Origin of the sequence: Massilia sp. TSP1-1-2 (assembly GCF_049896185.1) — a bacterium.
GTDB lineage: Bacteria > Pseudomonadota > Gammaproteobacteria > Burkholderiales > Burkholderiaceae_D > Telluria_A.
The window spans coordinates 114574-172244 of sequence record NZ_JAFCTU010000010.1; the positions used below are offsets into that span (position 1 = coordinate 114574).

The window sequence follows — 57671 nt, forward strand, 5'->3', positions numbered from 1 at the left end:
TGGCCGGGGTGCCGACCGCGCATTTTTTCATCATCACCACCTTGATGTCGCTGCATGCACTGCTGACGCATACCGAACAGTTTCGTTTTCCCAGCCTGGGTATCTTCGTCACGCCGCAGTCGCATGTGCTGCACCACGCGAAGAACGATCCGTATGTGGACAAGAATTTTGGGGCCATGCTGTGCATCTGGGACCGGCTGTTCGGCACCCACGTGCGGCGCGATCCGGCGCACGCGCCGCAGTACGGCAGCAGCAACGGCTATGAGACGCATGACGGGGTCAGGTCGCAGTTCGTGCTGCAGCGCGACCTGTGGCGCCTGGCGCGCCAGGCCGGGTCATGGCGCGAAGGCTTGCGCGTGCTGTTCGGGCGTCCCGGGACGCTGCCTGCGGGCGCGCGCGCGCCGGTGCCGGGAACGGCCTTGCCGGCGGCGAGCATTGGGCGCGGCGTCAAGATCTATGCGGCTGTGCAGTTTGTGGTGACGCTGTGCTTGTCGCTGCTGGTCTTGATCCCGCGCGATGATTTTGCGTGGCAGTGGCAGCTGGCTGCGGCAGTGGCGACGGTAGCGGCGTTGTCGTCGATTGGCGGCTTGCTCGATGGGCGGCGCCGGGCGTGGGCGGTGGAGGCTGCCAGGTGCGCCGTCACGCTGGCCGCCGGTGCCTGGGTGCTGCTGGCGTGAGCGGCGCTGCCGCCGGTATGAACGTGCTGCAGGACCGTAGGTCGGATAAGCGAAGCGCAATCCGACCTACGGTCCTACCGCCCGATCTCGAAAGACGCCGGGAAAACCATGCGTACTGCCCGTTGCCTCCGTCTACCGCACCAGCCCCAGCTCCGCCCGCAAGCGCGCATCCACCGACGGCTTCCAGATCTGCTGATCGAGCCAGTAATGATGAAAAAACAGCCCCCAGTACAGCGCCAGAAACATCTGCGCCGCGTGCGAGGGCGCCAGTTGCCCGGGCGGCGGCGCGCCCCGCAAGAACGTGAGCCACAGATACAGCAGCGACACCACTACCATCACCCCATACGCCAGCAGCGGCTTGCGTCCAAACACATCGGCAGCGCGGCGGCGGCTGGTGGCAATCACCATCCCCAGATACTGCATCCCATGCACAATCCCGGCCACCACGCTGGCGGCCATGAACACTTGCTCGGGCGTCAGCACCCCTGGCAGCAGCGGCTCGCGCATCCCCACCGCAAAAAACGCAAACAGCGTGCTACCGACCGCCACGAACAGTGCCAGCAAGCCTGGCCTGAGCGTCTCGCCGCGCCGCCAGCGCTGCACCAGCGCCAGCATCCACCCGCACACGGCCAGCCCCAGCGCGCCGGCCAGCACGGCGGCGACAACGCGCTCGCCGTGCCCGAGCGCAGGCGCCAGACCGAGCTGGGCACGATTGAAACGGTGGACAAAAATGAACAGCGCGACCGCGCCCCACATGGTGGCGTGCAGCAGGCGGCTGTCGAGAAGGCGCGCCTGTGCGCTGGCCTTGCCCAGCCGCTGGTACACCGACACAATGCCGTGATGCTGGCGCACCGCATGGTGATACGACCATAGCGCGGCGCCACCCAGCAGCAGCAAGAACAGGTCGGGCCGGCCCAGCCACCATGATGCAATGAGCATGAATGGCGCCGGCAGCAGCCACAGCAAACTGACCAGCAGCATGCGCCGCCGTTCGCGCCGGCACTGCGCGTCGAGGTAGGTGCGCTGCCATGTCGCCACCAGGTGCGGCCCTTCAATCAGCCACAGCCACAATAACCACAGCGGCATGATGGTTGCCGGCACCGCCAGCGCAAGCGAGCCTGCGGCCACGGCCAGCATTCCGGCACCAAAGAAAAAGCACCGGTCAAAGCTGCGCCCGCCGATCCAGCCGGGAGTGCCTTGCCAAGCCGTCGCGCCAGTGTCTTGCATCGTTCACCCGTAAAAAAAGCTCCTGCACTTGATTGTAGGAGCTTTTGGCGGGAATGGCCGGATTACCAGCGCACGTCGGTTTGCTGCCAGGCCTCGAGTGCCTTGATGCGTTCGAACCAGGCCATCACATTCGGGAAGCGCTCCAGGGGCAGGCGGCCGCGCTCGATGTACATCAGCGACGGGGCGATCGCCAGGTCCGCCAAAGTGATCGACTTGCCGGTCACCCATTCGCGCCCTTCAAGCTGGGCGTCGAGCACGGCGCCGAACTGCAGCAGCTCGCGTTCGCCGCGCGCCAGTTCGCGCGGGTCGGCTTCGCCCATGCCGCGCATGGCTTTCCAGATATTTTCAAACGTCAGCACGCCGACCGCCGGCGCGAAATGCTGGCTGACCCAGAACATCCAGCGGTTGACGTCGGCACGGGCGCGCGCATCTTGCGGGTACAGTTCCTGGTCCGGCGAAAGGTCGGCCAGGTACTGCATGATGGCGCACGATTCCCATAACGAAAAATCGCCATCTTCCAGCACCGGCAGCTTGCCGTTCAGGTTGATCTCACGCAGACGCTTGCGCTCTGCCTCGTCCTTGAGGTTGACTTCGAGCAGCTCGAGCGGCATGCCCAACAGGTGGGCGGTCAGACGCACGCGGCGCGCATTCGATGACAGGGGGTTGGTGTAGAGTCGCATGTCGTATCTCCTTGGTGTTGTGAACAGGCCTTCATCATAAGGGCGGCCTGCGACAGTTTCTGTCAGGAGTCCGGGTCGATATCGAGTTCCTTGCGCCAGCGCGCCAGCAGGTCGCTGCGGTGCGCCGGATAGCGCTCGCCCGTGCTGTCCGCCTGCCTAACGCGGTCGATGCGAAAGTGCCGAAAGCTCGAGCGCAGTTCGCACCAGCCGGCCAGGATGCGCCGCCCTTCAAAAAACGCCAGCGCGAACGGCCACACCACGCGCTCCGATTCCTTGCCGGCCTCGTCGCAATACAGCATGCGCAGCTTGTGTTCGTGGCGAATCGCTTCGCGCGCGGGCTGCAGGAACGCTTCACTCGAGCGCGCCGCGCGCGGACCCGGCACCCACAGGCTGGTTTCTGCCATGGCGTCGCGCAGGTCGCGCGGGGTGGCGGTGGCAATTTTTGCGAGCGCGTTGCTGGCCGCCTGGGCCAGGCCGTCGTCGCCCTGCTGCCGGACCCAGCGCGCACCCAGCACCAGCGCTTCGAGTTCGTCGGGGCTGAACATCAGCGGCGGCAAAAACATCCCGGCGCGCAGCAGGTAGCCGACCCCGGCTTCGCCTTCGATGGGCGCGCCCAGGCCGGCCAGCGTCTGGATGTCGCGGTAGATGGTGCGTTCCGATACGCCGAGCTTGTCGGCCAGCGCGGCGGCGGTGACGGGGCGGCGGTTGGCGCGCAGCGCGTCCATCAGCAGGAACAGGCGTCCGGTGCGGCTCATGGTTCTCCAAATGAAAAATGCCGCGTAGCGCAAAGGCTACACGGCATGTATTGCAAAGCGGCTCAGGCAGTCGCGTTAGACGACGGCCCCGTCCGTTTCATCTTTTTCCTTGATCGGCTTGATCAAGTCTTCGCGCTTGACGCCCAGCCACATGGCGATTGCCGCCGCCACGAACACCGACGAGTAAATGCCGAAGCAGATACCGATGGTCAGCGCGATGGCAAAGTGATGCAGCGTGGTGCCGCCAAAGAACAGCATCGACAGGACCATCATCTGGGTACAGCCGTGGGTGATGATGGTGCGCGAAATGGTGCTGGTGATCGCGCTGTCAATGACTTCTTCAACGCTGGCCTTGCGCACCTTGCGGAAGTTTTCGCGGATTCGGTCAAAAATCACCACCGATTCGTTGACCGAGTAGCCCAGCACCGCCAGCACGCCGGCTAGCACCGCCAGCGAAAACTCCCACTGGAAGAAGGCAAAAAAGCCCAGGATGATGACGACGTCGTGCAAGTTGGCGATGATGGCCGACAGTGCATATTTCCATTCGAAGCGAACCGCCAGATAGACCATCACGAACAAGACCACCATGATCAGCGCGTATGCGCCATTGGTTGCCAGTTCGTCACCCACCTGCGGACCGACGAACTCGACTTTGCGCTGTTCGAGCACCTGCGCGTTGGCCGGGTTGAAGCAACTTGCCTTGGTCTGTTTGACGCCTTTGGCATCGGCCAGTTCCACCGACTTGGGCTCGCCGCCCTCGGCCTTGCACAGGGTCTCGAAGACGATCTGCGAACTGCTTGCGCCAGGCACGACCTTGACTGGCGGCAGGCGCAGCATGACGTCTTGCGCGGTGCCGAAAGGCGTCACTTCAGGCGCCTCGTAGCCGAGCTTGTGCAAGTCGGCGCGGATTTTTTCAAGATTGGCCGCGGCCGGATAACGCAGTTCCATCACCGTGCCGCCGGTAAATTCGACCGAATAATTCAAGTTCTTGGTAAAAAGAAAAAACACGGCTGCCACGAAGGTCAGCGCCGAAATCACGTTGAAAATCAACGCATGGCGCATGAAGGGAATATCTTTCTTGATGCGGAAAAATTCCATCTTAAATCCTGTTGTAGTGAGTACGTCTTGGGTACTGATGAATACGTATTATTTCGCGACCGAAAGGCCAGGCGTCCAGACGGTACCAATCGATACGCCGCCGAGCTTTTTCTTGCTGCCGTACCAAAGGTTGACCACACCGCGCGACAGGAATACCGCCGAAAACATCGACGTCAGGATACCCAGGCAGTGAACCACGGCAAAGCCGCGCACCGGACCGGAACCGAACACCAGCAGCGCGATACCGACGATCAGCGTGGTGACGTTGGAGTCGAAGATGGTGGCCCAGGCGCGGTCGAAACCGGTGGCGATGGCCGACTGCGGCGACGCCCCGCTGCGCAATTCCTCGCGGATGCGCTCGTTGATCAGTACATTGGCGTCAATTGCCATGCCCAGCGCCAGCGCAATTGCGGCAATACCGGGCAGGGTCAGCGTTACCTGCAACAGCGACAGCAAGGCCAGCAGGAACAACAGGTTGGACGCCAGCGCCACGACGCTGAAGAAACCAAACATGTGGTAGTACAAGATCATGAAGATGGCGATGGCGATGAAGCCATATACCGTCGAGTACAAGCCTTTTTCGATGTTCTCGGCGCCAAGCTGAGGGCCGATCACGCGCTCCTCGACAAACTCCATGGGCGCGGACAAGGCGCCCGAGCGCAGCAGCAGCGCCAGTTCGTTCGATCGTTCCGCCGTGCCCATGCCGGTGATATTGAAGCGGCTGCCCAGTTCTTCCTGGATGGTCGGAACCGACAAAACACTATATTTGCCCTTTTCCTTGAGCAAGATGGCCATACCCTTGCCGACCCGCTCGCGCGTGGCTGCGCGCATCTTTCGCCCGCCGTCGCCGTTCAGCTCAATCGACACGACCGGCTGATGGTTCTGGTCGACGGTGCCGATGGCCGAGCTGATGTAGTCGCCCGTCAGAACAATGTCCTTGTACACGACCACCGGAACGCCCTGTTCGGCGGTGAACAATTCCGAGTTCAGTGGAATGGTGGCGCTGGTCTCGGTGCCGCGCGTGACGCTGGTGTCGACCATGCGCAGTTCGAGCGTGGCGGTGCGCCCGATGATGTCCTTGGCGTGGGCGACGTCCTGCACGCCCGGCAGCTGAACCACGATGCGGTCTGCGCCCTGCTGCTGGATGATCGGCTCCGACACGCCCAGTTCGTTGATCCGCTTGGACAACGTGGCAATGTTTTGCTTGACGCCTTCTTCGGTGGCTTTCTTGAGCGCTTCCGGCTTGATCGACAAGACCAGCTTGCTGCCTTCGCCATCCACCGATTCGGCGAACAGCAGTTCGGTCGTCTCTTTGGCCAGCAGTTCGCGCGCCTTGGTGCAGCTATCTGCATCGCGGCATTTGATTTCGACGCTGTTACCCGTGCGCTCAATGCCGGTGTGCAGGCTCTTGCCGCGCAGCTGGCTGCGCACGCTCGAGACCACGCCCTTGATCTTGTTGTCGGTGGTGGCCGCAACGTCCACCTGCAGCAGGAAGTGCACGCCACCGCGCAAATCCAGGCCCAGGTTCATCGGCGCGGCATGCACCAGTTGCATCCACTTGGGCGTGTTCTTCACCAGGTTGACCGTGACGATATAGTTCGGGTCGGCCGGATCGGTGTTCAGCGCCCGCTCGAGCGCCAGTTTGGCCTTGAACTGCTCGTCCGTGGTAATAAAGCGCACGCGCACCGAGGTGGTGTTGCCGCTACCCTCGACTTGGACTGCCTGCGCCGCAACGCCAGCCGTCCTGAGCGCCTCGGACACGCGCTGTGCGGTGTCGGCGCTGATCTTGAGGGTGGTGCGGCCGGTCGTCACCTGCAACGCCGGCGATTCGCCGAAGTAGTTGGGCGCCGTGTACAGCGCGCCGAACAGCAGCGCGATGACGATCAAAACGTATTTCCAGACGGGATAGCGGTTCATAGTATTCCAGCGGTCAGATTGAGCAGGCAAGCGGCGCGATGCCGCCCGTCAGGCTTACAGCGACTTCAGGGTGCCTTTTGGCAGCAGGGTGGTCACTGCGTGCTTTTGCACGGTGATTTCGGTGTTGGCGGCAATTTCGAGCATCACGTAGGTGTCGAGCACTTTGGTGACTTTGCCCAGGATGCCGCTGGCGGTGACGACTTCATCGCCCTTGGCCAGCGCGTCCATCATCTGGCGCTGTTCCTTGGCTTTCTTTTGCTGCGGGCGGATCATCAGGAAGTACATGACCACGAACATCAAGACCAAGGGAAGGAAGGTGGACAGGTTGCCCATCAGGCCCGAATTTGCAGCAGCGGGGGCCGCTTGTGCGTAGGCGTTAGAAATAAACACGAGAACTCCAGGGTGAATTGGTTGAATGAGTAAAAAAAGCAGCGCTGTATTCTAGCATCGACGGGTGTGCCAAGACCAATTGGGGGTAGTTGGCCTGTTAATTTGTTTTTGCAAGGTGTTGATTTGCAATAAATTTGTGTTGGGCCGCCAGGCACCCCACCGTTAAACGCCGCGGGCGCGGGCAGCGTTGAACTCCAGCCTGAACGCATGAAACCGGTCAGCATCGATCGCATCGCGCATTTCGCTCATCAACTTCAGGTAATAATGCAGGTTGTGAATCGTATTCAACCGCGCCCCTAAAATTTCTTTCGAGCGGTGCAAGTGATGCAGATATGCACGCGAAAAGTTTTTGCAGCAATAGCAGTCGCAACTCTCATCGAGCGGGCCCATGTCTTCCTTGTAGCGTGCATTCTTGATCTTCACATCGCCAAAACGCGTGAACAGCCAGCCATTGCGAGCATTTCTGGTCGGCATCACGCAATCGAACATGTCGATGCCATTTGCCACGCCGGCCACCAGGTCTTCCGGCGTACCCACGCCCATCAGATAGTGCGGCTTGTTGGCCGGCAGCTTTGGTCCGACGTGCGCCAGCATGCGCATCATGTCTTCCTTCGGTTCGCCCACCGATAGCCCGCCAATCGCAATGCCGGGGAAGTTGATCTCTTCCAGGCCGGCCAGCGACTCGTCGCGCAAATGCTCGAACATGCCGCCCTGGACGATGCCAAACAGCGCGTTCGGGTTCTGGCCCTGGGTGAATTCATTCATCGAACGCTGGGCCCAGCGCAGCGACATGCGCATCGACTTGCCCGCTTCCTCGGTCGTGGCCGGCCGGCCGTCAATCTCGTAAGGCGTGCATTCGTCGAACTGCATCACGATGTCGGAATTGAGCGAGCGCTGGATCTGCATCGAAATTTCGGGCGAGAGGAACAGTTTGCTGCCGTCGATGGGTGACTGGAACTTGACGCCTTCTTCGGTAATCTTGCGCATTGCGCCCAGCGAAAACACCTGGAAGCCACCCGAATCGGTCAGGATCGGCCCGTCCCAGCCCATGAAGCCGTGCAGGCCGCCAAATTTGTCGAGCACTTGCGTGCCCGGACGCAGCCACAGGTGGAAGGTATTACCCAAAATGATCTGGGAACCGATTTCCTTCAGCTCCACCGGCGACATCGCCTTGACCGAGCCGTAGGTGCCCACCGGCATGAAGATCGGCGTTTCGATGACGCCGTGATTGAGCGTCAGGCGGCCGCGGCGCGCGTGCGACAGGCCGCTGGTGTCGGTTTTCAGGAGTTTGAAGTCGAGCATGTTTAAACGTTCTTTGTAGTGAGCAGCATGGCGTCGCCATAGCTGAAAAAGCGGTATTCGCTGGCGATCGCATGCGCGTAGGCGCGCCGGATGGGTTCATAACCGGCAAAGGCGGACACCAGCATCAGCAGGGTCGACTTGGGCAGGTGGAAGTTGGTAATCAGGCGCGTGACGGTCTTGAAGGTGTAGCCGGGCGTGATGAACAGGGCCGTGTCGGCGCTGCCCGCTTCCAGCTGGCCCGACTGCGACGCCGATTCGAGTGCGCGCAGGCTGGTGGTGCCGACGGCGACAACGTCACGCCCGGCGGCCTTGGCGGCGCGCACCGCGTCCACGGTCGCTTGCGGCACGCTGTACCACTCGGTGTGCATCTTGTGCTCGGCCAGCACTTCCACCCGCACCGGCTGGAAGGTGCCGGCGCCCACGTGCAGCGTGACGTAGGCGAAGTTGACGCCCTTGGCCTTCAGCCTGGCCAGCAGGGCTTCGTCGAAATGCAGGCCGGCGGTGGGTGCGGCCACCGCGCCCGGCTCGCGCGAATACACGGTCTGGTAGCGCGTTTCGTCGAATGCGTCGGCGTCATGCTCAATGTACGGCGGCAGCGGCAGGCGGCCGTGCGCTTCGATCAGGTCGAACACGTCGCCGTCGAACGTGAGCGTGAAAAACTCGCCGGCGCGCTCGCCCGCGGTGACGTTGAAAGCGTCGGCCAGGCGGATCTTGTTGCCCGGCTTGGGCGACTTGGAGGCGCGCACCTGGGCCAGCACGGTGCGCTTGTCGAGCACGCGCTCGACCAGCACCTCGACATTGCCGCCGGTTTCCTTGACGCCGAAAAAGCGCGCCTTGAGCACGCGCGTGTCGTTCATCACCAGCAGGTCGCCGGGGACGAGCAGGTCGACCATGTCCCCGAACTGGCGGTCGATGATGGTGTCAAGGTCCAGGTGCAGCAGGCGCGAGGCGCTGCGGTCCGGCAGCGGCAGTTGCGCGATGCGTTCCGGGGGCAGGTCGAAATCGAAGTTGGAGAGCGAATACATAGTTTGAATCAGCATAGAAGAGATTGAGTCAACGTGACGCTTGGCGGATTGCGCTTTGCTTATTCGCCCTACGGTTTTCCGGCTACGAACCGTAGGGCGGATGCAATCCGCCAAGAGTGGCCGCGACTGCGTACAATAGCGCTCACGCGTCGGGCAACCCTCTATTTTATCCTAGCGCAGCTAAATCGCAGCAATATGCCCCCATCAAAACCAAAAGCCGCGCCAAAAACCAACGAAAGCAAGCTCGCCAAGCTGGGGCTGCACACCGATATGGACCTGGTGCTGCACCTGCCAATGCGCTACGAGGACGAGACGCAAGTGGTCCCTATCCGCGAGGCGTGCCTGCGCGGCGGCCACGTGTCGCAGGTGGAAGGCGTGGTCACCAAGAACGAAATTTCTTACCGGCCGCGGCGCCAGCTGCTCGTCACCATCGCCGACGAAACGGGTGACTTGCTGCTGCGCTTCATGAATTTTTACGGCAGCCAGGTCAAGCAGCTGGCCGAAGGCACCCGCGTGCGCGCCCGGGCCGAACTGAAACACGGTTTTTTCGGCGCCGAGATGGTCCATCCCGGCTACAAGGTGGTCAATGAAGGCGCACCGCTGCCCAAGGAACTCACGCCCGTGTATCCGTCCGGCGAAGGCCTCTCGCAAGCCATCCTGCGGCGCGCCATCGCCGACGCCATGAAGCGGGTCGACTGGGCCGACACCCTGCCCGCCGCCCTGCTCTCGTCGATGAGCCTGTCGAACTTTGAACCGGCGGTGCGCCTGCTGCACTACCCGCCGCAGGAAATCGACGCCAACGCGCTGGTCGACCGTTCGCATCCGGCCTGGGTGCGCATGAAATTCGACGAACTGCTGGCCCAGCAGCTCTCGCTCAAGCGCGCGCAGCGGGCGCGCCGCGTGAAAGGCGCGCCGGTGCTCAAAACGGTCGGCGCGCTGTCCGAAGGCTTTTTGGGAGAACTGCCCTTCAAGCTGACCGGCGCCCAGCAGCGCGTGCTCAAGGAGATTCGCGCCGACCTCAAAAACGGCTACCCGATGCAGCGCCTGCTGCAGGGCGACGTCGGCAGTGGCAAGACGGTGGTGGCGGCGCTGGCGGCGGCGCAAGCCATCGACAGCGGCTACCAGGCCGCGCTGATGGCGCCGACTGAAATTTTGGCCGACCAGCACTTTCGCAAAATCGCCGCGTTGATGGAGCCGCTCGGCGTGAAAGTGGTGTGGCTGACCGGCAGTCTGAAAAAAAAGGACAAGGTCGCCGCCACCGCGCTGGTTGAATCGGGCGAGGCGCAACTGGTGATCGGCACCCATGCGCTAATCCAGGACACGGTGCAATTTGCCAAACTGGGACTGGTGATCGTCGACGAACAGCACCGCTTTGGCGTGGGCCAGCGCCTGACGTTGCGCAACAAGGGCAGCAATGGCAAGACGCCGCACCAGCTGATGATGTCGGCCACGCCCATTCCGCGCACGCTGGCGATGACGTATTACGCCGACCTTGAAGTGTCGGTGATCGACGAGCTGCCGCCTGGCCGTAGCCCCATCGTCACGCGCGCGATCGACCAGAACCGGCGCGATGAAGTCATCGAACGGGTGTACGCGGCGACGCTGGAAGGCCGGCAGGTGTATTGGGTCTGTCCGCTGATCGAGGAGTCCGAGGCGCTGCAGCTGCAAACGGCGACCGACACGCATGCGATGCTGGCCGAGGCCTTGCCCGACTTGCAGGTGGGGCTGGTGCATGGCCGCCTCAAGCCGGCCGAAAAGCAGGAAGTGATGGACGCTTTTACCACCAACGACGTGCAAGTGCTGGTGGCCACCACCGTGATCGAAGTGGGGGTGGACGTGCCCAACGCGTCGCTGATGGTGATCGAACATGCGGAGCGCTTTGGCCTCTCGCAGTTGCACCAGCTGCGCGGGCGCGTGGGCCGCGGCTCGGCGGCCAGCGTGTGCCTGCTGCTGTATCAAAGTCCGCTGGGGCAGATTGCAAAGCAGCGCTTGATGACAATGCGCGAGACCACCGATGGCTTCGAGATCGCCCGGCGCGACCTGGAAATTCGCGGGCCGGGCGAATTTTTAGGCGCGCGCCAGTCGGGGCAGGCGATGCTCAGGTTTGCCGATCTGGAGACCGACCAGTGGCTGGTGGAGCAGGCGCGCGGCGTGGCGCACAAACTGATTCATGATGCGGTTGATGATGTGGTCGAGGCGCATCTGGCGCGCTGGCTCGGGGGCAAGGAAGAATTCTTGAAGGTTTGATGGGTCTTGGGCGGCGCATGGTGGAATGCGCCCGTTGGGCTTTTCCACCCTACGTTTGCGGTATCGGTTACCACTTTTGCTTGGGCCTGAACACGCTGGCGTCGGCGTAGAAGGCGGCGTCCTGGCCCTCCCACCAACCCGGCACGCCCAGCACCGGCAGCGGTGTAAAGCAGGCGGTGCTCAAGCCTTCGGCGGCCAGCGATGCGGCCACGTGCGCGTCGATCCAGGTGCGCTGCGCATCGTGATCGAGCGCGAAAAAGGCGTCGCCTGCCGGCACCACGCGCGTGTGCGCGGTGATTGCCTTGCGCGGGGCGACCAGCTTTTCCATCAGTGCGTGCCCGAACAGCCACACCTGTACGTCGGGGCCGAACGCGGCGCAGCGTTCATGCAAGGCTTCGCTCCACAAATGCGCGCGCAAGGCCTCGACCAGCGCTGCGCCCTGCGAACCTTGGCGCACCACCAGCAGCGCGCAATTTTCATCAAAGATGGTGGCGCCGTCGCGCGCCGAGCCGCGCGACTTGCCCACGCCCGCCAGCGCGATCTGCGCCGCCTGCAAGGCATTGAGCTGCAGCTTGATGCGCGGGAAAGTGAGCCACACCAGGCCGTTGAAAAAGTCATGCAGGTTCTCGCGCGTGGGCACGCAGCCGGTGGCGCCGATGAATTCTTCGTAGGCGCGCCCTTCGGGCAAATCGGCCTGCGGCACAAAGCGCACCGGCTGGCCGCGCTGGTTCACCAGCGCCAGCGCGGCGGCGCCGGCATTCAGAGCGCCGGTGAGGCCGAGCGCGTCCAGGTCCGGGTCCAGGCCCGCAAAGGCGGGCCGCACCGAATCGTACCAGCGGCGCGTCCAGTCGATCTGCGGGAACATCGGCCTACAGCAGCTTCCAGTTGATCTGCTCGCCGCCGTTCAGCGGCACCAGCGTGGACTCGGCCAGCGGCACCGTTTGCGGCAGCGTCCAGGCTTCGCGCTTGAGCGTCACGGTCCCGGTATTGCGCGGCAGCTCGTAGAAATCCGGACCGTGGAAGCTGGCGAAGGCTTCGAGCTTGTCGAGCGCGCCGGCACGTTCGAACGCTTCGGTGTACATCTCCATCGCATGCAGGGCGGTGTAGCAGCCGGCGCAGCCGCACGCGGTTTCCTTGGCGCCGATGGCATGCGGGGCGGAGTCGGTACCGAGGAAAAAGCGTTCGTCGCCGCTGGTGGCCGCCGTCATCAAGGCCAGGCGGTGTTCTTCGCGCTTGAGTACGGGCAGGCAGTAGAAGTGGGGACGAATGCCGCCCTTGAAAATCTCGTTGCGGTTGTAGAGCAGGTGGTGGGCGGTGATGGTGGCGGCAATCGGGCCGTCCGCTTCGGCCACGTATTGCGCCGCGTCTTTGGTGGTGATGTGCTCGAAGACGATTTTCAGCGCCGGCATGTCGCGCCGCAGCGGACGCATTACCCGTTCGATGAATACCGCTTCGCGGTCGAACAGGTCGATGTCCTGGTCGGTCACTTCGCCATGGACCAGGAAGGGTATGCCCACTTCCTGCATCACTTCAAGCGTCTTGTAGCAGCGCGTGAGGTCGGTCACGCCGGCGTCCGAATTGGTGGTGGCGCCGGCCGGGTACAGCTTGACGGCGTGCACGAAGCCGCTGTCGGCCGCGCGCCGGATTTCGTCGGGGTCGGTATTGTCGGTCAGGTAGAGCGTCATCAAGGGCTCGAACGCCATGCCGGACGGCAGCGCGGCCAGGATGCGCTCGCGGTAGGCTTGCGCCATGGCGGTGGTGGTGACCGGCGGCTTGAGGTTGGGCATGACGATGGCGCGCGCGAACTGGCGCGCGCTGTGCGGCAGCACGCTGGCCAGCGCCGCGCCGTCGCGCAGGTGCAGGTGCCAGTCGTCGGGGCGGGTGATGGTGAGCGATTGCGGGGTGGCGAGGAGGGTCATGGCAGCTTTCGGCGAAGGATGCAGCATTTTACCTGCCCCCACGCGTGTTGGGGCGCCGGCAGCGGCGCCGGAAGTTGTCGCGCCTGGCTTGCTAAGCTCGCGCTTTGTCTAGAAACCGTTGGCATTGCGCATCAACTATTGTCTAAAAATGCGAACTTTTGTCTTTCTCTGATTTTCCGGGATAAAGTCGAGCTTGGTTCCGGGTTGGCAGTACTGCATGCTTGGCCGCCCGCAGGCGCAAGGGACATCGGAATCAACGGGTCATATTGAAACACCACGCCTTTGGAGATCGCATTGAAAAAATCAATGATTGCTCTGCTTGTGTTGTTGCCATCGATGTAAGCCAGCGCTTCCGAACTCACCACCTGCACCGCCAGCAAGCGGGTCTACCTGACCGGCACCGTCATCAGCGCGCCCCGCTTCGCTTCGTCAAGTTCCACCCGGGATGGGCGTACTAGGTCTACCAGGCCGCATCGATCTGCGCGGCCAACGCCGACCCGGTGGCCGAATACCACGAAGCAGGCGAGCGCGAAGCGTTCCTGCGCGAGCGCGCCGCCATGGTCAAGCTGTGCGCGGGCATGTCGCCGGCCCAGGTGCAGGAAAGGCTGGCCTTTTTGGACACCGCCGCGCGCGCCGGACACGTGGGCGCGCAGATCGACTTTTACATGGAAGGCCCGTACGGGCGCGATTTCGATGTTGCCGACAACCCGGGCGACCCCACTGTCGTGCAATGGAAAACCGATGCGCTGGCCTACCTGAAGCAAGCGGGCCGCACCTGCGACCAGTTCGCGCTGGCGCTGCTGTCGACCGTCTACGATGCGGGCCAGCTCACCGGGCGCGATCCGGAGGCGGCCATGGCCTACAGTATCGCGGCCGCGGTGCCGCGCAAAAAGCTGCTTGCAGAGGCGCAGCTGCGCGAACGCTTTGGAGACGAGCTGTCGGCGGCGCAGTTTGCCAGCGCGCAGCAGCGCGGCGCCAGCCTGGCGCGCGAGGCTTGCGCCAAGTAGGCCGCAGCCTGACAATCCTGGTGCCAGCCGTCAGCCGCTCAGTGAATGATCTTGGCCAAGAATTCGCGCGCCCGCTCGGACGCCGGCTGCGTGAAAAACGCCTGCGTCGGCGTATCTTCGACAATCCGGCCGTGATCCATGAAGATGATGCGGTCGGCCACCTTGCGCGCAAAACCCATCTCGTGGGTTACCACCATCATCGTCATGCCCTCCTGCGCCAGGCCGACCATCACGTCGAGCACTTCGGTGATCATTTCCGGGTCAAGCGCGGAGGTGGGTTCGTCGAACAGCATTGCGACCGGGTCCATCGCCAGCGCGCGCGCGATCGCCACGCGCTGCTGCTGGCCGCCCGAGAGCTGGCTGGGGAACTTGTCCTGCTGCGCCAGCAAGCCAACCCGGTCCAGGTACTTCAGGCCGCGAACAGTGGCTTCCTCGCGCGTGCGCCCCAGCACCTTGATTTGCCCGAGCGTCAGGTTGTCGCGTACCGACAGGTGCGGGAACAGCTCGAAATTCTGGAACACCATGCCGATGCGCGCGCGCAGGCGCGACAGATCGGTCTTGGGCGCACCCACCGACACGCCGTCGACGATCACTTCGCCTGCCTGGAACGGCTCCAGGCCATTGACGGTCTTGATCAGGGTCGACTTGCCCGAGCCGGACGGGCCGCAGATGACCACCACGTCGCCCTTGTCGACGCGCGTGCTGCACTCGGCCAGCACCTTGAAAGCGCCGTACGACTTGCTGACATTTTTAAGTTCGATCATGTTGTTTTCTTGCCTGTTCGGGACGGGTGCGGTCGGCTTGACAGCACCCCCGCCCACTAGGATACTGCCAAACTTGCAATGAGAATGCTATTTTGCCCAGAAGGCAAGCTTAGGCTCATCGGCTCACTGACTCATCAACTCATCGGCCTACCAACAGGATGCGCACCAAATGAACAAGAAGAATCGCCTCACCCTCTACATTCTCGGCGCACTGGTGCTCGGCCTGATCACCGGCTACGCCGCCAACCTGATGCTGGCCGATCCCAAACCGTTTGCCGATTACCTATCGCTGGTCACCACGGTGTTCCTGCGCCTGATCAAGATGATCATCGCCCCGCTCGTGTTCTCCACCCTGGTGGTGGGCATCGCCAAGATGGGCAGCGCCAGCGAGGTGGGACGCATCGGCGCCAAGGCGCTGCTGTGGTTCGTGCTCGCGTCGGTCATGTCGCTCTCGCTCGGCCTGGTGCTGGTGAACGTGCTGCAGCCGGGCGTGGGCATGGAACTCGAGCCCTTGGCCAAGACCGACATCACCACCGCCAGCTTGACGCTCAAGGAATTTGTCACCCACCTGGTGCCCGCGTCGATCGTCGATGGCATGGCCAAGAACGAGATTTTGCAGATCGTGATTTTCTCGCTGTTCTTCGGCACCGCGGCCGCTGCGGTGGGCGAACGCGCAAAACCGTTGATCGACGCGATCGACGGCGTGGCCCACGTCATGCTCAAGGTGACCGGCTACGTGATGAACCTGGCGCCGATCGCGGTGTTTGCCGCCGTGACGGCGATTATCGCCAAGAGCGGCCCGAAAGTGATCGCCAAGTACAGCGTTTTCATGGGCGAATTTTACCTCGGCATTGCGCTGTTGTGGCTGCTGCTGATTTTTGCCGGCTTCCTGTTCCTCGGTCCGCGCGTCATTGCGCTGCTGCGCGAACTGCGCGAACCAACACTGCTCGCGTTTTCGACCGCGTCGTCCGAAGCGGCCTTCCCCAAAACGCTGGAAGGCCTGGAGCGCTTTGGCGTGCGCAACCGGATTGCCGCCTTCGTGCTGCCGATCGGGTATTCGTTCAACCTCGACGGCTCGATGATGTACTGCACCTTCGCCACCATTTTCATCGCCCAGGCTTACGGCATTCACATGGAGTGGAGCACCCAGCTGACAATGATGCTGGTGCTGATGCTGACCTCCAAGGGCATGGCGGGCGTGCCGCGCGCCTCGCTGGTGGTGATTGCCGCCACGCTGGCGCAGTTTGGCCTGCCTGAACAAGGCTTGCTGCTGCTGCTCGGGATTGACCACTTCCTCGACATGGCGCGTTCGGCCACCAACGTCATCGGCAACGGCATCGCCACCGCCGTCGTGGCGAAGTGGGAAGGCGAACTGACCAATCCAACGCAGGAAGACCTGGCTACCGCCCCGCTGCCTTGAGCTGCCCCGCCCATTTATCAACACCCTAGTCAGTCCAGGAGACCGCATGCTTCGTAAAAATCCCGCGCAATCGATGTTGGCGCTGTTCGGCCTATTGTTCTTCATGGCCGCGCACGCCGAGTCGGCCGCGCCCAAGCTGGCCAATGTGACGATCCTGGCGACCGGGGGCACCATCGCCGGCACCGGCGCCTCGTCCACCACCACCGTCGGCTACACCGCCGCCACCGTCGGCGTGCAGCGCCTGATCGCGGCGGTGCCGGAACTGGCCAAGGTTGCCAACGTCAGCGGCGAGCAGGTGTTCCAGATCGCCAGCGAGAACATGAGCAATGAGCACTGGCTCACGCTGGCCAAGCGCGTCAATGTGTTGCTGGCCCAGCCGAATGTGGACGGCATCGTCATCACGCACGGCACCGATACGCTGGAAGAAACCGCTTATTTTTTAAACCTGGTCGTCAAGAGCCGTAAACCCGTGGTGCTGGTGGGCGCGATGCGGCCGTCGACCGCGATCTCGGCCGACGGCCCGATCAACTTGTATAACTCGGTGCTGCTCGCGGCCAGCCCGGAAGCGGTGGGCAAGGGCGTGCTGGTGGCGATGAATGACCAGATCCAGTCCGCGCGCGATGTCGCCAAGAGCAATACCTCGACGCTCGATGCGTTCCGCACTTCCGAGCTGGGCATGCTCGGTTATATCCAGGGCGGCAAACCGTTCTTTTATCGCCAGCAGCTGCGCAAGCATACGAGCGACACCGAGTTCGATATCGGCGCGCTGCAGGTGCTGCCGGCGGTGGAGATTGTGTATGGTTACGCGAATATGGGGCCGGTGGCGGTCGATGCGTTTGTGGCCACAGGCGCCAAGGGCATCATCCATGCGGGCGTGGGGGACGGCAGCCTGGCGTCCAAGGTCAAGCCGGCGCTGGTGGCGGCGCGCGCCAAGGGTGTGGTTGTGGTGCGCGCAAGCCGCGTGGGCCAGGGGATTTTGGCGCGCAATGGCGAGGCCAATGACGATGAGCTGGACTTTGTGGTGGCCGATACCTTGAGTGCGCAAAAGGCGCGCATCTTGCTGATGCTGGCGCTGACCAAAACCAGCAATACCAAGGAGATTCAGCGGATGTTTTATACTTACTGAGGCGGTGAGAAATGGCGGAATGCGCTGCGCTTTTCCGCCCTACGGGCGCATCCATGCAAAAGGTGCACCATTCGCTGACGACACCGCGTAGGGCGGAAAAGCGCCAGCGCATTCCGCCACATTGTTGGCTATTTTTTCAGCCGCAACGGTCGCTGCGCGATGCAAACCAAGGCGTCACGTCGGCACCGGAGACGCCAGCAACTCTTCATCCTGCCTGGCCTGCTGCCGCTCCCACATCTGCCGGTACAAACCATCCTGCGCGAGCAGGGCCTGATGCGTGCCGCGCTCGACGATCTTGCCGTGATCGAGCACCAGGATCTGCTGCGCGTCGGCCACCGTCGAGAGCCGGTGCGCAATCACCAGCGTGGTGCGGTTCTTTGCAATTTCCTTCAACTGCGCCTGGATCGCCTGCTCGGCCTTTGAATCGAGCGCCGATGTGGCCTCGTCAAAGATCAGGATCGCGGGATTTTTGAGCAGGGTGCGGGCAATTGCCACGCGCTGCTTTTCGCCGCCCGACAGCTTCAAGCCGCGCTCGCCCACCATGGTTCCATACCCGTCCGGCAAAGTCTCGATGAAGTCATGGATCGACGCCGCCCGCGCTGCCGCGACAATATCGTCCTGCGTGGCGCCCGGTTTGCCATAAGCGATGTTATACCCGATGGTGTCATTGAACAGCACCGTATCTTGCGGCACAATGCCGATCGCGCTGCGCAGCGACTCTTGCGTGACGTGGCGCAGATCCTGGCCGTCGATGCTGATGCCACCGCTGTTGACGTCATAAAAGCGGAACAACAAGCGCGACAAGGTCGACTTGCCCGAGCCGCTGTGCCCCACCACCGCCGTGGTGGTCCCGGCCGGGATCGTGAAGTCCACGCCGAACAAAATCTCGCGATTGCTCTCGTAGCTGAAGTTCACGTTTGAAAACACGACCTGCGCGCCGCGCGTCTGCAGTGCCTTGGCGCGCGGGTCGTCGGCCACTTCCTTGTTCTGGTCCAGCAGCGAGAACAGGCGCTCCATGTCGGCCAGGCTTTGCTTGATCTCGCGGTAGATCACGCCCAGAAAATTGAGCGGAATGTACAGCTGGATCATGAAGGTATTGACCAGCACCAGGTCGCCCAACGTCATGCTCCCGGCGATCACGCCGGCGGTGGCGCGCCACAGGATCAGCGTGACGGCGGTGGCGATAATCAGGGACTGCCCTGTGTTGAGGAACGACAGCGAGGTCTGCGACTTGACTGCGGCGTTTTCAAACCCCTTCAGGCCTTCGTCGTAGCGCGTTGCTTCGTAATCCTCGTTGCCGAAGTACTTGACGGTTTCATAGTTGATCAGCGAGTCGATCGCTTTGGTGTTGGCCTTGGAATCGAGGTCGTTCATGGTGCGCCGGAAGTGCGTGCGCCAGTCGGTGACGAGGACGGTAAAGGCGATGTAGGTCACCAGCGCCACCGCGGTGATGACTGAAAACCAGATGTCGTAATGGGTCACCAGGTAACCGAGCACGAGCGTGATTTCGACCAGCGTGGGCAAGATATTAAACAGCGTGAACGAGATCAGCGAGCTGACGCCGCGCGTGCCGCGTTCGATATCGCGCGTCATGCCCCCGGTCTGGCGGTTCAGGTGAAAGCGCAGCGACAGCGCATGCAGGTGGCGAAACACGCGCAGGGCAATGGTGCGCACGGCGCGCTGCGTGACGCGCGAAAACAGGAACTCGCGCAGCTCGGTAAACACGGTTGTCGACAAGCGCAGCATGCCATAGGCGACCAGCGCCCCGAGCGGCAGCACCAGCAGCGCATGCGGGCTGGCCGGGTTGATGGTGAGCTGGTCGATGAGCTTTTTGAGCACCATCGGCACGCCCACGTTGGCCACCTTGGCGGCGATCAGGCAGGCCATGGCCGCCATCACGCGCCATTTGTAGACCCACAGGTAGGGAAACAGCGTCTGGATGACGGCCCAGTCGCTGCGGACTACGGCTTTGGGGTCGGCGACAGGGGGTGGCGTGCTGGAGGAATGGTGGCGCATTGGCAGAGGTCTGATATTTATGGTTCAATCTAGGCGATTGTAGCCTTTCATGAGAATTCAAGATGACCACGCCCGAAAAAGACGCTTCCGCACCATCCACCACGGGCCTTCCTCCTGGCAAAATGCCGCAATTGCGGGTTATGCCGGCGCCGTCCGACGCCAATGTCTACGGCGATGTGTTCGGCGGCTGGATCATGGCGCAGGTCGACATTGCCGGTTCGCTGCCGGCCACGCGCCGCGCCAACGGCCGCGTTGCCACGATCGCGGTCAACTCCTTCGTATTCAAGCATCCCGTGTTCGTAGGCGACCTGCTGTCGTTTTACGCCGATATCGTCAAGGTCGGCAACACATCGGTGACCGTGTACGTTGAAGTGTATGCCGAGCGTAACCGCCTGCAGGCCGACACCGTCAAGGTGACCGAAGCGACGCTGACGTATGTGGCCACCGGCGACGACCGCAAGCCGCGCAAGCTGCCCGCGCTCGACAGCACCAGGGCCGACTGCTAAGGTGCCGGTGCAGCAGCAGCGCCGGATTTTCCTGCTGCGCGGCGCGCGCCTGGCCGGCCTGGGCGCCGCGCTGGGGGCGGCCGGCGCCAGCGTGGCGGCCCCGGCCCCGCGCGCGCAAGCTTATTCATTCAGTCTCGGTGTCGCTTCCGGTTCGCCCCTGCCCGACTCCGTTATTCTCTGGACGCGCATCCTGGCCGATCCGCTCAATGCACAGTCGATGCCGCCAGTGGCCGTTCCGGTGCGCTGGGAGGTGGCGCACGACCAGGCGTTTACCCGTATCGTCGCCGCGGGTACGGCAACCGCCTCGCCCGCACTGGCCCACAGCGTCCATGTAGACGTCAAGGGACTGGCACCGGCGCGCTGGTACTGGTACCGCTTCATGCTGGGCGACGCCGTCAGCCCGGCCGGGCGCACCCGCACCGCGCCCGCGCCGGGCACCATGCCCGGGCTGCTCAAGCTGGCCGTCGCCTCCTGCCAGCACTGGGAGTTTGGCGCGTACGCGGCGCACCGCCATATCGCAGCCGCCCATCCGGACCTGGTGGTGTTTTTGGGCGACTACATCTACGAGTGGGGACCGTACCAATTGCACCACCCGGCCAGCGCGCAGCGGGTGAACGAGTCGTACTCGCTGGCCGACTACCGCGCTCGCTACGCGCAGTACAAGAGCGACCCGGACCTGCAGGCGGCGCACCTGGCCGCGCCCTGGATCGTGACCTGGGACGACCATGAAGTGGCCAACGACTACGCGCGCGACCGCGACGAGCTGCTCACGCCCGACTTTGCAGCGCGCCGCGCCGCGGCCTACCAGGCCTTCTACGAGCACATGCCGCTGCGCCTGGCAACGCCGCGCTCGGGTGCCTTTGGCGACGTGCGTATCTACCAGCGCTATGACTGGGGCCAGCTGGCGCGCCTGCACGTGCTGGACGACCGCCAGTACCGCGCGGTGCAGGCGTGTGCGCCCAAGGGGCGCGGTGGTTCAAGCTCGGTCACGCGTGCCTGCAAGGCGTTGGCCGATCCGGCGCGCAGCATGCTCGGCGCGCAGCAGGAAGCGTGGCTGGCCGAAGGCTTTGCGTCGTCGAAAGCACGCTGGAATATCGTGGCGCAGCAAACGCCCATGGCGCAATCGAGCCAGCTGCCGCTCACTACGCCCGGTGGCGGGCGCTTCTGGAACGATGGCTGGGATGGCTATCCGGCGGCGCGCGCCCGGCTGTTCGATGCGCTGGTGGCGAGCCGCGCGGCCAATCCGGTGATCCTGTCGGGCGACGTGCATACTTTTTACGCGACTGATCTGTTGGCCGATTTCGGGCGCCCCGTCTCGGCGCGCAATCCCGTCATTGCCACCGAGTTGTGCGGCACTTCCGTTACCTCGAGCTCCAGGGGGCAGGCGCGCACGCAGCAGTTTGTCGACATGAACCCGCACATCAAATATGGCCGCAGCGACAAGCGGGGCTTCATGCTGATGGAAATTACGCCGGAATCGACTTCGACCGTTTTTGTCGGCCTGGACAATGTGCGCGACCCGAACAGCGCGGCGGCGCGCCTGGCCAGCTTTGGCGTCGCGAACGGTCGACCGGGCGCGCGGCGCACTGGATGAGGCAGCAAATCAGGTAGTAAAAACCACATTTCCCAGCACTTTTCTATCAAATATTGTAGTAAAACTACGTTTACGATATATTTGCCGCAACTAGACAACCGGTAAATACGATGCGCGACTTGGATCTTGTGGTATTTGGCGGTGTCGGCATCGACACCATCGTGCGCGTTCCCTGGCTGCCGCTGGCGACGGCAGACTCAATTCATGTGGGCCCGGTGCGCGACTACGTGGCCCATACCGGCAATGGCGTGGCGCTCGGCTCGCACGCGCTTGGGCGGGCCACGATGTTGGTCGACTTCATCGGCGACGATCCGCAGGCAGAACTGATCCACGCGCGTTACCGCGAGCGGGGCCTGCCCTTCAGCTATCTGATTCACCCAAGCGGCACGCGCCGCAGCGTGAACCTGGTTGACCCGGCGGGGCGGCGGCTCTCCTTGTATGACGCTCGCCATCCGGACGCGCTGCGCATGGAGCGCGCGTATTACCTGCCCTTCCTGGAGCGTGCCACGCATGCGCATTTTTCCATCGTGCCGTGGGCAGCGGATCTGTACGACGACGCGCAGGCGCTTGGCGTGATGGTGTCGACGGACCTGCATGACTGGGACGGCAGCAAACCTTATTACCATCCCTTCGCCTATCGCTCGGACATCGTGTTCATGAGTACCGCCGCCATGGGAGGGCGGCATGAACAGGTCATGCGCGAGATTTTCGCGCAGGGCCGCGCACAAGTCGTGGTGGCTACGGCCGGTGCGGCGGGCAGTTATTTCATGACGCGGGGCGAGCAGGTATCGCGGCACGTGCGGGTGGCGGGGATGGGACGGCCCATCGTTGACAGCAATGGCGCGGGCGATGCGTTTGCGGCGGCGTTTTTGGCCGGCTACGCGCAGGAGCGGGAGGTGTTGGAGTGCATGCAGATGGGAGCAGTCGCCGGCGAGCATGCGTGCGGGCTCGAGGGCACGGCGGAGGGGTTTTTGACGGGTGAGGAACTGCGCAATCTCCTGTGATCGAGGTCGGCGCGGGCTGAAAACAGGGGCACGCTGGCAAAGCAATCACGCCGATAACAACGCCAAGCCTCATCGTCCCGCGTTCCATGTCGTTGCAAAAGAGTAGGTCGGAAAAGCGAAGCGCATTCCGACCTACGGTCCACGAAGCCCCTTGTGCAGCAGCCTCGCTCGCGAGGCCAATGGGGCTTGCCAGTTACGCGGCGGTCTTTTCGTCGCGCAGCTCGCGCCGCAGGATCTTGCCGACGTTGGTCTTGGGCAGATCGGTGCGGAACTCGATGTACTTCGGCTTCTTGTACGCGGTCAGCTGCTCTTTGCAGTAATCCATCAGCATCTCGGACGTCAGGTTCGGATCCTTTTTCACCACGAACAGCTTCACAGCCTCGCCTGAATTTTTGTCCGGCACGCCCACGCACGCGCATTCGAGCACGCCCGGATGGGAGGAGACCACGCCTTCAATCTCGTTCGGATAGACGTTGAAGCCCGACACCAGAATCATGTCCTTCTTGCGGTCCACGATCCGGGTGTAGCCGCGTTCGTCCATGATGCCGACGTCGCCCGACTTGAAGAAGCCGTCGGCCGTCATGACCTTGGCCGTTTCATCGTCGCGCTGCCAGTAGCCGGCCATCACCTGCGGGCCACGAATCGCGATTTCGCCGGCGGTGCCCAGCGGGACCGGCTGGCCGTCGTCGTCCAGGATCTGGATTTCGGTGGACGGATACGGCAGGCCGATCATGCCGGTAAATTCCTTGATGTCGCAGCGGTTGGCGGTGGCCACCGGCGACGTCTCGGACAGACCATAGCCTTCGATGATCGGGGTGCCGGTCAGCTTGAGCCACTTGTCGGCCACGGCCTGCTGCACCGACATGCCGCCGCCGTTGCAGATCTTGTAGCTTGAAAAATCAAGCTTGTGGAAGTCGGCGTTGTTGAGCAAACCGTTGTACAGCGTATTCACGGCCGGGAAAATGTTGACCTTGTACTTGGCCAACTCCTTGACGAAACCGGGCATGTCGCGCGGATTTGGAATGAGCACGTTCAAGCCGCCCAGGCGCGTGCCCATCATGGCGCAAACGGTGAGCGAATAGATGTGGTACAGCGGCAGCGCGCAAATGAAGATGAGCTGCTGGTCCTTTGGCAGTGTATTCAAGGTCGGCTGCAGCCACGCTTCGTTTTGCAGCACGTTGGCGATCACGTTGCGGTGCAGGAGCACGGCGCCCTTGGACACGCCCGTGGTGCCGCCCGTGTACTGCAAAAAGGCGATGTCGTCATGACCGAGCTTGACGGGTTTGAGCGTCAGGCGCGAGCCTTCGGCGAGCACCTTGTTGAACGGGATCGCGGTTGGCAGCGAAAACGCCGGCACCATTTTTTTGACCTTGCGCACCACGAAGTTGACGATGGTGCCTTTTACGAAACCGAGCAAATCGCCCATGTTGGCAACGATGACGTGCTTGACCTTGGTTTTGGCCAGCACCTGTTCGACGGTGGTGGCGAAGTTCTCCAGCACGATGATCGCCTCGGCGCCCGAGTCGGAAAGCTGGTGCTGCAGTTCGCGCGGGGTGTACAGCGGATTGACATTGACGATCACGTAACCGGCGCGCAGCACGGCGGCCATGGCGACCGGATACTGCAAGACGTTGGGCATCATGATGGCCACGCGCGCACCTTGCTTGAGCCCGCGCGACTGCAGCCAGGCGCCCATCTGCCGCGACATCTGATCGAGCTCGCCATAGGTGATGGACTTGTCCATGCAGGCGAAGGCCTTGCGGTCGGCGTACTTCTTGAACGCTTCTTCGAGCAAGGCGTTGAGCGACCGGTACTGCGTGATGTCGATCTCCGTTGCCACGCCTTTTTCGTACGACTTAAGCCAAAACTTGTCCATCTGATGCCTCTCTCGTTGTTGTGTGCTTCTACCGTGCCTTCTAACGCAAAAGCCGCCCGAGCGTATCGGGCGGCTTTCGGTTTCCACTATTTACGCGGCTTTCTTTTCATCTCGCAGGACGCGGCGCAAGATCTTGCCGACGTTGGTCTTTGGCAGTTCGTCGCGAAACTCGATGTATTTCGGTTTCTTGTAGCCGGTGAACTGCTGCTTGCAGTAGTCCATCAACTGCTCGCTGGTCAGGTTCGGGTCCTTGCGCACCACGTACACCTTGACCGCTTCGCCGGAGTGCTCGTCGGGCACGCCGATGACGGCGCATTCCAGCACGCCCGGATGCAGCGCGATCACGCCTTCGAGTTCATTCGGGTAGACGTTAAAGCCGGAGACCAGGATCATGTCCTTCTTGCGATCGACAATCTTGACGTAGCCGTTGGCATCCATGACGCCCACGTCGCCCGACTTGAAAAAGCCGTCGGCGGTCATGACCTTGGCCGTTTCGTCGGCGCGGTTCCAGTAGCCGGCCATCACCTGCGGGCCGCGGATCGCGATTTCGCCCGGCTCGCCCAATGCCACCGGATGGCCATCGTCGTCCAAGATGGCGATTTCGGTCGACGGCACCGGCAGGCCGATGGTGCCGGAAAACTCGGTCAGGTCGGCCCGATTGCAGGTGGCTACGGGCGACGTTTCGGACAAGCCGTAGCCTTCGATGATGCAGGTGCCCGTGAGTTTTTTCCACTTGTCGTTGACGGCCTGCTGCACGGCCATGCCGCCGCCATTGGAAATTTTCAGGCCCGAAAAATCGACCTTGCCGATGTCAGGATGGTTGACCAGCGCGTTGTAGAGCGTGTTCACCGCCGGCAGCATGTTGATCTTGTACTTGGCCAGCTCCTTGATGAAGCCCGGGATATCGCGCGGGTTCGGGATCAGAATATTGAGCGCGCCCACGCGGGTGCCCCACATGGCGCACGCCGTCAGCGCAAAGATGTGATACAGCGGCAGCGCGCACACGATGACGACCTGCTCGACGACCGGCGCGCGCACCAGGGCCGGCTGCGACCACGCTTCGCTTTGCAGCACGTTGGCGATGATGTTGCGGTGCGTGAGCGTGGCCCCTTTCGACACGCCCGTGGTGCCGCCCGTGTACTGCAAAAAGGCGACGTCCGATGCGCTGGCCTTGACCGGCGTGAAGGTCATTTTTTCGCCCTGGGCCAGCACGTCCTTGAAGCGCAGCGCGTTCGGCAGCGAAAACGCCGGCACCATTTTTTTGACGTTGCGCACCACGAAATTGACGATCATGCCTTTCAGGCCACCGAGCATTTCGCCCATGCTGGCCACGACGATGTGCTTGACGCCGGTCTTGGCCAGCACCTGTTCGAGCGTGGTGGCGAAGTTCTCCAGCACGATGATCGCTTCGCTGCCCGAGTCGTTGAGCTGGTGTTCCAGTTCGCGCGGCGTGTACAGCGGGTTGACGTTGACGACTGTGTAGCCGGCGCGCAGGATGGCGGCAATCGCGATCGGGTACTGCAGCACGTTGGGCATCATTACCGCCACGCGCGCGCCTTTTTTCAGGCCGCGCGTCTGCAGCCAGGCCGCCATACGCCTGGAATACAGGTCGACTTCACGGTAGGTGAGGAACTTGTCCATGCAGACGTAGGCATTGCGGTCTGCGAATTTGGTGAAAGACTCTTCCAGCAACTGGACGAGCGAGCCGTATTGGTCAGGATTGATCTCCGACGGCATGTTTGCGGGATAGGATTTCAGCCAAAATTTGTCCATCGAATGCCTCTGTCTCAAATAATTATATTGTTGGATCTGGCGGCACCCTGCCAGTCGCGTTGCTTTTTAGACTAAAAAGAACGAGCATGCGTTTTATCACACCTGCTTGTGATGCTATCGGGCAGACGGCTTGGACGCAAGCGCTTTTGCTGGTATTCGAGCAAGACCTCTATCCGGAGGATCATTGCTGCGCTGCAGCAACAACAGCTATCGGTCCGCCGAGGCGTTTGAGCTGGGTATGGCGTTCGTCTTTGTCAAGTTCGGCAAGGACGCGGGCGGCGGCATAAAAGCGGGAAAAGGTCTTTTCGCGCGCCAGCAAGGCGCGGAAGGCGGGGATGAAATCGTTATAAGTGGCAATTGATGCCAGGTGGGCGTTGGACAGCGGTTCGGCGAAAAAGCGGTCGTAGCCGGCAAAGCCGCCCCAGCTAAGCTTAAGCAACTGGTAGTCATCCTTGAGCTTTTGGAACAGGCGCGCCTTGGCGGCGCGCTTGTTGGCTTGGCTGGCCTTGGAAGCGTAGGTTTCTTCCAGCGCGCTGCGGCAGGTGAGCAACAGTTTCAGAAATTCCTTCTTGCGCGCGGAAAACTTGATGTAATTGTCGCGCATGGCCTGGTTGCCGTAGCTGCTCAGCCAGCGCTCCACGCCGGCCTCCTCGACCGCGCTGGCGAACGATTCATTGAACTGGGAATCGCCCTGCACGTACACCACCTGGTGCGACAATTCGTGGAACAGCAGGCGCGCCAGTTCGGCGTCCGGGTAGTAGATGAAGGTCGAAATCAGCGGATCGTTGAACCAGCCGAGCGTGGAATAGGCCGGCACGCCGCCGACCTGCACGTCGTTGCCCGCGGCGCGCAGTTCGCGTCCGTAGGCTGCGGCGTCTTCCTTGCTGTAGTAGCCGCGGTAACTGACGCAGCCAGCCACCGGGAAGCACCACTGGACGGGCTTGAGCGAGAGCTCGGGCGTGGCGACGACATTCCACAGCACGAAGGGGCGCGCGAGCGACGCGTAGTTTTTATAGCTGTTGTTGTCGGGCAGGCCAAGCTCGTGCACGGCGAAGGTGCGGATCTGGCGCGCGGTGGCCAGGCGCGTCCTGAGTTTGGCGTCGGTGTTCTGGTCGGCCAGCCATTCTTCGATGGGTCGGGCGTCGGAAAGCAGCGTCAGCTGGCCCTGCGCGGCCTGGGCGTAGTAATTTAGGCTAGAACAACTGACAAGCATGGTCGCCGCCGCGCACATCAACATGCATCCTTTGGCTGTGCGGCTGAACTTCATGCGCGATCCTTTTTTCAAGCGGCTTTTTCCACCTGCACTAGTGTGTCATAGAAAGTCGGGGCGCGGCCCATGTCGGTCAAGGCCTGGCTTGTCACTTGGTTGGCGTTCTTGCCATCGCTGGCGAGCTTTTTCCACCATACTGACAGACCAACGACCAGTCCGGCGCGCGCCTTCGGCGTAATGCGTGCCTTGCACACGAATGCGCCGCGATCGTTGTAAATGCGCACCATATCGCCGTCTGCAATGCCGCGCGGCGTGCAATCGTCCGGGTGCATGTCCAGCCGCGGTTCGCCTTCGGTGCCGCGCAGGCTGATGACGTTGACGAAGGTCGAATTGAGAAAGTTGCGCGCCGGTGGAGAAATCATGGCCAGCGGGTATTTGGCGGCCAGTACCGGGTTGCTGGCCCGCGATTCATAGGGCGCGATGTAGCATGGCAGCGGGTCCAGGCCGTCGGCCAGCATGCTCGCCGAATAAAACTCGCACTTGCCCGACGGCGTAGGAAAGTTGCCGTTGGCGAAAGGCGCATCCGGCATTGCCAGCTTTTGCCAACCCTTGCGCTTGAGCGACTCCCAGTCGAAGTGAACCGCGCGCGCGTGGGTCTTGTCAAATGCCTGGGCGGCGAGTTGGTCGTCGCTTTCCTGGAAGCAGGGGTCGTCAAAGCCCATGCGCGCGGCGAGCAGGCGGAACACTTCCGTGTTCGGCTTGGCTTCGCCCAAGGGGGCGATGGCGGCGTTGTTGGCCATCATGTACAGGTGGCCGTAGGCGTGGTGCACGTCAATATGCTCAAGCTGCGTGGTGGCGGGCAGCAAGATGTCGGCGTAGTCGGCGCTGTCGGTCTGGAAGTGTTCCAGCACCACCGTGAACAGGTCGTCGCGCAAAAAGCCGCGCATCACCTTGTCGGAATCGGGGGCAATCGCCAGCGGGTTGGCGTTGTAGACAATGACCGCTTCGATCCTGGGACCGAACTCGGGCGAGCTCTCGCGCAGCAAATCGTCGCCGATGGTGGTCATGTTGATGGTGCGCGCCGGCGTGGTCAGCAAGTCCGGACGCTGCATGGCCGGCTTGTTGAGAGGAAACGAGCCGGAAGTCGACAGCTGGATGCCCCCGGCCGCGTGGCGCCATGCGCCCACCAGCGCCGGCAGGCAGGCGATGTTGCGCACGGCCATGCCACCGCCGCGCACGCGTTGCACGCCGTAGTTGGTACGGATGGCAACCGGTTCGCCGCGCCGCGCCGCCTGGCCGTATGCGCGCGCCAGGCCCAGCACTTCGTTGGTCGAGATGCCGCAGGTGTCGGCCGTGCGTTCCGGGGTCCATTCGGCCACGCGCAGTTTCAGCTCCGCGAAGCCGAGCGTGTATTGGTCGATGTAATCCTGGTCAACGAGGTCTTCGGCGATCAGCACGTGCATCAGGCCCAGCGCCAGCGCCGAATCCGTTCCGGGTAGCAGGGCAATGTGCTGGTGGCATTTTTCAGCCGTCAGCGAGCGGTACGGGTCGATCGCGATCAACTTCGCGCCGCGCCGCTTGGCTTCCTGCGCGCGCATCCAGAAATGCAGGTTGGAGGCAATCGGGTTGCCGCCCCAGATGATGATCAGTTTGGCATCCTGGAATTGCTCGATATCGGTGCCGATGGTGGCGCCGATGGTGTATTTATAACCGATGAAGCCCGCCATGGCGCAAATGGTACGGTCCAGCAAGGAGGCGCCCAGTTTGTGGAAGAAGCGCGCCGACATCGACTCGCCCTGCACTTGCCCCATGGTGCCGCAATAACTGTAAGGCAAAATTGCCTGAGGAGCGCGGGCGACGATGCCGCCCAGTCGGGTGGCGATCTCGTCGATTGCCTGTTCCCAGGTGATGCGTTCAAACTTGCCCTCGCCCTTGTTGCCCACGCGGCGCATCGGATGCAGCAGGCGGTCGGCATGGTAGGTGCGCTCGGCGTAGCGCGCGACCTTGGTGCACAGCACGCCGGCCGTGGTCGGATGGTCGGGATCGCCTTTGACCTCGGTGGCGACGCCATCCTCGACGGTAATGAGCAGCGCGCAGGTATCGGGGCAGTCGTGCGGACAGGCGGCACGCACTTGGGTAATGGTCATCGGCGATCCAGGAAAAAACCACGGGGCGAAACCGCTACTGTAAACGATTCCCGCCCCCCTCATGCGATGCCCCATGGGAAGAAGTCCACCCCGGGATCAGCAGGGCTACAATAGTTCGGCAAATGCATTAACATTCGGGCATTAGGAGAACCACATGAAACTCGTCGAACCCATCATCGCCTTCCAATCGGAACTGCAGCAAATTCGGCGCGATCTGCATGCGCATCCGGAACTTTGTTATGAAGAGCAGCGCACTTCGGACGTGGTTGCCGCGCGCCTGACCGAATGGGGGATTCCGGTCGTGCGCGGGCTGGGCGTGACGGGTGTGGTGGGCATCATCAAGAACGGCTCGTCCGCGCGGGCGATCGGCCTGCGCGCCGATATGGATGCGCTGCCCATGCAAGAGAGCAATAGCTTCGAGCACGCCTCTGTTCACCCGGGAAAGATGCACGCCTGCGGCCACGACGGCCACACGGCCATGCTGCTCGGAGCGGCCCATCACCTGGCCACGCACCGCCATTTTGACGGCACGGTGTATCTGATTTTCCAGCCCGCCGAAGAAGGCGGCGGCGGCGCCAGGCGAATGATGGAAGACGGCTTGTTCGAGCAGTTTCCCATGGATGCAGTTTACGGCATGCACAACTGGCCGGGCCTGGAAATGGGAACGTTCAATATCGTGGCCGGGCCCATGATGGCGTCCAGCAACGAGTTTCACGTCGTGGTCAAGGGCAAGGGCGCGCACGCGGCCCAGCCGCACAAGGGTGTCGATCCCGTCATGGTGGCGGTCCACATTGCGCAAAGCTGGCAAACCATCGTGTCGCGCGAGAAAAACCCGCTTGATACGGCCGTGCTGTCGATCACCCAAATCCACGCCGGCAGCGCCACCAACGTCATCCCCGACGAAGCGGTGCTGATCGGTACCGTGCGCACCTTTACCACGCCGGTGCTGGACTTGATCGAACAGCGCATGGAAGAGGTCGCCAGGCATACCGCGGCCGCTTTCAACGCCGACATCGACTTCACGTTCAAGCGCAATTACCCGCCGCTGGTCAATCATGCCAAGGAAACGGCGTTCGCGATCGAGGCGATGAAGGCGGTCGCCGGGCCGGAGCGGGTCGACAGCAATACCGCGCCAACCATGGGTGCCGAAGATTTCGCCTACATGCTGCAGGCCAAGCCAGGCTGCTATGTCTTCATCGGCAATGGCGAAGGCAGCCACCGCGCGGGCGGCCACGGCCTGGGGCCTTGCCAGTTGCACAATGCGAGCTACGATTTCAACGACAGCCTGCTGCCGATCGGGGCCAGCTACTGGGTGCGCCTGGCGGAAATGAGCTTGCCGCTGGCCTGACAGCACGCAGCTCAGGGACAACGGTCCGGGCCGGCGCCAAGGCGCTGCCCCGGATTTTTTTTCTCCAGCGCCAGCAAGGCAGCTGCATGGTCGGCGTGCGGGTGGTCAGCGGCGATGCTCTGGAACGACTCCGTCACCAGCGCTGCGACCGGCAGCACCAGGCCCGCGTCGGCCGCCGCCGCCAGTACATTGCGCAAGTCCTTGAGCTGGCTTTTAACCTGGCCGCCGGGCATGAAATTGCGGTCGAGCATGCGCTGGCCGTGCAGCTCGAGGATGCGGCTTTCGGCAAAGCCACCCCGGATCGCATCGCGCACGGCATGCGGATCCGCGCCGGCCGCCTGCGCCAGCAGCAAGGCTTCGGCGACGATGCCAAGCGTGGCGCCAACGATCAGTTGGTTGCGCAGTTTGGCGACCTGGCCGCTGCCTGCGGGACCGACCAGCGTTGCGCGTCCCATCGCCGTCAGAACCGGCATGGCCTCGGTAAAGTCATCCATGGCGCCGCCGGCCATGATCGCCAGCGTGCCCGCCTCGGCGCCGGCGACGCCACCGGAGACGGGCGCATCGACGAAGCGGCAACCATGCCGGACCAGATTGGCGTGAAAGACCAGCGCTTCGGCGTGCGCCGTGGAACTCATGTCGATCCACAGCGTGCGCGGCGCCAGCGCGGGCAAGGCGGCCGCGATCACCTCGTCCACGGCGTCGCCCGCTTCCAGCATCGAGATCACGATGCCGGCGCCGCGCACCGCTTCGGCCACGCTGGCGAACGGTTCGGCGCCGGCCGGGTGCAGCGACTGCGCTTTTGCAGCGGTCCGGTTCCAGACGCGCACCGGGTAGCCGGCCTGCAACAGGCGCAAGGCCATGGGCCTGCCCATCAATCCGATGCCGATAAATACGATTGGTAGTTGTGTCAATGTCGCTCCATTCATTATGTCACGCGTGCGCGCCCTCGAAATGACCGCGAGGCCGGTACAATGCTTGCTGTTCAATTATCCTTCGCCGAAGCACCCATGATAGCCCCAACGCAATTCAACGTCCTCGCCGTGCTCCTTGCGCTGGCTGTGCCGCTGCCCGCGCTGGCTGGCGCGCCGACGCCGGACGGCGCGTCGCTCGAGTATGGATCGGGTTCCAAAGTCGCGCTGCTGCGCGCCGGGCTGCAGTCACACTGGGAGCGGCGCTGGTTCGAGCACAATGGCAGGCATATCGGCGCCTACTGGGACGTGCAGCTGGCGCGTTGGCAAGGGCGGGCCTACCAAAACGTCAAGGGGCAGAACCAGAATATTACCGACTTCGGACTGACGCCGGTGTTTCGCTGGCAGGCTGACGAGCGCAAGGGCTGGTACCTGGAAGGCGGGATCGGCGTGCACTGGCTGTCGGCGCTGGTCGACAATGACGCCAACTGCCTGTCAACCCGTTTCCAGTTCGGCGACCATGCGGGTGCCGGCTATGTGTTGGACAATGGCTGGGACCTGGGCTTGAAGGTCCAGCATTTTTCAAACGGGGGCATCAAGAAGCCGAACAGCGGCGTCAATTTTGTCGTGGTCAAAGTTACCCGCGCTTTTTAATCAGGCGCCGTAAGACGCCAATGGCTGCGCGAAACTGAGCAGCCACAGGCTTAGCTCGCGCTCGGCGCCCCTGGCCACGCGCACGCGGTTGGTGGCGGCGCTCCCCGCAACGATATTGCCGCCGGCATCAACCTCGAAGCCGGTGACGTCCGCGTCTACAACTTCGTTCCCCACCGCATCGAATACCCGGGTTGCCATGCCAAAGTCGTTGTCGTTGGTAATGGCCAGTGTGTGCGCGTCCACCAGCGCCAAGCCTTCCGCTTTTTCGGCGACCCAGCCAATGCCATTCAAGCTTAGCAGTTCCGTCTTTTTCAATGGTGTCACGGCCGACCAGTCGGCGCCATTCACGGGGGAGCCGCCCATGCTGCTGCGTTCCAGGTCCGCCGTTGCCGGATTGAAAGCGGCGGCGCCGATGTCCGTGGCGGCGGCCGTGTCGACCAGCATCAGCTTGTTGAACACGTGGCGATGCTCGCCCTCGCCCTGTTCGATCACGATGAACTTGCCGCCACCGAGCGCCACCACGTCGCCCAGCTTGGCATTGCCGGTGCGCCCGTCGGCAAACTGCGCCCCGGCCAGCGGATAGGCCATCATCCGCAGCGTCGAAGCGCTGGCCGGGTCAAACTCGACCCAGCGCAGGAAGGCGGCGTAGCGTTCGATTTTTTCGACCTTGCCAGTGACGGCGTAGGGCGCCGCGCCATCGCTCAGCGGACTTTGCAGGAAGGCGTGGAGGGTGTCGGTGGCGGGGTCGAGCGTCATGCCCTCCATGCCGCGGTTTGCGCGCCGCCGGGCCAGGATGGGTGGCAAGCCGCTGCCCGGTGCATACCGTTCCAGCATCGCACCACTATCCGGATCGATCTTCATCAGGAACGGGCCATACTCGTCGGCCACCCACAGCACGCCGCGCCGGCGGTCGTAGGCGATCGCTTCGCTGTCGATGCCTCCGGCGTGAAAAACCGCCTTGCCGCCGGCGTCGAAACGCAGGGCATCATGCAGGGGAATTTCCGCTGCATGGGGCAGCGGCAAGCCGGACGCCATCAAGGTGGGGGAGATGCGGATTGGCAGGCTGGACGCAAGCGCGGCCCCGTGCGCGCCGACCCGCAGCAGCCCGATCGCCGGCGTAAAACCAGGCGCGGGGAATAGCTTGCTGTCCATCATGCCAGCGCCGTCGAGGGACGGCAGGCGCGGCCCGTCGCCGTTCGGACCGCGGTCGGTCAGGCAGAAAAACTCCAGGTCGCCATCGGAGCCGACGCCCTTGAACGCCAGTCCCGAACCGTACGAGGGCGAAAAACCGTCCGGGAAGTCTTGCTGCACGTGAGGGTCGGCGCCTTCGTAAGGCACATTCAAGGCGGCGGGCACGGCCACGACGTGACGCGTGACGGTGACGCCGACCGCGCCGAGCGGGGTGCTCTGGGTATAGCTTGCGTGACTGGACATGTTGATGACTATACCTTAGAACCTTTGATATTTCGCAAACCTGACGGCTGCGCCGATGTGCCGGGCACAACTGTGCGCGTTAAGCTTTTTCCATCGAGAACGACGGAGGCACTCATGTACGGCACAAGCCTGGCGACGGCAGTGATCATGGTATCCGGTATGGCGGTGTCGGGCACGGCGGCGGCAAGCCAGGGCAGCTGGCTGACCGTCGGTGAAGCGGCCTTCGCCCAGCTCAAGCTTGGCGGGCACAAGGTTACCATCCGCGCCAATCAGCTGGCGGCGGGCGGCGCTGAAAACCTGTACTTGATCGAAGTGCGCACCCGCGATCTGCCGTCGATTGCGGCCACGCTGCATCGCAAGCTCAAGCACTGCGGCGGCTTCATGTTCCATGCCAGCGAAGCGCAGGCGCGCGTGGCGCTGGCCGGCGGCGCACTGCGCGCGGTGCCGCTCAGCACGCGCCCGTCGTATGTGCTTGCCAACCAGGCGCTGGTTACGCCCATCCTGGCGCAGATGGACGAGCAGCAGATCGCCGCGACGATCATCCGCCTGTCCGGCTTCGTCAACCGCTACTACAGCAGCGCGCACGGGGCGCAGGCGGCGGACTGGATCAGCACCACATGGGCGGCACTGGCGGCCGGGCATGGCAACATGGCGGTGACGCAGTTCGACCACGCCGGCTACGCTCAGCGCTCGGTCATCGCGACGATTACCGGCAGCGACAAGGCGTCCGAGGTGATCGTGCTGGGCGCCCACTTGGACTCGATCAGCTTGAGCGCCGAGCGCGCGCAGGCGCCAGCGCCCGGGGCCGACGACGACGCCTCCGGGGTCGCCGTCCTGACCGAAGTGCTGCGGGTGCTGGTCCAGGCCGACTACCGGCCGCGCCGCACCATTAAGCTGATCGCTTACGCCGCCGAGGAAGTCGGCCTGCGCGGCTCGCAGGATATTGCGCGCGAGTTCAAGCGGAACAAGGTCGACGTGGTCGGCGTCTTGCAGCTCGACATGACCAACTTCAAAGGTTCCAGCAAGGATATTTATCTGATCAGCGACTACACGGACGGCGAGCAAAATCGTTTTCTCGAAAAACTGATTGCCGCCTATTTGCCGACGGTGAACATTGGCAGCGACAGATGTGGCTATGCCTGTTCCGACCATGCGGCCTGGAGTGCGCTGGGCTACGCGACTTCGATGCCTTTCGAATCGACGCTTGCCCAGGATAACCCCAGCATCCACAGCAAGAACGACACGTATGCCAACTCGGGCGCTCAGGCCGCGCACGCGCTCAAGTTCGCCCGCATGGCAGCGGCTTATGCTGTCGAGCTGGGGACGGATTCTCCTTAGCACGTCACAGTGCCGTGCGATAACAAAGGTTGTAAGTCATTGATTTTGTTAAGAATTAGACTGTCGGTCTAATGAGACACCTGCCCCGCAACACACAATTTGCGTGATAGTATTTTTCCCAATCTTGCGTTTTCGCGCAAACACCAGCTCCACGAGATCCACGTTGCGGCCATCCCGGTCGCCTTGTTTTGGATAGGCGGGACTAGGCCTACCGGCCTGCATTCCGCTTGCAGAGGGCAACCCGCCCATAACAAAAGGAAAAATCAATGAGTCAGAAACGCAAAGTTGCAGCTGGTAGCGCTCCCGTCATTCTCGCCGTTTTGCTCGCTGGATTGTTTGCCAGCGGCGCTGCGATGGCCGAGGGCAAGAAGAGCTGGATTACCGTGGGTGAAAAAGCATATGCGCAATTGCAGAAAATGGCGCCACAGGTGATCGCCCGCGATACCAAGACGCTGCGTACCAATGCAGCGGGCGCGAAGGTGGCGTCGACCGAACAAGTCCATCTGGTCGAAGTGGATGAAGAACAAATGCGCAAGCTGAGCGAAGCCATCCACCATGAATTGAAGCGCTGCGGCGGCTTCATGTTCCACGCCAGCGAAGCCGAGGGCAAGCGTTCGCTGGCGCAGCAGGCGGCCCCGCCGGCCACGCTGGCAACGCTCACGCGCCCGGCATACACGCTGGACAACGCAGCCCTGGTAACGCCGGTGCTCTCGCAAATGCAAGCGGGCAATATCACCACGACGATCAACGATTTGTCGACGTTTGTGAACCGCTATTACACCTCCACCGGCGGCACTGACGCCTCGAACTGGCTGCGCACCAAATGGGCCGGCATGGCCACCGGCCGCAGCGACATTACCGTCACCCAATTCGCGCACACCGGCTACACGCAAAAGTCGGTGATCCTGACTATTGCCGGTACCGACAATGCGTCCGAAGTGGTGGTGCTGGGCGGCCACCTCGACTCCATCAATGTGTCGAATACGGGTGAAACAGCGCGCGCGCCGGGGGCGGACGATGATGCATCGGGCATTGCCAGCATGACCGAAGCGCTGCGCGCCATGATTGCCAACGGATACAAGCCGCGCCGCACGATCAAGATGATCGGCTACGCCGCCGAGGAAGTGGGCCTGCGCGGCTCGAAAGACATTGCCGCCAACTTCAAGGCGAACAATGTGAACGTGGTCGGCGTGATGCAGCTGGACATGACCAACTACAAGGGCTCGCCCAACGACATCTACCTGTTCACCGATTACACCGACGCCCTGCAGTCGGACTTCATCGCCAAGCTAATCACGACCTACCAGCCGGGCGTGACGATCGGCTACGACAAGTGCGGCTATGCATGTTCGGACCATGCCTCCTGGACCGCCCAGGGTTACTACGCATCGATGCCGTTCGAGACGGCCATGGGCCAGGACAATCCCTACATCCATACTGCGAACGACACCTACGCCAATTCCGGCAACCAGGCCGCGCATGCGCTTAAGTTTGCCAAGATGGCGGCGGCGTTCGCCATTGAGCTGGGCAGCGACGGGCCGGCAGTCGTTCCGACGCAGCGCGTGGAAACGTTCACGGGATCGTTCACGGCCGGCCAGATCAAATCGTTCGGGCCATTCAAGGTGATTTCGGGTGGCACGCTGAAGGGCGAAACGACCGGCACTGGGGACGTTGACCTGTATATCCGCAAGAGCGCGCTGCCGACCACGTCGACTTACACCTGCAAGTCGGACGGCGCGGCTGCGGCCGAAACCTGCACGGTCAGCATGACGGCAAATGGCGACGTGTACCTGCTGCTCAAGGGCTATTCGGCATCGACCTATACCTTGAAAGTCACCTACAGCCCGCAGTAATCCTGGCGGCCCCAAGTCCGCCTTTCGGGGCGGATTTTTTTGGGACAGGGGCACAAGCAGGTCGCTTGGCTCGGCGAAGACCGAACGCTGCACCGTCAACAGGACGGCGAGTAGCAAGGAGCGCAGTTCGCGGCCACAGTTCCCGGGACACGGTTGAGCGGGATCATCGGCCCATTTGCCTGATGCATCAAAGTCTGCTTTCGGCAGCACTGCTTGCATAAGGGTTCCCATGGATGCCTTGTTCCTCTCCAGGATGCAGTTCGCCTGGCTGATTGCATTCCACATCTTGCTGCCGGCCTTTACGGTCGGCCTGTCCTGCTATGTGGCCACCCTCGAGGTCCGCTACTGGCTGGGCAAGGACGAGACGGTGCGTCGGCTGTCGGCGTTCTGGATCAAGATTTTCGCGATCTCGTTCGGCATGCGCGTGGTGTCGGGGATCGTCATGCCGTTCCAGTTTGGCACCAACTGGAGCCGGTTTACCGACGCCACCTCGAACGTGGTCGGCGCGCTGCTCGCCTACGAAGTCGTCACCGCATTCTTTCTTGAATCCGCCTTCCTCGGCGTGTTGCTCTTTGGCAGGAAGCTCGTGCCGCAGTGGGCGCACGCGCTGTCGGCGGTCCTGGTGGCGCTGGGCACCGTGCTGTCATCGTTCTGGATTCTCGCCGTAAACAGCTGGATGCAGACGCCGGCCGGCTACCAGATCGTCGACGGGCGTTTTTTCCCGCTCAGCCTGTCCGCCGTGATCTTCACGCCCTCCTTTCCATACCGGCTCGCGCATACCGTCTCGGCATTCCTGATCACCACGGCGTTCGTGGTCCTCGCCGTCGGTGCCTATTATTTGCTGCGGGGGGCGGCGCGCGCCGAGAGCCGCATCATGATGCGCATGTCGCTGCTGTTGCTCGCCCTGTTCGTGCCCTTGCAGATCATGCTTGGCGACCTGCACGGCCTGAACACGCTGCAGCATCAGCCTGCAAAGGTGGCCGCCATGGAAGGCATATGGGAAACCCAGCGCGGTGTCGCCGCTTCCCTGTTCGCGCTGCCCGATGCCGAGGCAGAGAAAAATCATCTTGAAATTGCCATTCCCAAGCTGGCAAGCATTTACCTGACACACGATCCGAACGGTGAAGTCAAGGGCTTGAAGGAATGGCCGCGGCAGGACCGCCCGCCTGTCGCGGTGGTGTATTTTGCGTTTCGCGTCATGGTCGGCGTCGGCCTGCTCATGCTCGCCATCGTCCTCACCGGCCTGTTGCTGTGGTGGCGCGGCCGCCTGTTCGATACGCGCTGGTATCTACGCGCATGCCAGGTGTCGGGCGCTTTCGGCTTTATTGCCGTGGTGGCTGGCTGGACGGTGACGGAAGTCGGGCGCCAGCCTTGGGTGGTGTATGGGCTGATGCGCACCAGCGAGGGTGTGACGCCCTCGCTCACCACGCTTGACGTACTCATTTCGCTGGCCGGTTACGTGCTGGCGTACATCATCATTTTCGGGGGCGGCTTTGTGCTGATGCGCCCCATGTCGGCGGTGAGCAATGCAGATGGCCAGGCGACACTTGCGGGAGGATCCGATGTCCCTTGACCTGGTGCCACTGTGGGCACTGATCCTGTCGCTCGCGGTGCTGATGTATGTGCTGCTCGACGGCTTCGACCTTGGCGTAGGCATCCTGTTCTTTTTCCGCAAGGATGCAGAAGAGCGCGACCTGATGGTGGCGTCGGTCGCACCGATCTGGGACTTTAATGAAACCTGGCTGGTGTTGGGCGGCGGCGGATTGCTGGCCGTGTTTCCGCTCGCGTTTGCCGTAATCATGCCGGCGGTCTATTTCCCCATTTTGGTCATGCTGCTGGGGCTGTTGTTTCGCGGGGTTGCGTTCGAGTTCCGGCACGTGCCCCAAGCCCGGCGCGCGGTTTGGGACAGGTCGTTTGCGTACGGCTCTCTGCTTGCGACTTTCGCGCAGGGCGTCGTGCTTGGCAATTTCATCGAAGGATTCCCGGTCAAAGGCCGCGCGTTTTCCGGAACCAGCTGGGACTGGATCGGTCCGTTCCCGCTGCTGACCGGCGCTGGCCTGGTCGTCGGCTACACGCTGCTTGGCGCCACCTGGCTGTACATGAAAACCGAAGGCGCGCTGCAGGAATGGACGCGCACGATGGCGCAGCGCGCCTTGCTGGGCATACTTGCCTTTATCCTCATGGTGAGCGTCTGGACGCCGCTGACAAACGAGCGTATCGCCGCGCGCTGGTTCACGCTTCCCAATTTCTTTTATTTTGCCCCAGTGCCGCTGCTGACCGTGGTGCTTGCCTGGCTTATATGGCAATCCTTGCGCAGGGGACGCGAGGTGGTGCCCTTTCTCGCTTCGATGGGCTTGTTTTTCCTGTCGTTCACGGGGCTGATTATTTCACTGTGGCCGTATGTGGCGCCGCCGTCCATTACCTTGTGGGATGCCGCGACGGCGCCCATGTCCCAGCAGTTTCTGATGGTGGGCACCATGTTCCTGCTACCGGTGATTTTGCTGTACGTGTTTTGGTCATACTGGTTGTTTCGGGGGAAGGTCAAGGCTGATGCCGGCTATCACGGGCCCTGATCGCGACATGTTGCCGTCGATCAGGCGGCTGGTTGCGAGGTGCTGATCAGGCGCGCTTGCGCGACACTGCCAGCGCGATCGCCAGTCCAAGACCCATCAAGGCCAGAGGTGCCGGCTCAGGCACGTCGGATGATGGGACCGCGACAGCGTTGCCGTGGATGGTGAAGTCCGCTGCCAATCCGTTCGCGCCGCCACCAGTATTGTTCACCAAGAAATTAATGGTGTTGAGTCCCTGGAGCAGCTCGCCGACGACCGAAGCGCTGTTCGAAATGCGCCAGACCTTCGATGCGCCGATATTGTTCACGCCGAGCGACGTACCATTGAGGGTAACGTCGGTCAGGTAGTCGTCAGAGATCCAGCGGAAATCGAAGGTGGTCGTATCAGCGTTCCCCTGCAACATGGAACCGGCCCAGTTGAACTGGAAACTGTAGTTGTAGACGTTGTTCCTGAACACAGTCGACGGACGGCCGGACTGGATGGGATCCCACGAAATGTAGCGCCCACTCGTCACGCTTGGCTGTGGCAGTACTGGCCAGCCAGGCGCGGCAGCGGTAACGAGGTAGGCTTGAGCGCTATTGACGGTGAACTGGTCGTCCAGATCGTCATGGTCAAGGTCTTGGCCCGTGGCGTAGGTGAGGCTGGCAAAGGCAGGGGCGCTGAGGGCAAGTGCCGCAGCGACCGCAGCGAATTTAAAGGTATTGAAGGTCATGATTTTTTCTGGCTCTAATGTGAAGTTTGACGTGTGCGTTATTGACACTGCTCAAATTGTTGATGCGCTCAACAATTCATTAGAGAAATCATAACATCGAGAAGCAACACAAATATCGCAATGGCAATTCTTTCATACCAAATGCCATTTATTGCATGGATTGCTTGTGCTTGGAAAGGTGCACGGTTCCGTTGAAATTAACGCCAATGACGACGTTTAGGGAAAATCGGTACATTTCTGCGGGTTTTCGCTTATAACGACTGCAGGAACGGTAACGGGACGCGAACATGGCGGATTTCATCCGTCCTAAGGTTGCCGTGCTTGGCATATTGACGGGTGTAATCTGGGGACGAAAAAAAACCCCACATTTCTGCGGGGTTTTTCTCTTATAACTAGCCTGACGATAACCTACTTTCACACTGGTTGCAGCACTATCATCGGCGTAATATCGTTTCACGGTCCTGTTCGGGATGGGAAGGGGTGGTACCGATTTACTATGGTCATCAGGCATAACTTGTACAGCTTGGTGCTCCCGACAGGGCAGCACTAGCTTGAATCTGGAAGAAGTATTGTTTTATTATTTCTGGTAGCGATTCGTGTATCACACAAAGCACAACGCGTATTCTTATCTCTGTACCTGCTAAGGTTATAGGGACAAGCCGTACGGGCAATTAGTATCAGTTAGCTTAATGCATTACTGCACTTCCACACCTGACCTATCAACGTCCTGGTCTCGAACGACCCTTTAAAGAGCTTAAAGCTCTGGGAAATCTCATCTCAAGGCAAGTTTCCCGCTTAGATGCTTTCAGCGGTTATCTCTTCCAGACTTAGCTACCCGGCAATGCCACTGGCGTGACAACCGGTACACCAGAGGTCTGTCCACTCCGGTCCTCTCGTACTAGGAGCAGCCCCCTTCAAATTTCCAACGCCCACGGCAGATAGGGACCAAACTGTCTCACGACGTTTTAAACCCAGCTCACGTACCACTTTAAATGGCGAACAGCCATACCCTTGGGACCGGCTACAGCCCCAGGATGTGATGAGCCGACATCGAGGTGCCAAACTCCCCCGTCGATATGAACTCTTGGGAGGAATCAGCCTGTTATCCCCAGAGTACCTTTTATCCGTTGAGCGATGGCCCTTCCATACAGAACCACCGGATCACTATGTCCTACTTTCGTACCTGCTCGACTTGTCAGTCTCGCAGTTAAGCACGCTTATGCCATTGCACTATCAACACGATGTCCGACCGTATCTAGCGTACCTTCGAACTCCTCCGTTACACTTTAGGAGGAGACCGCCCCAGTCAAACTGCCTACCATGCACTGTCCCCGATCCGGATAACGGACCAAGGTTAGAACCTCAAACAAACCAGGGTGGTATTTCAAGGTTGGCTCCACGCAGACTGGCGTCCACGCTTCAAAGCCTCCCACCTATCCTACACAGATTGGTTCAAAGTCCAATGCAAAGCTACAGTAAAGGTTCATGGGGTCTTTCCGTCTAGCCGCGGGTAGATTGCATCATCACAAACATTTCAACTTCGCTGAGTCTCGGGAGGAGACAGTGTGGCCATCGTTACGCCATTCGTGCAGGTCGGAACTTACCCGACAAGGAATTTCGCTACCTTAGGACCGTTATAGTTACGGCCGCCGTTTACTGGGACTTCAATCAAGAGCTTGCACCCCATCATTTAATCTTCCAGCACCGGGCAGGCGTCACACCCTATACGTCCACTTTCGTGTTTGCAGAGTGCTGTGTTTTTATTAAACAGTCGCAGCCACCAGTTTATTGCAACCCGTTCATCCTTCCACAGTAAAGTGGTCAAACTACAAGGGCGTACCTTTTCCCGAAGTTACGGTACCAATTTGCCGAGTTCCTTCTCCCGAGTTCTCTCAAGCGCCTTAGAATACTCATCTCGCCCACCTGTGTCGGTTTGCGGTACGGTCTCGTATGACTGAAGCTTAGAGGCTTTTCTTGGAACCACTTCCGATTGCTTCGAAACATAAGTCTCTCGTCTCAACCCCTTGAATTCCGCGCCCGGATTTGCCTAAGCGCCTTCTATGAGTCAAAAACCGGGACATCCAACACCCGGACAACCTTCCGCGATCCGTCCCCCCATCGCATCATACGACGGTGCAGGAATATTAACCTGCTTCCCATCAGCTACGCATCTCTGCCTCGCCTTAGGGGCCGACTCACCCTGCTCCGATGAACGTTGAACAGGAAACCTTGGGCTTACGGCGTGGAGGCTTTTCACCCCCATTATCGCTACTCATGTCAGCATTCGCACTTCTGATACCTCCAGCATCCTTTACAAGACACCTTCGCAGGCTTACAGAACGCTCTCCTACCATATTGATTGCTCAATATCCGCAGCTTCGGTGACTGGCTTAGCCCCGTTACATCTTCCGCGCAGGACGACTCGATCAGTGAGCTATTACGCTTTCTTTAAATGATGGCTGCTTCTAAGCCAACATCCTGACTGTTTTAGCCTTCCCACTTCGTTTTCCACTTAGCCAATCTTTGGGACCTTAGCTGGCGGTCTGGGTTGTTTCCCTCTTGACGCCGGACGTTAGCACCCGACGTCTGTCTCCCAAGCTCGCACTCATCGGTATTCGGAGTTTGCAATGGTTTGGTAATTCGCAATGAACCCCTAGCCATAACAGTGCTCTACCCCCGATGGTGATACTTGAGGCACTACCTAAATAGTTTTCGGAGAGAACCAGCTATTTCCAAGTTTGTTTAGCCTTTCACCCCTACCCACAGCTCATCCCCTAATTTTTCAACATTAGTGGGTTCGGACCTCCAGGGCGTGTTACCGCACCTTCATCCTGGCCATGAGTAGATCACTTGGTTTCGGGTCTACACCCAGCGACTGTCGCCCTATTCGGACTCGATTTCTCTACGGCTTCCCTATACGGTTAACCTTGCCACTGAATGTAAGTCGCTGACCCATTATACAAAAGGTACGCAGTCACGGAACAAGTCCGCTCCTACTGTTTGTATGCACACGGTTTCAGGATCTATTTCACTCCCCTCCCGGGGTTCTTTTCGCCTTTCCCTCACGGTACTGGTTCACTATCGGTCGATTACGAGTATTTAGCCTTGGAGGATGGTCCCCCCATATTCAGACAGGATTTCTCGTGTCCCGCCCTACTTGTCGCACGCTTAGTTCCACACATCGCATTTCGAATACCGGGCTATCACCGTCTATGGCTCCCATTTCCAGGGGATTCTTCTATGCGTCGTGCTAAAACGTGCAGGCTCATCCCATTTCGCTCGCCACTACTTTGGGAATCTCGGTTGATTTATTTTCCTGCAGCTACTTAGATGTTTCAGTTCGCCGCGTTCGCTTTGCATACCTATGTATTCAGTATGCAATGACCTATAAGGCCGGGTTTCCCCATTCGGAAATCTGCGGATCAAAGTGTGTTTGCTCACTCCCCGCAGCTTATCGCAAGCTACTACGTCCTTCATCGCCTGTAATCGCCAAGGCATCCACCATGTGCACTTATTCGCTTGTCCCTATAACGTTAGCCTCTCCACTGACTAAGCGGAAAGACGTTACAGAGATAAGAGTACAGCGTTGTTGCTTTGTTTTGATACATACAATCACTACCCATCGAACCGTCTGTCGACGATTCGATTAAAACTTTACTTCTTCCAGATTGTTAAAGAACGAAACAGCTTTTAATCTCTGAAAGATCAAACCTAAACCCAGGCGCCAATTGCGCTGACTTACGTTTGTACTTTAAGAGATAGTAGAGTGTGTTGGTGGAGGATGACGGGATCGAACCGACGACCCCCTGCTTGCAAAGCAGGTGCTCTCCCAGCTGAGCTAATCCCCCGGTTTTACCTGGCTTTTGCTCTAAAATCATCTGGCTCTGCCAGTGATTTTTGGCTGACTAGCCCAAACGAAAGTAGGTGTTCACTTTCGTTTGTTTGTTTTGGTAGGGCTGGTTGGACTCGAACCAACGACCCCCGCGTTATCAACACGGTGCTCTAACCAGCTGAGCTACAGCCCCGACTTGGACACTGCTACTGTTTCTTCTAATTTCAACAGTCGATAAGAGTGGACGCTCAATGAATTGGCTCTATAGCCAAGTGCAACTCTAGAAAGGAGGTGATCCAGCCGCACCTTCCGATACGGCTACCTTGTTACGACTTCACCCCAGTCACGAATCCTACCGTGGTAAGCGCCCCCCTTGCGGTTAAGCTACCTACTTCTGGTAAAACCCGCTCCCATGGTGTGACGGGCGGTGTGTACAAGACCCGGGAACGTATTCACCGCGACATGCTGATCCGCGATTACTAGCGATTCCAACTTCATGTAGTCGAGTTGCAGACTACAATCCGGACTACGATACACTTTCTGGGATTAGCTCCCCCTCGCGGGTTGGCGGCCCTCTGTATGTACCATTGTATGACGTGTGAAGCCCTACCCATAAGGGCCATGAGGACTTGACGTCATCCCCACCTTCCTCCGGTTTGTCACCGGCAGTCTCATTAGAGTGCTCTTTCGTAGCAACTAATGACAAGGGTTGCGCTCGTTGCGGGACTTAACCCAACATCTCACGACACGAGCTGACGACAGCCATGCAGCACCTGTGTTACGGCTCTCTTTCGAGCACACCTCGATCTCTCGTGGCTTCCGTACATGTCAAGGGTAGGTAAGGTTTTTCGCGTTGCATCGAATTAATCCACATCATCCACCGCTTGTGCGGGTCCCCGTCAATTCCTTTGAGTTTTAATCTTGCGACCGTACTCCCCAGGCGGTCTACTTCACGCGTTAGCTGCGTTACCAAGTTAATTAAAACCCGACAACTAGTAGACATCGTTTAGGGCGTGGACTACCAGGGTATCTAATCCTGTTTGCTCCCCACGCTTTCGTGCATGAGCGTCAATCTTGACCCAGGGGGCTGCCTTCGCCATCGGTGTTCCTCCACATCTCTACGCATTTCACTGCTACACGTGGAATTCTACCCCCCTCTGCCAGATTCTAGCCTTGCAGTCTCCATCGCAATTCCCAGGTTGAGCCCGGGGATTTCACGACAGACTTACAAAACCGCCTGCGCACGCTTTACGCCCAGTAATTCCGATTAACGCTTGCACCCTACGTATTACCGCGGCTGCTGGCACGTAGTTAGCCGGTGCTTATTCTTCAGGTACCGTCATTAGCAAAAGATATTAGCCCTCACCGTTTCTTCCCTGACAAAAGAGCTTTACAACCCGAAGGCCTTCTTCACTCACGCGGCATTGCTGGATCAGGCTTTCGCCCATTGTCCAAAATTCCCCACTGCTGCCTCCCGTAGGAGTCTGGACCGTGTCTCAGTTCCAGTGTGGCTGGTCGTCCTCTCAGACCAGCTACTGATCGATGCCTTGGTAGGCCTTTACCCCACCAACTAGCTAATCAGATATCGGCCGCTCCAGGAGCATGAGGTGCTTGCGCATCCCCCACTTTCATCCTTAGATCGTATGCGGTATTAGCGTAACTTTCGCTACGTTATCCCCCACTCCAGGGTACGTTCCGATATATTACTCACCCGTTCGCCACTCGCCGCCAGGTTGCCCCGCGCTGCCGTTCGACTTGCATGTGTAAGGCATGCCGCCAGCGTTCAATCTGAGCCAGGATCAAACTCTTCAGTTCAATCTCTGTTTAATGTCCTTGCGGACAGATCGCTCACTCAAAATACTGACAGGCCACTTCTTGCGAAGCGCCTATATTTCTTCTTTGTGAACATTTGATAATTTAAGTATTCAACTCGGCTTACGCTTCGTTGGCACCTTCATCAAACGCCCACACTTATCGACTGTTAATTTTTAAAGAACTTATTCCGTACTTCTTGCTGCGCGGTACGAAGCGTTGTGTTCGTTGCAGCAGAGAGGCAAGATTATGAAGCACTTCGCTTCACTCGTCAACCTCTTTTTGTTACCGCGCTTCTTGAAAAGTTCTTTCGGAGCGCGCCCTGACTACCTGATAACTACTTGATTTCGTTAACCTTTTCATCGGGGAGGCGAACTATAGCAAACGCCTCCATGGCTTGGCAAGGCCTATTTAACGGCGCCCGACAGTTTCACGTAAGCGATTGGCACCAAACTTGCTGGTAGTTCCACTGCACTGCCTATAGAACGGCGCCACCCCGCGACATGGACACAATTTTTGTTCATATCCGGGACAAGTGCTACATTCTGGAACACGACAGTTCCATTAAGAGAGCCGCAGGCAAGGGCCCACCAGGAGACAAGCGACAATGAACCACCACTCTGTTTCACTTGCGAACAGCGGCAGCATGCGCGCCGCAGCCACCCGTTGGGATGACGATATTCCCGCCATAATCAACTCGTCCCATAAACGTTCGCTTGCCTTTGGCCTTACGCCATCCACGATGCCGGACTTCAGTCCACTGCAGCGCGGCGACCTGACCGATCTTATCGATAAGAACTGCATGCTGCACGCGCACGCGGTGCCGGCCATGGAAACGTTGTATCAGCAAATCATCAATACGCATAACATGGTGATAACGACGCCAACGGCACCATCGTGCATTCGCTGGGCGACGACGACCTCCTTGAAAAGGCCGACCGCGTTGCTCTCCAGCCTGGCGTGGCATGGTCAGAACAGTGCAGAGGCACCAACGCAATTGGCACCGCTATCGCCGAACGCACCGCCACCCTGGTCCACGCAGACCAGCACTACCTGGCGGCGAACCACTTTCTGACCTGCTCGGCGGCGCCGATCACCGATTACCAGGGCAAGGTCGTCGGCGTGCTCGACGTCTCCGGCGACCAGCGCAGCTTTCACAAGCACACCATGGCGCTGGTGCGCATGTCGGCGCTGATGATCGAGAACCAATTGTTTTCGGCCACATTCGAAGACGCGATCACCCTGCACTTCCATGCCCGGCCCGAATTCATCGGCACCCTGATGGAAGGCATCGCCTCTTTCACGCCGGGCGGACGCTTCCTGTCGGCCAACAGCAACGGCTTGTTCCAGCTCGGCCTGTCCTTCTCCGCATTGCAGTCGCACACCTTCAGCTCGCTGTTTGGTTTGCCGGTATCGGCGCTGTTCGACCATTACCGCACCGCCGCGCCGGGGTTGCTGAACCTGTGCATGCACAGCGGCGTGCGCGTCTACGGCCGCGCCCAGCTGCGCCTGGCCAACGGCGCCCATGCGCTGACCGACAACCAGGAAATCATCAGTGCTCCTTCCCACGCGCCCGCCCGGCCCGCCGCACGCCTGTCCGGCCTGCGCTACCTGAATACGGGCGACCCGCAGCTTGAGCAGGTGATTGACAAGGTCAACAAGGTGCTGGGGCGCGACATTCCCATCCTGGTCATGGGCGAAACAGGTACCGGCAAGGAATTGCTGGCCCAGGCCATCCACAACGATTCGCCCCGCGCGATGAGTCCGTTCGTGGCCGTCAACTGTGCATCGATCCCTGAAACGCTGATCGAATCGGAACTCTTTGGCTACGAAGACGGCGCCTTCACTGGCGCGCGCAAGAAAGGGGCGATCGGCAAGATCCTGCAAGCCAATGGCGGTACCTTGTTCCTTGATGAAATCGGCGATATGCCATTCAGCCTGCAAGCGCGCTTGCTGCGGGTGCTGCAGGAGCGCATGGTCACGCCGCTCGGCAGCAGCAAATCGATTCCCGTCAACGTTGAACTGATCTGCGCCACCAATCACAACCTGCGCGAGCGCATGGCCAAAGGGCTGTTTCGCGAAGACCTGTACTACCGGCTCAATGGCCTGGTCGTCAAGCTGCCGCCGCTGCGCGAGCGCACCGATCTCGACATCGTCGTGAAAAAAATCCTGGCCACCGAGTCCAATGGCGGCAAGTACACGGTCTCGGCCGAAGTGCTCGACCTGTTTCACAAGCACAAGTGGCCCGGCAACTTCCGCCAACTGACCAATTTGCTGCGCACCGCGATCATCATGGCGTCCGACGAACACGAGATCGGCATGCGCCACATGCCCGACGACTTCTTTGACGATATCGATACCAACGCCACGCGCATCATGGCGACCGGCGCCAACCTGGACGAGATGGAGCATTCCGCCATTCTCAGGTCGTTCGAGGCGCACGGGGGCAACGTCTCGGCCACGGCGCGCGCGCTCGGCGTGTCGCGCAATACCATCTACCGCAAGATGCCGCACCTGAAGTAGCTCATGCCGCCGGAAAGGAGGGCGACTTCCAGACGATGCCGCGCTTGTTGATGGTCAGCAGATCGACGCCCGGCAGCGTCGCGGCCAGCGCGTGCGCCTTGCGCGAACCCATCACCATGAACGCTGTCGAGAGGCCGTCCGCCAGCATGGCCGTGGGCGCCACCACCGTCACGCTGGAGAGCTCCTGGGGCGACTCGCCCGTGGCCGGATCGAAAATGTGGTGGTGCACAAAGTCCGGCGTGAACCACGACGCATAGTCGCCCGACGTGGCCACGCACCGGCCATCGGTGCGCAGCCTGGCCGCCAGCGCTGCCGGTTCACGCGGGTCCTCCACGCCCAGCGTCCATGGCTGGCGATCCTGCCGCGCGCCCAGCGACGCGAACTCGCCCATGTCCACCAGCGCATGTTTGACACCGCGCGCACGCAGCGCTGCGAGCGCCAGGTCGGCCGCGTAGCCTTGCGCCAGTCCGTTGAGCGTCACCTGCATGCCCGGCTTGTCTAGTTTTACCCGCACGTCGTCCACGCGCACGCGCTGCCAGTTGACCAGGGCTCCCGCCTTCAGGCGGTCGGCAGCAGCCGGGCGGTGGCTGGGCGAGGTCGCCTCACTATACGCGCGCCACAGGGGCTGAACCGTGATGTCGAAGGCGCCGCGGGTGAGGACCGACAGCGCCTGCGCCTGCGCCTGCGCCAGCACCGCCAGCAGATGCGGATCCGGATAGGCCAGCACACCATGGCGATTGAGCGCATACACCTGGCTGCCGGCGTCATGAATGCTCATCAAGCGCTCGACCATGCGCGCCTGGGCAAAAGCCTCGTCCATTGCAAGAGCGGCGAGCGCCGCATCGGCGTGGAGCACGGTGATGGTGACAGTGGTGCCAAAGGCCAGCGCCGCCGAATGGGTAGCGCAGCGCGGCTCTCCCGGCAGTCGCGCGCAGCCTGCCACCGCACCAAGCGATGCTGCTATAAAGGTTCGGCGTTGCATGACGGCCTCCATGTTATCGGTTTGGCGCGACCACGATGGGAATCGTGCGCGCGCGTTTGAGTTCGAGCATCAAGGACGCGCATTGTGCGTCGCTCTCGTAAATGACGACGCATTCCATGCACTGGAAGCACTCGTCGTAGCTGATGGCGCCATCGGACTTGATCGCCTTGTATTCACAGCGGCGGCGGCAGCTCTGGCACGGCGTGCCGCACTGCTTGCGCCGCACGATCCAATCGAAGATGCGCACGTGGCCAAACAGCGCCAGCGCCGCGCCGAAAGGACACAGGTAACGGCAAAAGAATTTATACGAAACCATCGACAGTGCGAGCAAGCCGACTGCGTACGCCACGAAAGGCCAGGCGCGTATAAAATTTAGCGTGACTGCGGTCTTGAACGGTTCGAGCTCCACCAGCTTGTCGGTCAGCGCGGGCGCGAACACGGCACTGGCGCCGATCGCCGCCAGCAGGCCGTACTTGACAAGCTTGAGACGCCCATCGGCGCGCGTGTGTATTTTCAGCTGGGGCAGACGCAGCGCCTGGCCCAGTTTTCCGGTCAATTCCTGCAGCGCGCCAAATGGACACAGCCAGCCGCAGAACGTTCCCCTTCCCCATACAAGCAGCGATACGGCCACAAACCCCCACAGCACAACGGTCATCGGGTCGTACATGAAAAACTCCAGCGAGCGGCCGGCCAGCAGCGACTGGATCACGCCGGTAACGTTGACGATCGATAGCTGGCCCTGCGCGTAATAGCCGACAAAGGCGACCGTGAACAACAGGTAGGCACGACGAAACCAGGCAAAGCGCGCGCCGTCGGCCGTCAGGCGCTTTTGCCCCGTCAGCGCTGCGGCCAACAGCGCCAGCCCCGCCGCGAGGATCCCAAGCTCGCCAACACGCGCACGCCAGATCCCGACCCACGATTTTTCGCTTGCCGTTGGTGCGTCTATATATTTGAGCGGCAGCGCGTACTGGAAGTCGACGGCGCGCACGATCCGTTCCGGATAGACGATGCCCTTCTTGCGCGTGATCGGCAGCGAAAAATCGATCGCGCTTGCCGGGTCCAGGCCCGCCTGCGCGATCACCCGAAACACGGCGATGTTCGACACCGGCAGCGCCGCCGGATCGGCCAGTTTGATGTCCAGGTCCAGGTCGCGCATGTCGATGGGCAGCTTGTCCTGCCGCATGCCGATGCGCTCCGTGATGCCGCTGCGGACAAAGTCATTGGCCAGCACACTGTAGCGGCCACCGGACATGACCAGCAGCGCCTGGTCGCCCGGATCGAGCCGGCCCTTCAGCTTGGCCCAGCTCGCAGGCGACAGCAGGTTGCGCCCCACCGACGGCACCGACACTTGCGCCAGGTACAGGTCAATGAACAGTTCATCGGGTTCGTTCAGCGCCTGCGGCTCCAGGCCTGCACCCGCGCTGCCAGCAAACAAACGCTCGACATCGCGGTTAAGCAAGCGCACCCGCTTGATCATGCCAGCAGCGAGCATGTCGCTGGTAGTGAGCTTGTCGAAGTAGTCCATGTTGATGCGCGCGATCTGGTCGGGGTCGCGGCCGGCCGCGAACCCCAGCTTCTTGCGCGCGACCTTCAGCGCCGCCGACAGCACGCTCTGATTCAGAATGCGTACCGACGCCGTCGCCTTCGATACGCCGTCCAGGTAGGCGTTGGCGGCATCGGGCGCGCGTTCGCGCTTGGTCTTGCTGTCGATATGCAGATTCTGCTTGAGGGACAGTCCCTTGTACTGGCTTGCAAACTGAAACAGGGGCGCCTCTCCCAAGCCGTCCAGGAACACCGGCTCGTGGTGCGACAGCACCACGACGTCGAGGAAGGTCCCTGCCGGATCAATCGTCACCAGCGCGTTCATCGGCACCCCGGCAAAACCGGGAATCGGCGCCAGGTCGATCGACTCGAAGGCATAACCCACCAGGTCGGTCGACGTCCCGTTCTGCTTGAAGATAGGCCAGGCCGCAATGTCGGCCGCCTTCTGGCCGACCTGCAAAGGCGCGGGAAAGCGCCTGGCCAGGTCAGCCTGCGACAGCGTGCCGGCCGCCGCGCTCGCCGTGCACAGCACCGCGGCCCACAGCAACAGGTAACGAATCAATCGCACGCGCGCCACTATCAGAAGAAGATGATGCCGCCGAGCGCCGCGCCGTTCATGCGCGCGCTGCTGCCGTCAAAGCCGCGCGAGCGCGTGCGGCCAACTTCAGCAACCAGCGTGACGGCGCTATTGAGCGAGTAGTAAGCGCCCAGCGTCAGGTTGGCATTCGACTTCAGGCCGCCCGTGCCGGCGGTATTTTCATCGTTCTCGCTCATGCCGTAGCCAAGACCCAGCTTGAGCTTCGGGCTGGTCTTGTACGTGGCCTGCGCCAGGTAGTTGACGGACTTGACGTCGCCCTGATCGGCGTCCGACAGGATGCCCAGCCCCTTCCCGCTTTGCACATTGCCCAGCAGGCCGAAGGCGCCGGATGTATAGGACGCGCCGATCTCGACGCCGCGCATGGTCAGGTCGTCCACGCCGGGCGTGACCGATTCAAATTTCTGCGACTTGGCGCCGAGCCACGCCTTGAAGCCGGATGCCGTGTACGTCACCTGCGCCTGCAGCTGCGGGCTCGAGCCGGCGCTGAAGGCGGGGCTGGCCACGACCGGGGTGTCGTCCACTGGACTCATCAAGCCCACGTCGAAGCCGATGCCGGAGGCTGACTTGGGCGTGCTGTACGCCATCTGTCCGTAGTTGCCAAGGTAGGTGTAACCGGCGCCGATGTGGCCGAGCGCGACGCGGCCGCGCTGGGTCGCCTGCACCGGCGCGCCGGCGCCGAGCAGCGTCATGTCGGAGAGAATGGCATTGGCGCCGAAGATGCCGTAGTCGCGGCCAAGCTTGATGGTGCCGATCTCGGCGTTACCGAATGTGAAGTACGCCTGGCGCACATCGACCACGCTGTTTTGGCCGATGGCGCTGTCGGTGGCCGTTGAATTGTAGATGCCGATCAGCGCCTTGACGTCATAGCCGCCCTGGGTGGACGCGGCCGATGCGACCAGGCCGTTGGGCAGCAGGCCGTTGCCGATGGTGGTGCGATCGTCCCGGCCACCACAGCCCAGGCCTTGCGAGCCCAGTGCCAGGCCGCCGACTGCGTCGCCCTTGCAGGAGACGACCGTGTAATAGGCGTTGACGATGCCGCCCACGCCGACCGTCCAGTCGCCGGCCTTGATGTCGACAGCCTGTGCTTGCTGCATGCTCGCTGCGGCGATAACGGTCAACGCAAAAATCTTCTTCATGGGATCCCTCTTTATGTTTTATATGCTGTGTACATCACGCGATGTACTAAAGGAGATGGCAATAAGCGTGCCTGAAGCGATGAAGGCTGGATGGCGCAGGTATGGGCGCGCTTGTGTGCAGAATCGGACCAGATGTGATGCAGCGGTGTTCTGTTTTTGATCGCTGCGCCACATCGTCCTCGCGCAGGCAGGCCAAGGTTACGACAGCGCTGCCATTGGCGCGAATGTGTTGCAATGATGAGCGTAGGTCGGATAAGCGCCAGCGCAATCCGACATGCGTCAACGCGACGCTTGTCGGATTGCGCTAGCGCTTATCCGACCTACGACTGCTGCAACCTTCCCTTTTTGCGACCGCCGCCTGCACGATTTCCATAAAAAAAGACGGCCGAAGCCGTCTTTAAAACCACCTTGTCCGCACCCTCACCCTTTGGGCAGCTTGAACACCCACACCGATCCACCCTGCTCCAAAAAGTTGACCTTCTTGGCCACTTCACCGCCCCACAGGGGCACTGCGCCGCCCCAGCCCGACACCACGGCAATATACTGCTCCCCGCCGTCCTGCCACGTGACCGGCGGCGCGACCACGCCGGAGCCGGTCTGGAACTTCCACAGCTCCTTGCCCGACCTGGCGTCGACCGCCTTCAGAAACCCTTCCGGCGTGCCGTAAAAAACCAGCCCACCGGCGGTGCTCATCACCCCGCCCCACAACGGCGCGGTATTCTTGATCTCCCAGACGATCTTGCCGCTCTTCGGGTCGACCGCGCGCAGCGCGCCGATATAGTCGTCGAAAATCGGCCGGATGGTAAAGCCCGCGCCCAGGAATGCCCCACCCTTCTTGTAGCTGATCGGCTCATTCCAGATATCCATGCCCCACTCGTTGGCCGGCACGTAAAACAGCTTGGTCTGCGGGTTGTACGCCATCGGCATCTGGTTTTTCGCGCCCAGAAACGCCGGTGCCGAGAACACCGTCGAACCCTTCTTGCCGTCAGCGCCCTTGGTCGGGTCGCTCGGACGATTGGCGGCGATGAAATTGGGCCGGCCCGTCTTGAGGTCAATGCTGCTGGCCCAGGTGATTTTTTTTACGAACGAAAAGGCGTTCTGCAGCTTGCCGTTCTTGGCGTCCACGACGTAGAAAAAGCCGTTGCGGTCCGCCTTGCCGCCGTAGCGCTTGCCATCCATGTCGAAGGTGACAAATTCATTGGAGCCGTCAAAGTCCCACGAATCGTTCGGCGTGCCCTGGTACGCCCACTTGATCTTGCCGTCGGCCGGATCAATGGCCACCGTGGACGAGGAAAACAGGTTGTCGCCCGGGCGCAGATGACTGTTCCACGGCGCCGGGTTGCCCGTGCCGAAATACGCCAGGCCGGTGCTCTCGTCATAGGTGCCGCCCATCCAGGTCGAGGCGCCGCCGGTCTTCCACAAGTCGCCCGGCCAGGTTTTGTTGACCGTGCCCGAGACGCCGTTGTCGCTCGCCTTGCCGTCCTTGTCGTACTTGTGGCCCATGTGGCCTTCGACCGTCGGACGCGACCAGACCAGCTGGCCCGTCATTGGGTCGCGCGCTTCGACCCGGCCCACGATGCCGAACTCGCCGCCCGAGACACCCGTCAGCAGCAAGCCCTTGGCGATCAGCGGCGCGGCCGTCATCGAATAGCCGGCCGCGTAGTCGTCGACCTTTTCCTTCCACACCACCGCGCCCGTGGTCTGGTCGAGCGCGACGAGCTGAGCGTCGAGCGTGCCGAAAATGACCAGGTTGCCGTACAGCGCAGCACCCCGGTTGACCACGTCGCAGCATGGCATGATGCCGTCCGGCAGCCGGTGCTCGTACTTCCACAGCTTGGTGCCGGTTTTCAGATCCACGGCAAAGATGCGCGAATACGACGCGGTCACGAACATTTTTCCGTCATGGATCAAGGGCTGCGATTCCTGCCCGCGCTGCTTTTCGCCGCCGAACGACATCGACCAGGCCGGCACCAGCTTGCTCACGTTTTTGGTATTGACGATGGTCAGCGGCGAAAAGCGCTGGCCTTCAGTCCCCATGCCGGACGAGAGCACGCTTTTCGGGTCCTTGGCCGTGTTGACCAGCATGGCGCTGGTGACATTGGTGGCTTGCACCAGCGATGCGGCGGCCATGCCGATCACGACACCCAGTAGTTTTTTCTGCACAATTTCTCTCCTCTTGTATAAATCGGTTTTTATAGTTGGCGCTTGGCCGGCGAATCGGCGCTGAGGATGCGCAATTGCTCATCGGTGAACAGGCGCGAGCGCGTCAGGAAGCGTCGCCCTGTTCCGTTATCAAGTGAAAACATGCCGCCGTTGCCGTCGACCACGTCGATAATCAACTGGGTATGCTCCCAGTATGCAAATTGCTCAAGCCCCATATAGAACGGCGCCCCGTCCAGGTTGCCCAGGTACACATCGGTGTCGCTGATGTTAAATTCGCCTGCCGGGTAACACATGGGCGCGCTGCCGTCGCAGCACCCGCCCGACTGGAAAAACATGAGCGGACCATGCCGCTTGCGCAGCTCGCCGATCATGGCCAGGGCCTGTTCTGTTGCAATCACGCGTGCGAGTGGATGGTCCATGGGGCTCACCTGTCAGAAAAAGCCGAGTGCGTTCGGGCTGTAGCTGACCAGCAGGTTCTTGGTCTGCTGGTAATGGTCGAGCATCATCTTGTGATTCTCGCGCCCGATGCCCGACTGCTTGTAGCCGCCGAAAGCGGCATGCGCCGGATACAGGTGGTAGCAATTGGTCCACACGCGCCCGGCCTGGATGGCGCGGCCCACGCGGAAGGCGCGCGAACCGTCGCGCGTCCACAGCCCGGCGCCGAGACCATACAAGGTATCGTTGGCAATGCGCAGCGCATCGGCTTCATCCTTGAAGGTCGTGACCGACACCACTGGCCCGAAAATTTCTTCCTGGAAGATGCGCATGCTGTTGTCGCCCTTGAACACGGTAGGCTGCACGTAATAGCCGCCTTCCAGGTCGCCCGCCTGCATGTTGCGTTCGCCGCCGGCCAGCAGTTCGGCCCCTTCCTGCTTGCCGATATCCATGTACGACAGGATTTTTTCCAGCTGCTCGTGCGAAGCCTGGGCGCCGATCATGGTCGATGCATCGAGCGGATTGCCCTGCTTGATGGCGGCCACGCGGGCCAGGGCGCGCTCCATGAAGGCTTCATAGATCGATTCTTCAATCAGCACGCGCGACGGGCAGGTGCACACTTCGCCCTGGTTCAGCGCGAACATGGCGAAGCCTTCCAGGCACTTGTCGAAGAATGCGTCGTCGGCGTCCATTACGTCGGCAAAGAAAATGTTCGGCGACTTGCCGCCCAGTTCCAGCGTGACGGGAATCAAGTTTTGCGCCGCGTATTGCATGATCAAGCGGCCGGTGCCGGTTTCGCCGGTAAACGCGATCTTGGCGATGCGCTTGTTGGAAGCGAGCGGTTTACCCGCTTCCAGGCCAAAGCCGTTGACAATGTTGAGCACGCCTGGCGGCAGCAGGTCGCCGATCAGCTCGATCAAGACCAGGATCGACGCCGGGGTCTGCTCGGCCGGTTTCAGCACGACGCAGTTGCCGGCGGCCAGCGCCGGGGCCAGCTTCCACACCGCCATCAAGATCGGAAAGTTCCATGGAATGATCTGCCCGACCACGCCCAGCGGCTCATGGAAGTGGTAAGCGTAGGTTTCATGGTCGATCTGCGCGACCGAGCCTTCCTGGGCGCGGATGCAGCCGGCAAAGTAACGGAAATGGTCGATGGCCAGCGGAATGTCGGCGGCCATGGTTTCGCGGATCGGCTTGCCGTTGTCGATGGTTTCGGCGGTGGCGATCAAGGTCAGGTTCGCCTCCATGCGGTCGGCGATCTTGTTGAGGATGTTGGCGCGCTCGGTTTGCGACGTCTTGCCCCAGGCATCCTTGGCGGCGTGGGCGGCGTCCAGCGCCAGCTCGATATCTTCGGCGCTCGAACGGGCGATTTCGCAAAAAACCTGCCCGGTGATCGGCGTGATGTTGCCGAAATACTCGCCCTTGACCGGCGCCACGAACTTGCCGCCGATGTAATTGTCATAGCGTTGCTTGAATGGATTGGCGACGCCCAGTTTGCTGATGTCCGCGAGATTCATGTCGTCCTCTTTCTGAAGTAGTTGGATTACTGTTGCAGGCAACGGAGTGTGTTGATCACCTGTTCCCTAGCGCAAGCGCCGTGCCAGCGAACGGGACAAAGGGACATTCCAGAGTAGAAGCAGGTCAAAAGGTCCTATTGATCAATCGCAAGGAAGCTGGCGAACTGTTTGTTTTCTGAACACTGCGGCGTGCCACCGGGTGTTGCAATCTGGAGCAGTCAGCGGATCAGTACACCCCAAGGCAATTCGCCAACCGGGATATCCTTCAGCTTGCTGCCACTTGCCGTATCGATCACGCTGACGCTGGCGGAGCGGCCGTTCGCGACGTACAACTTGGCTCCGTCGGGCGTGAGCGCCATGTTCCACGGACGCTTTCCCACCGCAATCGTGGCGCTGACGCGATTGGTCGCCGTATCGATCCGCATCACGGTGCCGTCCGCCCCGTTCGAGACATACACATGCTTGCCATTCGGATGCACGGCAATGCCGTTCGCATTTTTGCCGGCAGGTATGGCCGCGACCGCCGTCCTGGTCGCCATGTCGATCACGTACACGGTGCTGACCATTTCCGCGGCCACATATGCGCGCTGCGAGTCGGCCGAAAAACCGATCCCGCGCGGGCGCAGGCCGACGG

General features: G+C 61.3%; 42 protein-coding genes, 2 tRNA genes, 3 rRNA genes and 1 pseudogene (2 of these 48 only partly in view). 15 read left to right on the plus strand and 33 right to left on the minus strand.

The genetic code is table 11. The annotated features are described in order from the left end of the window. Positions 1-677: the 3' portion of a sterol desaturase family protein gene (locus ACP7BV_RS11015; RefSeq protein ID WP_426103865.1), read on the plus strand. 442 nt of this gene lie to the left of the window's left edge; only the last 677 of its 1119 coding nucleotides appear in the window; its start codon lies beyond the left edge, outside the window; the stop codon is at positions 675-677. Between the two features lie 132 nt (positions 678-809). On the opposite strand, the gene ACP7BV_RS11020 is transcribed toward ACP7BV_RS11015, so the two are convergent. From ACP7BV_RS11020 to queA, 8 genes are all read right to left on the minus strand, one after another. After that, positions 810-1904: a hypothetical protein gene (locus ACP7BV_RS11020; protein ID WP_426103866.1), complete on the minus strand. Its 1095-nt coding sequence runs from the start codon at positions 1902-1904 to the stop codon at positions 810-812. A gap of 62 nt (positions 1905-1966) precedes the next feature. After that, positions 1967-2584: a glutathione S-transferase family protein gene (locus tag ACP7BV_RS11025; protein ID WP_426103867.1), complete on the minus strand. Its 618-nt coding sequence runs from the start codon at positions 2582-2584 to the stop codon at positions 1967-1969. 62 nt (positions 2585-2646) lie between these two features. Further along, the gene (locus ACP7BV_RS11030; protein ID WP_426103868.1) at positions 2647-3339 is read right to left on the minus strand and encodes a helix-turn-helix transcriptional regulator; all 693 of its coding nucleotides are present in this window, start codon (positions 3337-3339) and stop codon (positions 2647-2649) included. Between the two features lie 75 nt (positions 3340-3414). Continuing rightward, positions 3415-4437 (minus strand): protein translocase subunit SecF, encoded by a 1023-nt coding sequence (secF, locus tag ACP7BV_RS11035; RefSeq protein WP_426103869.1) that lies wholly within the window; start codon positions 4435-4437, stop codon positions 3415-3417. Between the two features lie 48 nt (positions 4438-4485). After that, the gene (secD, locus tag ACP7BV_RS11040) at positions 4486-6354 is read right to left on the minus strand and encodes a protein translocase subunit SecD (RefSeq protein ID WP_426103870.1); all 1869 of its coding nucleotides are present in this window, start codon (positions 6352-6354) and stop codon (positions 4486-4488) included. Between the two features lie 54 nt (positions 6355-6408). Further along, positions 6409-6744: a preprotein translocase subunit YajC gene (gene yajC, locus ACP7BV_RS11045; RefSeq protein WP_426103871.1), complete on the minus strand. Its 336-nt coding sequence runs from the start codon at positions 6742-6744 to the stop codon at positions 6409-6411. A 162-nt stretch (positions 6745-6906) separates the two neighbouring features. Continuing rightward, positions 6907-8046, minus strand: coding sequence for a tRNA guanosine(34) transglycosylase Tgt (tgt, locus tag ACP7BV_RS11050; RefSeq protein ID WP_426103872.1), 1140 nt, complete (start codon positions 8044-8046; stop codon positions 6907-6909). A gap of 2 nt (positions 8047-8048) precedes the next feature. Further along, on the minus strand, positions 8049-9071 hold the full coding sequence (queA, locus tag ACP7BV_RS11055) for a tRNA preQ1(34) S-adenosylmethionine ribosyltransferase-isomerase QueA (RefSeq protein ID WP_426103928.1): 1023 nt from the start codon (positions 9069-9071) through the stop codon (positions 8049-8051). A 195-nt stretch (positions 9072-9266) separates the two neighbouring features. Here queA and recG point away from each other — a divergent pair, with 195 nt between their 5' ends. Beyond that, entirely contained in the window at positions 9267-11318 is a 2052-nt protein-coding gene (gene recG, locus ACP7BV_RS11060; RefSeq protein WP_426103873.1) for an ATP-dependent DNA helicase RecG, read from the plus strand. A gap of 67 nt (positions 11319-11385) precedes the next feature. Here the strand turns inward: recG and ACP7BV_RS11065 are convergent, their stop codons facing one another. The 3 genes from ACP7BV_RS11065 to ACP7BV_RS11075 form a co-directional block, all read right to left on the minus strand. Next, entirely contained in the window at positions 11386-12183 is a 798-nt protein-coding gene (locus ACP7BV_RS11065; protein WP_426103874.1) for a DUF3025 domain-containing protein, read from the minus strand. A gap of 4 nt (positions 12184-12187) precedes the next feature. After that, a complete protein-coding gene (gene pyrC / locus ACP7BV_RS11070; RefSeq protein WP_426103875.1) occupies positions 12188-13237 on the minus strand; it encodes a dihydroorotase in 1050 nt (349 codons plus the stop codon). 131 nt (positions 13238-13368) lie between these two features. Further along, positions 13369-13617 (minus strand): hypothetical protein, encoded by a 249-nt coding sequence (locus tag ACP7BV_RS11075; RefSeq protein WP_426103876.1) that lies wholly within the window; start codon positions 13615-13617, stop codon positions 13369-13371. Between the two features lie 120 nt (positions 13618-13737). Between ACP7BV_RS11075 and ACP7BV_RS11080 the strand changes: the two genes are divergently transcribed. Next, positions 13738-14244, plus strand: a complete 507-nt coding sequence (locus ACP7BV_RS11080; protein WP_426103877.1) for a hypothetical protein — start codon at positions 13738-13740, stop codon at positions 14242-14244. Positions 14245-14282: 38 nt separating this feature from the next. Here the strand turns inward: ACP7BV_RS11080 and ACP7BV_RS11085 are convergent, their stop codons facing one another. Continuing rightward, positions 14283-15008 (minus strand): amino acid ABC transporter ATP-binding protein, encoded by a 726-nt coding sequence (locus ACP7BV_RS11085; RefSeq protein ID WP_426103878.1) that lies wholly within the window; start codon positions 15006-15008, stop codon positions 14283-14285. Between the two features lie 169 nt (positions 15009-15177). On the opposite strand from ACP7BV_RS11085, the gene ACP7BV_RS11090 reads away from it, so the two are divergent. Next, the gene (locus tag ACP7BV_RS11090) at positions 15178-16428 is read left to right on the plus strand and encodes a dicarboxylate/amino acid:cation symporter (RefSeq protein ID WP_426103879.1); all 1251 of its coding nucleotides are present in this window, start codon (positions 15178-15180) and stop codon (positions 16426-16428) included. Between the two features lie 46 nt (positions 16429-16474). Continuing rightward, positions 16475-17554, plus strand: a complete 1080-nt coding sequence (locus ACP7BV_RS11095) for a type II asparaginase (RefSeq protein WP_426103880.1) — start codon at positions 16475-16477, stop codon at positions 17552-17554. Positions 17555-17728: 174 nt separating this feature from the next. Here the strand turns inward: ACP7BV_RS11095 and ACP7BV_RS11100 are convergent, their stop codons facing one another. Next, a complete protein-coding gene (locus ACP7BV_RS11100; RefSeq protein WP_426103881.1) occupies positions 17729-19570 on the minus strand; it encodes an ABCB family ABC transporter ATP-binding protein/permease in 1842 nt (613 codons plus the stop codon). A gap of 62 nt (positions 19571-19632) precedes the next feature. On the opposite strand from ACP7BV_RS11100, the gene ACP7BV_RS11105 reads away from it, so the two are divergent. The 3 genes from ACP7BV_RS11105 (at position 19633) to ACP7BV_RS11115 (ending at position 22674) form a co-directional block, all read left to right on the plus strand. After that, on the plus strand, positions 19633-20076 hold the full coding sequence (locus ACP7BV_RS11105) for an acyl-CoA thioesterase (RefSeq protein WP_426103882.1): 444 nt from the start codon (positions 19633-19635) through the stop codon (positions 20074-20076). Between the two features lie 7 nt (positions 20077-20083). Continuing rightward, positions 20084-21670 carry an alkaline phosphatase D family protein gene (locus ACP7BV_RS11110; RefSeq protein WP_426103883.1) on the plus strand — a complete coding sequence of 529 codons (1587 nt, stop codon included), beginning with the start codon at positions 20084-20086 and terminating at the stop codon, positions 21668-21670. Positions 21671-21780: 110 nt separating this feature from the next. After that, the gene (locus tag ACP7BV_RS11115) at positions 21781-22674 is read left to right on the plus strand and encodes a carbohydrate kinase family protein (RefSeq protein WP_426103884.1); all 894 of its coding nucleotides are present in this window, start codon (positions 21781-21783) and stop codon (positions 22672-22674) included. A 193-nt stretch (positions 22675-22867) separates the two neighbouring features. Here ACP7BV_RS11115 and ACP7BV_RS11120 read toward each other — a convergent pair whose 3' ends face one another. The 4 genes from ACP7BV_RS11120 to ACP7BV_RS11135 form a co-directional block, all read right to left on the minus strand. Next, positions 22868-24550, minus strand: coding sequence for a long-chain fatty acid--CoA ligase (locus ACP7BV_RS11120; protein WP_426103885.1), 1683 nt, complete (start codon positions 24548-24550; stop codon positions 22868-22870). 90 nt (positions 24551-24640) lie between these two features. After that, complete coding sequence (locus ACP7BV_RS11125; RefSeq protein ID WP_426103886.1) at positions 24641-26323, minus strand: long-chain fatty acid--CoA ligase; 1683 nt, start codon at positions 26321-26323, stop codon at positions 24641-24643. Between the two features lie 181 nt (positions 26324-26504). Then, complete coding sequence (locus ACP7BV_RS11130; protein ID WP_426103887.1) at positions 26505-27590, minus strand: aminopeptidase; 1086 nt, start codon at positions 27588-27590, stop codon at positions 26505-26507. Positions 27591-27604: 14 nt separating this feature from the next. Beyond that, positions 27605-29680, minus strand: coding sequence for a molybdopterin-containing oxidoreductase family protein (locus ACP7BV_RS11135; protein ID WP_426103888.1), 2076 nt, complete (start codon positions 29678-29680; stop codon positions 27605-27607). A 154-nt stretch (positions 29681-29834) separates the two neighbouring features. Between ACP7BV_RS11135 and ACP7BV_RS11140 the strand changes: the two genes are divergently transcribed. Then, positions 29835-31028: a M20 aminoacylase family protein gene (locus ACP7BV_RS11140; RefSeq protein ID WP_426103889.1), complete on the plus strand. Its 1194-nt coding sequence runs from the start codon at positions 29835-29837 to the stop codon at positions 31026-31028. An 11-nt stretch (positions 31029-31039) separates the two neighbouring features. Here the strand turns inward: ACP7BV_RS11140 and ACP7BV_RS11145 are convergent, their stop codons facing one another. Next, positions 31040-31954 carry an NAD(P)-dependent oxidoreductase gene (locus tag ACP7BV_RS11145; protein ID WP_426103890.1) on the minus strand — a complete coding sequence of 305 codons (915 nt, stop codon included), beginning with the start codon at positions 31952-31954 and terminating at the stop codon, positions 31040-31042. 81 nt (positions 31955-32035) lie between these two features. On the opposite strand from ACP7BV_RS11145, the gene ACP7BV_RS11150 reads away from it, so the two are divergent. Beyond that, a complete protein-coding gene (locus ACP7BV_RS11150) occupies positions 32036-32590 on the plus strand; it encodes an acyloxyacyl hydrolase (protein ID WP_426103891.1) in 555 nt (184 codons plus the stop codon). On the opposite strand, the gene ACP7BV_RS11155 is transcribed toward ACP7BV_RS11150, so the two are convergent. Next, positions 32591-34024, minus strand: a complete 1434-nt coding sequence (locus ACP7BV_RS11155; RefSeq protein ID WP_426103892.1) for an esterase-like activity of phytase family protein — start codon at positions 34022-34024, stop codon at positions 32591-32593. It abuts the gene before it with no gap. A gap of 114 nt (positions 34025-34138) precedes the next feature. On the opposite strand from ACP7BV_RS11155, the gene ACP7BV_RS11160 reads away from it, so the two are divergent. From ACP7BV_RS11160 to cydB, 4 genes are all read left to right on the plus strand, one after another. Then, positions 34139-35362 carry a M20/M25/M40 family metallo-hydrolase gene (locus ACP7BV_RS11160; protein ID WP_426103893.1) on the plus strand — a complete coding sequence of 408 codons (1224 nt, stop codon included), beginning with the start codon at positions 34139-34141 and terminating at the stop codon, positions 35360-35362. 266 nt (positions 35363-35628) lie between these two features. Next, positions 35629-37215 (plus strand): M20/M25/M40 family metallo-hydrolase, encoded by a 1587-nt coding sequence (locus ACP7BV_RS11165; RefSeq protein WP_426103894.1) that lies wholly within the window; start codon positions 35629-35631, stop codon positions 37213-37215. 229 nt (positions 37216-37444) lie between these two features. Next, a complete protein-coding gene (locus ACP7BV_RS11170; protein WP_426103895.1) occupies positions 37445-38788 on the plus strand; it encodes a cytochrome ubiquinol oxidase subunit I in 1344 nt (447 codons plus the stop codon). Beyond that, a complete protein-coding gene (gene cydB / locus ACP7BV_RS11175; RefSeq protein WP_426103896.1) occupies positions 38778-39788 on the plus strand; it encodes a cytochrome d ubiquinol oxidase subunit II in 1011 nt (336 codons plus the stop codon). Before ACP7BV_RS11170 ends, cydB begins: the two co-directional genes overlap by 11 nt. Positions 39789-39834: 46 nt before the next feature. Here cydB and ACP7BV_RS11180 read toward each other — a convergent pair whose 3' ends face one another. The 7 genes from ACP7BV_RS11180 to ACP7BV_RS11210 form a co-directional block, all read right to left on the minus strand. After that, positions 39835-40497, minus strand: a complete 663-nt coding sequence (locus tag ACP7BV_RS11180) for a PEP-CTERM sorting domain-containing protein (RefSeq protein ID WP_426103897.1) — start codon at positions 40495-40497, stop codon at positions 39835-39837. 395 nt (positions 40498-40892) lie between these two features. Then, positions 40893-41005, minus strand: a 5S ribosomal RNA gene (rrf, locus tag ACP7BV_RS11185). A gap of 142 nt (positions 41006-41147) precedes the next feature. Next, positions 41148-44022: ribosomal RNA gene (locus ACP7BV_RS11190) — 23S ribosomal RNA — on the minus strand. 247 nt (positions 44023-44269) lie between these two features. After that, positions 44270-44345 (minus strand) — tRNA-Ala (locus ACP7BV_RS11195). A 100-nt stretch (positions 44346-44445) separates the two neighbouring features. Further along, positions 44446-44522 (minus strand) — tRNA-Ile (locus ACP7BV_RS11200). Between the two features lie 91 nt (positions 44523-44613). Next, positions 44614-46144: ribosomal RNA gene (locus ACP7BV_RS11205) — 16S ribosomal RNA — on the minus strand. Together the 16S, 23S and 5S rRNA genes with 2 tRNA genes alongside form the textbook arrangement of a ribosomal RNA operon. A gap of 622 nt (positions 46145-46766) precedes the next feature. Further along, positions 46767-47006: a hypothetical protein gene (locus tag ACP7BV_RS11210; protein WP_426103933.1), complete on the minus strand. Its 240-nt coding sequence runs from the start codon at positions 47004-47006 to the stop codon at positions 46767-46769. Between ACP7BV_RS11210 and ACP7BV_RS11215 the strand changes: the two are divergent. Next, positions 46944-48664: pseudogene (locus ACP7BV_RS11215) on the plus strand (sigma-54-dependent Fis family transcriptional regulator). The gene ACP7BV_RS11210 and the pseudogene ACP7BV_RS11215 overlap by 63 nt on opposite strands. 1 nt (position 48665) lies before the next feature. Here ACP7BV_RS11215 and ACP7BV_RS11220 read toward each other — a convergent pair. The 7 genes from ACP7BV_RS11220 to ACP7BV_RS11250 all read right to left on the minus strand — a co-directional run. Next, complete coding sequence (locus tag ACP7BV_RS11220; protein WP_426103898.1) at positions 48666-49646, minus strand: FAD:protein FMN transferase; 981 nt, start codon at positions 49644-49646, stop codon at positions 48666-48668. 13 nt (positions 49647-49659) lie between these two features. Then, positions 49660-51756 carry a 4Fe-4S binding protein gene (locus ACP7BV_RS11225; RefSeq protein ID WP_426103899.1) on the minus strand — a complete coding sequence of 699 codons (2097 nt, stop codon included), beginning with the start codon at positions 51754-51756 and terminating at the stop codon, positions 49660-49662. Positions 51757-51767: 11 nt separating this feature from the next. Next, complete coding sequence (locus ACP7BV_RS11230) at positions 51768-52922, minus strand: porin (RefSeq protein WP_426103900.1); 1155 nt, start codon at positions 52920-52922, stop codon at positions 51768-51770. A 420-nt stretch (positions 52923-53342) separates the two neighbouring features. After that, the gene (locus ACP7BV_RS11235; RefSeq protein WP_426103929.1) at positions 53343-55052 is read right to left on the minus strand and encodes a PQQ-dependent methanol/ethanol family dehydrogenase; all 1710 of its coding nucleotides are present in this window, start codon (positions 55050-55052) and stop codon (positions 53343-53345) included. A gap of 62 nt (positions 55053-55114) precedes the next feature. Continuing rightward, on the minus strand, positions 55115-55504 hold the full coding sequence (locus ACP7BV_RS11240) for a DUF779 domain-containing protein (RefSeq protein ID WP_426103901.1): 390 nt from the start codon (positions 55502-55504) through the stop codon (positions 55115-55117). Positions 55505-55516: 12 nt separating this feature from the next. Continuing rightward, positions 55517-57037 (minus strand): aldehyde dehydrogenase, encoded by a 1521-nt coding sequence (gene adh / locus ACP7BV_RS11245; RefSeq protein WP_426103902.1) that lies wholly within the window; start codon positions 57035-57037, stop codon positions 55517-55519. Between the two features lie 218 nt (positions 57038-57255). Beyond that, positions 57256-57671 carry the end of a beta-propeller fold lactonase family protein gene (locus ACP7BV_RS11250; protein WP_426103903.1) on the minus strand. It continues 523 nt past the right edge of the window, so only the last 416 of its 939 coding nucleotides appear in the window; its start codon lies beyond the right edge, outside the window; its stop codon occupies positions 57256-57258.

What these genes read in the sequence shown, in the direction of transcription:
- ACP7BV_RS11020 (WP_426103866.1), bottom strand. Translation starts at nt 1,904, where the DNA reads ATGCAAGACACTGGCGCGACGGCTTGGCAAGGCACTCCCGGCTGGATC.
- ACP7BV_RS11025 (WP_426103867.1), bottom strand. Translation starts at nt 2,584, where the DNA reads ATGCGACTCTACACCAACCCCCTGTCATCGAATGCGCGCCGCGTGCGT.
- ACP7BV_RS11030 (WP_426103868.1), bottom strand. Translation starts at nt 3,339, where the DNA reads ATGAGCCGCACCGGACGCCTGTTCCTGCTGATGGACGCGCTGCGCGCC.
- secF (WP_426103869.1), bottom strand. Translation starts at nt 4,437, where the DNA reads ATGGAATTTTTCCGCATCAAGAAAGATATTCCCTTCATGCGCCATGCG.
- secD (WP_426103870.1), bottom strand. Translation starts at nt 6,354, where the DNA reads ATGAACCGCTATCCCGTCTGGAAATACGTTTTGATCGTCATCGCGCTG.
- tgt (WP_426103872.1), bottom strand. Translation starts at nt 8,046, where the DNA reads ATGCTCGACTTCAAACTCCTGAAAACCGACACCAGCGGCCTGTCGCAC.
- queA (WP_426103928.1), bottom strand. Translation starts at nt 9,071, where the DNA reads ATGTATTCGCTCTCCAACTTCGATTTCGACCTGCCCCCGGAACGCATC.
- recG (WP_426103873.1), top strand. Translation starts at nt 9,267, where the DNA reads ATGCCCCCATCAAAACCAAAAGCCGCGCCAAAAACCAACGAAAGCAAG.
- ACP7BV_RS11065 (WP_426103874.1), bottom strand. Translation starts at nt 12,183, where the DNA reads ATGTTCCCGCAGATCGACTGGACGCGCCGCTGGTACGATTCGGTGCGG.
- pyrC (WP_426103875.1), bottom strand. Translation starts at nt 13,237, where the DNA reads ATGACCCTCCTCGCCACCCCGCAATCGCTCACCATCACCCGCCCCGAC.
- ACP7BV_RS11085 (WP_426103878.1), bottom strand. Translation starts at nt 15,008, where the DNA reads ATGATCGAACTTAAAAATGTCAGCAAGTCGTACGGCGCTTTCAAGGTG.
- ACP7BV_RS11090 (WP_426103879.1), top strand. Translation starts at nt 15,178, where the DNA reads ATGAACAAGAAGAATCGCCTCACCCTCTACATTCTCGGCGCACTGGTG.
- ACP7BV_RS11095 (WP_426103880.1), top strand. Translation starts at nt 16,475, where the DNA reads ATGCTTCGTAAAAATCCCGCGCAATCGATGTTGGCGCTGTTCGGCCTA.
- ACP7BV_RS11100 (WP_426103881.1), bottom strand. Translation starts at nt 19,570, where the DNA reads ATGCGCCACCATTCCTCCAGCACGCCACCCCCTGTCGCCGACCCCAAA.
- ACP7BV_RS11105 (WP_426103882.1), top strand. Translation starts at nt 19,633, where the DNA reads ATGACCACGCCCGAAAAAGACGCTTCCGCACCATCCACCACGGGCCTT.
- ACP7BV_RS11115 (WP_426103884.1), top strand. Translation starts at nt 21,781, where the DNA reads ATGCGCGACTTGGATCTTGTGGTATTTGGCGGTGTCGGCATCGACACC.
- ACP7BV_RS11120 (WP_426103885.1), bottom strand. Translation starts at nt 24,550, where the DNA reads ATGGACAAGTTTTGGCTTAAGTCGTACGAAAAAGGCGTGGCAACGGAG.
- ACP7BV_RS11125 (WP_426103886.1), bottom strand. Translation starts at nt 26,323, where the DNA reads ATGGACAAATTTTGGCTGAAATCCTATCCCGCAAACATGCCGTCGGAG.
- ACP7BV_RS11130 (WP_426103887.1), bottom strand. Translation starts at nt 27,590, where the DNA reads ATGAAGTTCAGCCGCACAGCCAAAGGATGCATGTTGATGTGCGCGGCG.
- ACP7BV_RS11135 (WP_426103888.1), bottom strand. Translation starts at nt 29,680, where the DNA reads ATGACCATTACCCAAGTGCGTGCCGCCTGTCCGCACGACTGCCCCGAT.
- ACP7BV_RS11140 (WP_426103889.1), top strand. Translation starts at nt 29,835, where the DNA reads ATGAAACTCGTCGAACCCATCATCGCCTTCCAATCGGAACTGCAGCAA.
- ACP7BV_RS11145 (WP_426103890.1), bottom strand. Translation starts at nt 31,954, where the DNA reads ATGAATGGAGCGACATTGACACAACTACCAATCGTATTTATCGGCATC.
- ACP7BV_RS11150 (WP_426103891.1), top strand. Translation starts at nt 32,036, where the DNA reads ATGATAGCCCCAACGCAATTCAACGTCCTCGCCGTGCTCCTTGCGCTG.
- ACP7BV_RS11155 (WP_426103892.1), bottom strand. Translation starts at nt 34,024, where the DNA reads ATGTCCAGTCACGCAAGCTATACCCAGAGCACCCCGCTCGGCGCGGTC.
- ACP7BV_RS11160 (WP_426103893.1), top strand. Translation starts at nt 34,139, where the DNA reads ATGTACGGCACAAGCCTGGCGACGGCAGTGATCATGGTATCCGGTATG.
- ACP7BV_RS11165 (WP_426103894.1), top strand. Translation starts at nt 35,629, where the DNA reads ATGAGTCAGAAACGCAAAGTTGCAGCTGGTAGCGCTCCCGTCATTCTC.
- ACP7BV_RS11170 (WP_426103895.1), top strand. Translation starts at nt 37,445, where the DNA reads ATGGATGCCTTGTTCCTCTCCAGGATGCAGTTCGCCTGGCTGATTGCA.
- cydB (WP_426103896.1), top strand. Translation starts at nt 38,778, where the DNA reads ATGTCCCTTGACCTGGTGCCACTGTGGGCACTGATCCTGTCGCTCGCG.
- ACP7BV_RS11180 (WP_426103897.1), bottom strand. Translation starts at nt 40,497, where the DNA reads ATGACCTTCAATACCTTTAAATTCGCTGCGGTCGCTGCGGCACTTGCC.
- ACP7BV_RS11210 (WP_426103933.1), bottom strand. Translation starts at nt 47,006, where the DNA reads ATGCGTATTGATGATTTGCTGATACAACGTTTCCATGGCCGGCACCGC.
- ACP7BV_RS11220 (WP_426103898.1), bottom strand. Translation starts at nt 49,646, where the DNA reads ATGCAACGCCGAACCTTTATAGCAGCATCGCTTGGTGCGGTGGCAGGC.
- ACP7BV_RS11230 (WP_426103900.1), bottom strand. Translation starts at nt 52,922, where the DNA reads ATGAAGAAGATTTTTGCGTTGACCGTTATCGCCGCAGCGAGCATGCAG.
- ACP7BV_RS11235 (WP_426103929.1), bottom strand. Translation starts at nt 55,052, where the DNA reads ATGGCCGCCGCATCGCTGGTGCAAGCCACCAATGTCACCAGCGCCATG.
- ACP7BV_RS11240 (WP_426103901.1), bottom strand. Translation starts at nt 55,504, where the DNA reads ATGGACCATCCACTCGCACGCGTGATTGCAACAGAACAGGCCCTGGCC.
- adh (WP_426103902.1), bottom strand. Translation starts at nt 57,037, where the DNA reads ATGAATCTCGCGGACATCAGCAAACTGGGCGTCGCCAATCCATTCAAG.